The sequence below is a fragment of the Kribbella sp. NPDC055071 genome, assembly GCF_053608045.1.
Genome location: NZ_JBSGUS010000008.1, coordinates 172,122 through 229,792 on the forward strand (window position 1 = coordinate 172,122; position 57,671 = coordinate 229,792).

The window sequence follows — 57,671 nt, forward strand, 5'->3', positions numbered from 1 at the left end:
CCGGCTACCAAGGCGATGACCACCGCGATGGCGACACCCGCGACCAGGAACTGTGCGCCGAGGAGGAGAACGACGATCGCCGCGATCGGAGCGATCGTCGCTAGGCGTCCGAGCGACAGATGCCGGCGAGCCGGGCGCACAGCAGCTGCGTCCGGTGCGGCGGGCGGATTCAGTCGGTGCAGGCCGCGACCTGGGCGCGGCAGGAGGACGATGCCGACGAGAAACACCAGCAGAGCCGAGAGAAAAGCAGAACTCATGCCGCACCAGCTAGACCAGGTTGCTTGGTGAAGAGGTGGGATGGGGGATGGTGGGTGATTGTGCCGTTGGGGTGGAAGTGGACGGCTGGGGTGGTGGCTACTTGGCCGGTGGGGGTGCGGGTGAAGGTGTAGATGTCGGAGATTCGGCGGATGCCGTTGGGGGATCGGGTTAGGTGGATGACGGCGTCCAGGGCTGAGGCGAGCTGGCTGTGGATGGCTTCGCGGGTGAGGCCGGCTAGTGCTCCCAGGGCTTCTAGGCGGGCGGGTACGTCGGAGGCGGAGTTGGCGTGGATGGTGCCGCAGCCGCCCTCGTGACCCGTGTTCAGCGCGGTCAAGAGGTCGACTACTTCGGCTCCGCGGACCTCGCCGACCACCAGCCGGTCCGGACGCATGCGGAGAGCCTGGCGGACCAGGTCGCGCAGGGAGATCTCGCCGGCGCCTTCGACGTTGGGTGGTCGGGCCTCGAGCCGGACGACGTGGGGATGGTCCGGGCGGAGCTCGCTCGCATCCTCGACCAGGACGAGTCGTTCGGACGGGTCCGCCAAGGACAGCAGGGAACTGAGCAACGTGGTCTTCCCCGAACCGGTGCCGCCGCTGATCAGAAACGCGAGACGGGATTCGAGGAGGTCGCGCAGGATCGGCGCACCGGCGGGAGGAAGGGCACCGGCGGCAACCAGGTCGTCGAGGGTGAAGACATGCCGCGATGGCACCCGGAGGGAGAGACAGGTGCCGGGCGCGGCGATCGGAGCGAGGATCGCATGGAAGCGAGTCCCGTCCGGCAAGCGGACATCGACGTACGGCGTGGCGTCGTCGAGGCGACGGCCTGCGGCTGCGGCCAACCGGGTGGCGAGGCGGCGGATGGCCGGCTCACCACCGGTATGAACGAGGGCACGCTCGAGTCCGCCGCCGCGATCTATGTAGACCTCGTCGGGACCGTTGACGAGGATGTCGGTGACACCGGGCTCGGCCAGCAACGTGTCGAGAGGACCGGCACCGAGAGCTTCGCGGCGCAGCGCGGTGACGACAGCCAGCACCATGGCGTCGCCGCACACGGTGCCGTCGGCACGCAGCGCGGCCGCGACGTGAGCAGGCGTGGGCTTGGCGCCGGTCAGCGCGAGCGTGCCGCGAACGCGGTCGAGCAGCTCACCCGGCACAACATCAACGTCGACATGGCTGCTCATGCGACGCTCGATTCGCTACGGGTGAAGAGATCGAGGAGATCAGTCGCGGCGCGAGACAGGTGGCCCCGGGGGCGGGGATCGAAGCGGCCTTGGTCCATTGCTGTGGACAGGTCGCGCTCGTGACCGACGATTGTTGCTAAAGGCAAGGAGAGGTGGGCCGCGACGTCCGGTGCGGACAGGCCGTGGGGCCGGGATTCGCGGGCGACGACGCGGAGGTCGCCGGCGACAGCGCGGAGTGGCCCGACCAGGCGTTTGGCCGCGGCGACCGACCGGACGTCGCACGGTACGACGAGCAACGTGGCAGCGGCCCGAATGAACCCTTCCTCGACCGCTGGATCCGCGCGCCGAGGCAGGTCGACCACGACGAGATCGCTACTGCGCTGGGCAGCACCGATGACCGAACTCATCGTGTCGGGTGGCAAAACGGTCACATCCGATTGATCCCAGGACAGCACCGCGAGCCCGTCGACCGACGGCAAGGCAGAGCGCAAGGCGGCGGCACTGACCCGACCTGACGCATTCAGCAGCTTGGGCCACCGATCGCCGGGGTCGCGCTCGATCCCCAGCGCCAACTCGATCCCACCGCCGAGTGGATCGCCGTCGATCAGCATCGTCCGAAACCCACGCCGATTCCCGAACACGGCGACCGCCGCGGCCAAGGTGGTCGCACCCGCTCCCCCACAGCCGCCGACGAAAGCCAGCGTGAGGGCCGTCCGGACGGCACCATCCACCGCATCCGCAAGCTTCCCGGCCAACGCAGACTCGTCGGCGGGTAAGCGAAACACGCCATCCGCACCCACGTCGAAGGCGCAGCGATACAGCTCGTCACCATCCAGGCCCGACCCCACCACGACGACACCTGGTCGCGAGGCAGGCTGCGCGCGGGCCAGTGGCTCGGCCAGATCGCGGCCGACCACGACCAGCGTGCAGGAATGCCAGCGTCGACGGACGCCGAGCAGATCCGGCTCGACCACAGGTGTGATCGAGGCTGCCGCCGCCAGCCGGAGCAGGTCGTCGAGCAGGATCTCGTTGGTAGTTGCCAAGAGCACCGATGTGGGTTGCGGAGTCAGGTCCATGCCCTAGAACATGCCGTGATCCGACCCACTTCCCGCACCTCAGTCAAAGCCCTGTGGACAAAGGGCTGTCGGCTTTCCGTCAGCAGCGGGAACCCGCCACGGCGAGGCAGCGACCAACCGGGTGGAAACGGCTACCGTTCCTTTCGAAGCGTCCTTAACTAAATTCACCGGACCGCTCCCGTCCCAGCTCCGGAGGACCCCGCCCATGAGTCGATTACGCGTGCTCGCCGCCACCGCCGCAGTGGTTGCCACAGCCCTCATCACCGCCGCCGGCGTCTCGCTGGCCACGCCGAACGTGCAGACCGCCGCAGCGGCCACGAGTGGTGGCGTCAAGACGGCGTACTTCACCCAGTGGGGGATCTACGCCAACGGCTTCTACCCCAAGAACATGGTGACGACCGGCGTCGCCGGCAAGCTGGACTTCCTGAACTACGCGTTCGCGAACATCCACCCGACCAACCACACCTGCTTCATGGCCAACCAGGCCGCGTCCCAGGACGAGTCGAACCCGAACGCCGGTGACGGGGCCGGCGACGCGTTCGCCGACTACGGCAAGTCGTACGGCGCGGACATCAGCGTCGACGGTGTGGGTGACGTCTGGAACCAGCCGATCCAGGGCAACTTCAACCAGCTCAAGAAGCTCAAGGTGAAGTACCCGAACCTGAAGATCCTGATCTCGATCGGCGGCTGGACGTACTCGAAGTACTTCTCCGACGCCGCCTCCACCGACGCCAAGCGCAAGGCCTTTGTCACCTCCTGCGTGAACATGTTCCTCAAGGGCGACCTGCCGGTGATCGACGGCTTCGGCGGTGCTGGTACGGCGGCCGGCATCTTCGACGGTGTCGACATCGACTGGGAGTACCCGGGCTCGCCGAACGGTCACGTCGGCAACCACTACAGCGCTGCGGACAAGCAGAACTTCACCCTGCTGCTGGCCGAGTTCCGCAACCAGCTCAATGCCTACGGCAACCAAACCGGCAAGCGCTACTACCTGTCGGCGGCCACCCCGGCCGGCCAGGACAAGATCGCCACGATCGAGACGAACAAGATCGGGCAGTACCTCGACTACAACAACATCATGACGTACGACATGCACGGCGGCTGGGAGGCGACTGGGCCGACCAACTTCCAGGACCCGCTCTACACGGGCCCCAGCGACCCGAGCAACCCGATCCCGCCGGGTCAGGGCAAGTACTCGGTCGATGCGGCCGTGAAAGCCTGGACCACCGGTGATTCGGCGTACGGCATCCCGGGTGGGTTCCCGGCGAGCAAGCTGACCATTGGATACCCCTTCTACTACAGAGGATGGAAGGGTGTCCCGGCCACCGCGAACGGGAAGTACCAGACCGCGACCGGTCCGGCCGACGGACATGCCCTGAGTGGCAATGTGCCCGGAGTGTCGTTCTACAAGGAGCTCACCGGCTTCGTCGACAACCCGTCCACGACGTACTTCGACGACGCGACCAAGTCGTCGTGGTTCTACAGCAACGGCACGTTCTGGTCCGGTGACAACGCCCAGTCGATCAAGGCGAAGGCCGATTACCAGCACTGCAACGGTCTGGGCGGAGCGATGATGTACTCCCTCGAAGCGCTCGACCCAGGCGTCACCCTCTTCAACCAGGTGGTGAACGCGGTCAACGCCGACACACCAGGCTGCAGCGGCCCGCCAACGACGCCGCCGACCACCCCGCCCACAACACCCCCGACTACTCCGCCTACAACCCCGCCGACCACGCCTCCCACCACACCGCCGACGACGCCTCCCACGGCAACCCCGTGGGCGCCGAACACGACGTACGCGACCGGTGCACTGGTGTCTTACAACGGCCTCACCTACAAGTGCATCCAGGGCCACACCTCCCTGACCGGCTGGGAACCACCGAACGTCCCCGCACTCTGGGGCCGGGTCTGATCACGTACCGCCCACGGATCGGAGCATCATGAAACGCATCTCTTTGGCTATAGCAGCCATCACCGCGGTGGTCATCGCCTTGCTGACCGCACAGACCGCGAGCGCCGCCGGCGTCACCGCAGCCTTCACGAAGGTGTCTGACTGGGGTACTGGCTTCGAAGGCAAGGTGACCGTCACGAACGGCACCACCAGTTCATTGAGCACCTGGTCGGTCGCACTGGACTTCCCGTCCGGCTACACCGTCACCAGCACGTGGGACGCCACCCACACCAGCAGTGGCCAGACGCACACCTTCACCCCGCCCAGCTGGGCCGGACCGCTCGCACCGGGCGCCTCGGTCAGCTTCGGCTTCAACGGCAGCCCCGGGAACTTCCCCGGCCCCGCTGCCTGCCGGCTGAACGGCGGATCCTGCACAGGCGGCGGTGGCGGCACAGTCCCCGGCGCGCCCTCGGGTCTGTCGGGTACGGCGTCCGGCACCTCGGTGAACCTCAGTTGGTCCGCCGCCTCCGGTGCGACCAGCTACAACATCTACCGCAACGGCACGAAGGTCGGGACCTCGAGCGGTACGTCGTACACGGACTCCGGCCTGGCCGCTACCACGACGTACAGCTATCAGGTCAGCGGCTCCAACGGCACGGGTGAGGGCCCGAAGAGCAACACCGCTTCGGTCACGACCGGCACGGGCGGTGGCGGCGGCAACGCCTCCAAGACTGCCGCGCCGTACCTCTACATGGGCTGGGGTGACCCGCCGAACATTTCGAGCGTGATGAGCGCGACCGGAATCAAGTGGTTCACCATGGCGTTCGTCCTGTCCGGCGGCGGCTGCAGCCCGGCCTGGGACAGCACTCGGCCGCTCCAAGGTGGTACCGACGCCACCGCGATCAGCCAGATCCGTGCGGCCGGCGGAGACGTCGTACCGTCGTTCGGTGGCTGGAGCGGCAACAAACTCGGCCCGAACTGCAGTACGCCGGAAGCACTGGCCGGGGCGTACCAGCAGGTCATCAACGCCTACAGCCTGAAGGCGATCGACATCGACATCGAGAACTCCGACGAGTTCGAGAACGAGGCGGTCCAGGACCGGATCCTGAACGCGCTCAAGATCGTCAAGCAGAACAACCCCGGCATCCAGACGATCGTCACGTTCGGCACCTCGACGACCGGTCCGACGTACTACGGGAACCGGCTGATCGACCAGTCCAAGGCACTCGGCGCGAACATCGACATCTTCACGCTGATGCCGTTCGACTTCGGTAGCTCGAACATCTACAACGACACCGTCGGCGCCTCCACGGGCCTGAACAACAAGCTCAAGGCGACGTTCGGCTGGACCACCGCTCAGGCCTACGCCCACCAGGGCATCTCTGGCATGAACGGTCTGTCCGACCAGCAGGAGCTGACCAGTACGGCGACCTGGCAGAACATCACCAACTGGGCCAAGACCAACGGCCTCGGCCGGCTGGCGTTCTGGTCGGTCAACCGCGACCGCGGCTGCGCCGGCGGCGGTGTGGTCTCCAACTGCAGCGGCATCGCGCAGGGCGACTGGGACTTCACCCGCATCACCGCAGGGTTCTGACAGCAGTACGGCGTCGCACGGGAGCCTCCCGCGCGACGCCGTAGTCGGCCGTACTCAGCCGGCCTTGATCGCGCCGATGATCAGAGTGTTGCGGGCGTTCTGCCCGAGCGGGACCGAGGGGTGCAGGCCGTCGCGGAGCAGGCTGCCCAAGCGGTTCGGCTTGGAGGCCAGGTGCTCGGCCCACGGCACGATCCGCAGGTTGTCGTAGCGGCGCTGGGCGTTCGCCAGCTGCAGGTTGATCCAGGCACTGTTGCGCTGGTCCGACACCTGCACCTCAGGGCCGAAGGCAGTCCGGGCCGCCTGCACGTTCACCCAGTAGACGGTCCGCTCGTCACCGACGATCTGCATGGTCCGATCGACCTGTGCGGCCACGGCCGGCGGCGTGAAGATGTCATTGGACCCAACCGACATCAGGATCCGGTGCGGCAGCCCGTACTGCTGCGCCCAGGTGTCCAGGGCGTCGACCGCGGGCGTCACCGGACGTCCCGCCCAGTTGTGTACGGCGACGTTGATACCGAGCTGTGTCAGCTGCCGAGCCAGCGCCGGCCCGTCCTGCACGCCGATGCTGTCCCCGAACATGAAGACGCCGTCGGTCTCGCGGGTCTTGCGGATCTGCGCCTCGGGGGAGATCGCACACCCGAGCAGTTCCCAGGCGCTCAGCGTGCCGGATCCGTAGCCACCCATCGAGGTCATCCCGGCGAACGCCTCGGCCGAGGCAGAAGCCGCCGACGCGACTGTCGACGCCGCGGCGGCGGTGCCCGCGGCGAACAGCATGCGCCGACTCGGCCGGAACGAACTGAGACGCTTCCTCACGGAGGAAAGAGTGCGGGGGAAATGCCCCTGACTGCAAGTCGACACCAGGCAAATTGGGACGAACGCTACGAAAGTGGGATCAAGACGACGTCACGGGCCTCGATCTCACGAAGCTCCGGAACCGCTCGGCCGCCGGTGTCAGCCGGGTCCGCAGCCGCCACGCCATCCCCAGCTCACGCCGCGCCTGCACACCGGCCAGCGGGATCGACACCGCGCCACTGTCGTTCCCGCGAACGGCGCCGGCCGGCAACACGGCCACTCCGAGCCCAGCCCCGACCAGACTGTCGATGGTCGCGAGGTCGGTCGCCTCGAAGGCCAACTGCGGCGTGAAGCCGGCAGCCCGGCACAGCTCGTCACTGATCCGCCGGAAGCCGAACCCGGGACGCAGCCCGATGAACGGCTCGTCCGCCACCGCGGCCAGCTCCACCCGACGCCGCGTCGCGAGCGGATGGCCGGGCGGGACGTGCAGGCACAACCGCTGCTGCTCGAGCAGGTGCCAGCCATACTCGTCCGGGTCCGGCCGCGGTGCGACGATGCCGATCTCGACCTCGCCACTCTCGAGGTCTTGGACGATGTCGTGACCTGCCTCCTGCCGTAGCGCGAACCGGACGCTCGGCGCCACCTCACGGAACGCCTTCAGCAGGTCCGGCACCAGCGTGGTCGCGGACGAATGCAGGAATCCGAGCCGGACCGTCCCTGAGTCCGGATCGAGCAGTGCGTCGATCCGCTGCTGCGCGAGGTCGACGGCCGCCGTTCCGGCGCGAGCAGCCTCCAGCACGAGCCGCCCGTACGGATTGAGCCGGACGCCGCGATGCTCCCGCTCGAACAACTGCACCCCGAACGCACTCTCCACCCGCCGCAGCGCCCTGGACAGGTTCGGCTGGCTCGTGCCCAGAGCCGCGGCCGCTTCGGTCAGGTGCTCGGTCTCGGCGAGTACGGCGAACCAGCGCAGATCCTCGACATGCATGCGAAAAGTGTATCGATTACTGCTGAGATCGACATTTTACGTATCACACAAGCTGTGCGACCGTCGAAGACATGCACAAGGCTGTCGCCCTCGAGCCGGGGTACCTGCCCGGCGATCCGGAATACCGCCGGCTCTCCATCGCCCTCTTCGCGGCCGGCCTGGCGACGTTCGCCCTCCTCTACAGCACCCAGCCGTTGCTGCCTGACCTGGTCGACGCCTTCCACGTCTCACCCAGCCAGAGCGCGTTCTCCGTATCCATCGCCACCCTCGGCCTCGGTATCGCGCTCCTGATCGCCGGTCCGGCCTCCGAGGTGATCGGCCGTACCAATCTGATGCGGTGGTCGGTGGCAGCGACCTCAGGCTTCGCACTGCTCACTGCGGTCGCCCCGACCTGGCACAGCCTGCTCCTGCTCCGTGGCCTGCAGGGTGTCGCGATGGCCGGGCTCCCCGCGGTCGCCATGGCCTACCTGCGCGAAGAGGTCCACACCGACAGCCACGCACGAGCCAGCGGCCTCTACATCGCGGGTACGGCGGTGGGCGGCATGGCCGGTCGTCTCATCGCCGGTGGGCTGGCCGACTTGGGCGGGTGGCGCGTCGCACTCGGCGGTATCGCGGTGGTCGGCGTCCTCTGCGCCGCTGTGGTCTGGCTACTTCTCCCCGCCTCCCGCAACTTCCGTCCAAGCTCAGCCAGCCCACGCGACCTCCTGAAACAGACAGGTCAAGTACTGAAGGACCCGGCGCTCCTGGCGCTCTACGGGATCGCAGCGACAGCGGTGGGCGCGTTTGTCGCGGTCTACAACGGAGCAGTCTTCCGACTGTCCGGAGTGCCGTACCACCTGAGCGCCGGAGCCGCCGGACTGGTGTTCTGTGTCTATCTACTCGGCTCCGCAGGCTCAGCCACGGCCGGGACGCTGGCCGACCGCTTCGGTCGTCGCGCAGTCGTTCCGATCGGCGTTCTGATCACTCTGGCCGGTGTCGCCATCACTCTGGCCGCGCCGCTCCCCCTCATCATCCTCGGCCTCGCAGTCATGACCGCCGGCTTCTTCGCGGTCCACGGCGTCGCCAGCGGCTGGGTCCCGGCCCGAGCCCATCGCAGTGGTGGTGGCACGGGCCAGGCATCCAGCCTCTACCTGTTCTCCTTCTACCTGGGCTCATCGGTCTTCGGAGGCCTAGCGGGTACGGCGTGGAGTCACGCAGGCTGGACCGGAGTGGCGCTGGAAGCCGGAGGACTCTTCTTCGTCACGCTCGTGCTCGCAGTCCTGCTCCGGCGCGTGCCGATCAAGGTGTCAAACTGATCAGGTGACCAAAGCGACCGATGCAGCCGACCAGTTGGGTCTCACCTACGAGGTGACTCGGCACGGCCGGGTGAACTCGCTGGAAGAGGCTGCGGCGGCCCGAGGCATCGAGCCGGCCAAGCTGATCAAAACGATCGTGGTCCGGCTGTCCGACGACGACTACCGGTTCGTCCTGGTCCCTGGTGACCGCGAGATCGCCTGGCCGAAGCTGCGCGCCCTGCTCGGGGTCAACCGGATCTCGATGCCGGACAAGGACACGGCGTTCGACGTGACCGGTTACGTGCGCGGCACGATCACACCGCTCGGCAGCACGCACGCGTGGCCGGTCGTCGCCGACGACCGGATCACCGGCGACATCTCCATCGGCGGTGGCGACCACGGGGTCGGCATCACCGTGAACGCCGAGGCACTGGCCAAGGCCCTCAACGCCACGGTGGCCGACGTCACCGAATAGAGCTACCCAAGTAGCCCTCGCTGTCCTGCCCGCAGGCCGGCTTGAAAGCGGGTGGTGGCGTCGAGAGCCTTCAGGATGCGCTGCATCCGGCGCTCGACGGTGCGTTGGGCGACTCCGAGTCGACGGGCAATGGCCTGGTCCGTCAGACCTGCAGCCGCCAGCGACAGCAGTTGCTGATCCTCGAAAGTCAGCGGCCCGTCCGCGCCCGATGGCGACAGCGGACTGGCCTGACTCCAGAGCAGGTCGAACAGCCGGAGCAGACCGTCCAGCAGGCTGGACGGACCGATCTCGAAGATCGCGTCGTGGCTGGTCGGCAACAGCCCCATGCGGCGGTCGACGACCATCATCTTGAGCGGTACGTCGCGCAGCATCCGGCAACCCGCGGATCGGGCCGCCACGAGGTCACTCGGCTCGGACAACGACGCTAGGTCGAAGATCGTCCGGTACGAGACGCCATGCGCCCGGCGAGCCTCGATCGGCGCCACGGCGTACGGCGGCCGGTCCAGGACGAGCACCTCGTCCTGCGCGCACTGCTGCGCCTGGTAGAACCGCTGAGAGACCGCCTCAGCGCCACGGATCACCGTGAACGCGTCATGCCGCGCCCTGAACTCCGCAGCCAGCACGGAGGCGCCGACTCTGGCTTCGACGATGGCTGCCTGCTTGCGCAGCGCCAGCAGTTCGACTGCCGCCTCGGGTACCGCAGGCACGTACCGGGCCGGTCGGCCCGGGATGCGGGAAGCCAATCCGAGGATCAGCAAGGACCGCAGGTGCCGGCCGACCCGGGTGGCCGGCCAGCCGGCGTCCCTGGCCAGGTCGGTCGCTGTGGACTCCGGGCGGGCCAGAAGCGCCCGGTAGAGCTGCTCGTCCTCCGAGCAGACACCGAGCGCCTCCAGCACCGGAGCCGGTCGATAACTGTGCATGATCAGGGTAGGGAGTGAACGTGAGCCCCGACCTGGTTGGCGAACGCACTGCCGTTCAGCGCGTCCCAGTTGGTCGACCAGGTCATCGCACCGCGCAGTGACGGCCACGGGCTGCTCGGCCTGTAGTTGCCACAGCCGGTGCCCTTGGTCAGGCAGTCCAGCGCGTTGTTGACGACCGTCGGCGAGACGTAGCCGCTGCCGGCAGCCTGGCTCGACGCCGGCAGGCCGAGGCCGACCTGATCCGGCCGCAGTCCGTTCTGCAGCATGATGCAGGCCTGCGCGGTGATGAAGTCGACCGAGCCTTGCGAGTACACCTGTCCGTCGCAGCCGTTCATCGAGCCGGAGTTGTAGTACTGCACGTTGACGATGGTCAGGATGTCCTTGATCGCGATCGCGAGCTTGAAGTACTCGAACGACGTGGCCTGCATGTCGATCGTCTGCGGTGCCATCGTGATGATCAGTCCGCTGCCGAACTGGCTCTGCAGACTGCGCAGCGCCTGACCCATGTACTGGGCGTTGACGCCGTTCTCCAGGTCGATGTCGATCCCGTCGAACCCGTACTCGCGCAGCAGCGAGAGCGCCGTACTCGCGAAGTTGGTCGCGGCCGTGGCGTTGGTGACGGACACGGTGCCGTTCTGGCCGCCGACCGACAGGATGACCTTCTTGCCGGCCGCATGCTTGGCGGCGATGTCGGCCTTGAACTGGGCCACGGTGTATCCGCCCAGTCCGGCGCTGTCGAGGTTGAAGGTGATGCCACCCGGACGGGACGCGTCGGTGTCGGCGAAAGCGACCGCGATCAGGTCGTATGCAGCCTGGACGTCGGAGATGCGCTGCACAGTCGCGCCGTTGTTGAAGTTCTGCCAGTAGCCCGTGAGCACGTGCTTCGGCAGTGAGCTGGGCGGCGGATCGGTCTGCCCGGCGGAGGTAGTGCCCGAAACGGTCGCGCCGTACGCCGAGCAGTTGCCGCTGGGGTCACAGGCCCGCACCTTGAAGGAGTACGTCGTACTCGGGCTCAGACCGGTGGCCGTCCAGTTGGTGACGTTGCCTACGCTCTGCGCGGCCGCTGTGCCTCGTACGACGTCGTAGTGGTCGATGCCGTTCGCATCCGACGCGGCGGACCAGTTGAGCTGCAGCGAGCTCGACGTCGGGCTTCCAACGGTCAGACCACCCGGAGTCGAGGGCGGAGTGGTGTCCGCGGTCCCACCGGGCCCGTCCAGCACGACGTCATCCGCCTGGTACGCCGGAAGCCCGTACCAGCCATGCAGGTAGATCGTGACCGACGTGGCCGACGCACCCGAGGTGAACGGGACAGTCAGCTGGCTCCACCCGGTGCTCGTGGTCCACGTACTGGCCCCACCGTCCACGCCGAGATAAACATTCGATCCTTTGACCCACGCGGAAAGTGTGTAGGCAGTATTGGGCTGTACCGGAATTGATTGAGAACAGCGACCAATATCACTCGAACTGGGGCTGGATTGGAGCGCGTACGTGCCGGAATGCGGTGCCGAGGTGGTCACGCTCCCGGCCGCACAGGTCCAGCCGGAGGTGGAGCCGGACTCGAAGCCGGCGTTCGTGACGAGGTTGGTGGCGGCGGAGGCGGTACCGGGGATCAGGAGACCCATGAGAACGACGAGCAGGCTGGTGATGACCGCTGCCTGGGGGCGGTACGCAGGCGGTTTCATGGCTTACAAAATGTGACTACTCAATTACATTGTCAAGACCCTACATAAAATGAGCACGCTCTCACGCTCACGAAAGCTGAGAAATGTACAGCTCTTTACACGCGAGACCAGGGAAACACGCACCTGGGGGGTCAACCTGTACTGAGGCCCGCCACCTGGAAGAGGCTCTTCGACCGGAAGAGGCTCTTCGACCGGAAGAGGCTCTTCGACTGGAAGAGGCTCTTCGACTGGAAGAGGAAAGGCGACGGCCCCCGGCGGGGGGGTGACCGGGGGCCGTCTTCGGCCACGGGCTCGGGGGGAGGAGCCGGGGGCCGTTCAGGAGGCGACAGTCTGCCACTGTCAGGGGGTATGTACCCCCCGAGTCCGGATCCCACACATCTCAGTTCCGTTGCGGATCTGATCCGTGCTGTCCAGCTGTCAGGCCCGCCGAATCGGCGATCCCAACCAGTGTCACTGTCACACTGCTCACCAGTCTAACGGGAGACCGGCCCAGGCAAAAGCCCGGGTCCCTCGGCGTTTCTCCCGGCTGCCTATCCTCGACCTTATGGAGCAGCGTGACGCGGCCCGTTCGGCCGCCTTCTTCGATCTGGACAAGACCATCATTGCGCGCTCCAGCACGCTCGCGTTCTCGCGGCCGTTCTACGCCGGCGGGCTGATCAACCGGCGGACCGTGCTCCGGAGCGCGTACGCACAGTTCGTCTACCTCCTCGGTGGCGCCGACCACGACCAGATGGAGCGGATGCGCGAGTACATCTCGGCGATGTGCACCGGCTGGGACGTCCGGACCGTGCGGTCGATCGTGGCCGACACCCTCGAGCACATCGTCCGGCCGATGATCTACGACGAGGCCGTCGAGCTGATCGAGCAGCACCACGCGGCCGGCCGCGACGTCGTGATCGTGTCGTCCTCGGGCGCCGAGGTGGTCGAGCCGATCGGCGCGATCCTCGGCGCGGACAAGGTGATCGCGACCCGGATGATAGTTGCCGACGGCAAGTACACGGGCGTGATCGCCGAGTACGCCTACGGTCCGAACAAGGCGACGGCGATCCGCGAACTGGCCGAGGCCGAGGGCTACGACCTCGCGACGTCCTACGGTTATTCGGATTCCATCACCGACGAGCCGATGCTTGCCGCGGTCGGCCATCCGTATGCCGTCAACCCCGACAAGGCGTTGCGCCGGCTGGCGATCACGCGGGACTGGCCGATCCTCGACTTCAACGAGCCGGTCGGCCTGTCCGAACGCTCGCGTCTACGGCACGTACGACGTCCCGCCGTGGCGACCGCAGCACTCGCCGGGCTGGCCGTGTGGGCCGTCTTCCTGGCCGCCCGACGCCGCGAGAACCGGCGCGAAAGCTGAAGCTTGCTTCATTCTTCTCAACTCCATGAAGGCCTCGCTTCCCCTTCCCAGGAAGGGTTTTCAGGAGTACAAAGGAAGAACAAAGGACCGCAGGGTCCGGTAGAGATTGCACGGCAGCCAGGACACCCACGCGGCGACCAGCCCATCCCAAACGGGCAGCGCGACCCGGGCGAAAGCCTGTGGCGGCAACAAGGTGCACGCATGGTAACCAGGATGGCGCGCGAGTGACCGGCGTTCTCGAGAGAGAACGCCGGTCGCACGTTCAGCGGCAGTTCAGGGGCCCGTGAGGTTTCACAGGCTCTGGGCGAGCGGCGATCGTTCGGCACCCAGTGACACGACTTCGCACGACCGCAGCAACCAGTCACGAACGCCGGTCAACCCTCGCGCTGTGTAGTCACGAAGCCCCGGCGGATAGGACGTTGCCAACTCATAGTGACCGACCTCCGGCACCGTGACGCCGACCGGATCGATGCCTCGGGCAACTAATAGACAGCGTTCGGCGGCTCGGGCAACGAGTCCGTTCGCCTGCGGGAACGGGCGCAGCACCGCCAGCTCGGCGTGGACAATGGCCGCGACGACCAGCCCCGGTGCTGCGGTTGGACGGGTCAGGCTGCGCGCGAGAGCGCTCAACCGCTCCCACATTTCGTCCGCGGGCGGTGCCGGCGGCAGGCCGGGGATGTCGTCGGGCACCGGCTCCCCACCGGTCCGCAGGTGGCCCAGTTCGTTGTCGGGACCCAGGTCGGCCGCGGCCAACTGGTGCAGTCTGGTCCACACCTGTACCGGAGCCGTGTCCACGCGCGGCGCGAGCGCCATCAGCTCACCGGTCATGCGGACGGCGCCGGAGGCCAGTCCGTCGCCGGCTCCGCGCCGTACCTCATCGAGCGTCGCCGGGCTGCCGGCCAGCGCCGCGGACGCGTGGGCACCCCGCAGCAGCGCCTCGGCGGTCAGGTCCGAGCCGACCTTGCGCAGGCCCCGGTCGCGCAGCAGCACGTCGACCGCGTCCCGGGCCGCCCTGGCCGCCGACCCGACCCCTTCCAACCCAGCCAACGGCTCGAACACATCTGTACTCATGCCTGCACCCTAGGATGAGGTCGTATGGCGCTCGGTACCGTCCCCAAGTTCAGCATCGTGGTTCCCTGCCACGCCTCGCGGGCGTGGTTGCGGCCGTGCCTGGACTCGGTGCTGAGCCAGTCGTTCACCGACTTCGAGGTGATCGGGGTCGACGACGCCGACCTGGGCGGGTCCGGCCGGATCCTGGACGAATACGCCGCCGCCGACCCCCGGGTCCGGGCGCTGCACCTGGAGGAGAACGTCGGCCTCGGCCCGGCGCGGAACGCGGGACTGAAGGAGTGCCGCGGCGAATACGTCCTCTTCCTGGACGCCGACGACCAGTACACGCCCGGCTCGCTGGAGGCGCTCGCGGACCGGATCGACGCCACCAACCGGCCGGACATCGTGATGTTCGACTACGAGCGGATCTTCTGGGACGGCCGCGTGGTCCGCAACCAGCGGCGGGAGGCGTTCGCCTGGGAGGGCGCGGGGGTGTTCACCGCGGCGGAGCGGCCGATCTTCCTCACCTTCCTCGAAGTGGTCTGGAACAAGGCCTACCGGCGCGAGTTCCTCACCCGGCACGGCTTCGCGTTCACCGCGGGCTTCTACGAGGACGCGCCCTGGACCTACTCGACCATGCTCACCGCCGAGCGGATCGCGACCCTCGACCGCGTGGTCGTCCACTATCGGCAGCACCGGACCGGCGGCAACATCCACGCGACCAGCGGCCGTAGACAGTGGGACATCTTCGATCAGTACGACCAGGTGCACGCCTTCATCCAGTCCGATCCGGAGCTCGTCGGCTGGCGCCGGTTCGCGTTCGACCGGTCGCTGGACCACATCGTCGCCGTCCTGGCCAAGCCGGAGCGGATCGACACCGACGACCGGGCCGACTTCTTCCACGCGGCCCACGCGTTCGCGAAGCGCTGGAAGCCGGACGGGTACACGGCCGACCGGACCGCGCGCGGGTTCAAACGCTGGCTGCTGATCCACGACGACTATGCGACGTACTCGACCCTCAAGCTCAGCGCGCGGATGCTGCAGGTCCAGAGTCCGCGCAAGACCGTCGGCAAGCTGCTACGACGCGGCAAACTCGACCCGAACCTGGCGGCGTACTCGTCATACTGGTTCAAGCAGTTCGCCTGCAACCCCCGCGCGATCTACGCCAAGGCGGCCGACCTGGCGCCGCATCTGCGCGGGGTCTGGGTGGTCGACGCCGACTACCAGAGCGCGATCCCGGAAGGTGTCGAGTACGTGATCGCCGGGTCTCCGGCGTACGAGAAGCTGCTGAGCCGGGCGACGTACTTCATCAGCAACATGAACTGGCCGAAGGAGCTGGACAAGCGGGAGGGCCAGATCCACCTGCAGACCCAGCACGGTACGCCGGTGCTGACGACGGGGATCGATCTGCGCGAGATCCCCGAGGCCGCCGACGAGCTGGACGTCGAGGAGCTGATGCACCTGGTCGACCGGTGGGACTTCAACCTCTCCTCGAACCGGTACTCCTCGGAGATCTGGGAGCGGACCTACCCGGCGTACTTCGAGGAGCTCGAGTACGGCTACCCGCGCAACGACCGCCTGCTCACCGCGACCGTCGACGACGTCCGGGCGATCCGGACGTCGCTCGGGTACGACGATTCGCACCTGGTCGTCCTGTACGCACCGGCAGCCCGTGCCCTCGACCCGGGTCGGCTCGCAGCCGCGATCGGCGAGCACTGCCGGGTGGTGAGCCGCCCGCGATCCTCGGACCACGCGCGGGACGAGGAGCTGATGCTGGCGGCCGACGTGCTGATCTCGGACTACTCGTCCATCACCTTCGACTACGCGAACCTGGACCGTCCGATCGTGCTGTTCATCGACGGCGATCAGGAGCGCAACACCTACTTCGACGTGGCCGGGTTCTCTCCAGGGCTGGTCGCACGATCGCTGACAGAACTGCGAACGGCCTTCCGTACCGGGGCTTTCGCCTCCCCCGAGGCGGCCAAGCACCGGCATCTGTACCGGGAGAAGTTCTGCGAGTACGACGACGGTCGCGCGGCCGAACGCGTGGTCCGGCGAGTGATCCTGGGTGAGCTCGACGTGCCGGCGATCGAGCCGCTGGCGGACCGGCGACCGGCGCCGTCACCGTACTTCATGCATAATGGCTGACATGTCGATCAGCCCGGACGCCGCACACGCCTCGCGCGTGCGCTCCGGCCTGCGACGACGACGCACTGTCTGAACACCCCAGCCTGTTCCAGTCGCGTCTTCTTCTGTAAGGACCTCACCATGTCCGCTGTTCTCCCTGTCCTCGCGTCCAGACTGTCCGCTGCCGTCACAACCCTCTTCGACAAGTCGCTCGATCCCGAGCTGCGGTTGGCGACGAAACCCCAGTTCGGTCACTACCAGACCAACCTCGCGCTCCGGCTCGGCAACCTTCTCGGTCTGCCGCCGCGGGAGGTCGCCGTTCGCCTCGTCGCGGAACTGCGGGTCGACGACATCTGCTCCACGCCGGAGATCGCGGGCCTAGGCTTCATCAACCTGACCCTGCTGCCGTCAACGCTCGCGGCCGAGGTGAACCGGCCGGAGACCTTCGAGAAGCGGGCCGAGCGGGTCGTCGTCGACTACTCACAGCCGAACGTCGCGAAGCAGATGCACGTCGGCCACCTCAGATCCACGGTCATCGGGGACGCGCTCTGCAACGTCCTGAGCTACGTAGGGTACGACGTCATCCGGCAGAATCACGTGGGCGACTGGGGCACGCAGTACGGCATGATGATCGAGCAACTCCGGCTTGAGGAGTTGGATGCGCAATCCCTCGATCTGCAGGGATTGCAGCTGCTCTACGAGCGGGCCCGGAAGCACTTCGATGCCGACGGCACCTTTGCCGATCTCTCCCGGAGACGGGTCGTGCTGCTGCAGTCGGGTGACCCAGAGACCCGAGTGATCTGGCGGCGGATGGTCGACGTATCACTGGACGACTTCGAGCAGGTCTACGCACTGCTCGGCTCGAACCTCCAGCGGTCGGACGTTGTCGGGGAGAGCGCCTACAACCCCGATCTCCCCTTGGTTGTCGACGAGCTACAGGCGCAGGGTCTGTTGACCGAGTCCGACGGTGCTCTCTGCGCCTTCCTGCCCGGATTCCTCGGCCGGGACGGATCACCCTTGCCGGTGATCGTGCGGAAATCCGACGGCGGTTTCGGCTACAGCGCGACCGACCTCGCCGCGGTCCGGCATCGGGTGACCACCTTGCACGCCGACCGGATCGTGTACGTGGTCGACCACCGGCAGTCCCTGCACTTCGAGCAGATCTTCACTCTCGCACGGGCCGCCGGATGGTTGCCGCCGACAACCTCCGCCGAGCATGTTCCTTTCGGCACCGTCCTCGGCCCGAACGGAAAGCCTTTCAAAACAAGGGAAGGTGGCACGGTCAAGCTGACCACGTTGCTCAACGACGCGGTCGAGCGGGCGGACGCGTTGCTCGAGGGCCGCGAGGGCATCGAGCGGTCGGTGACCGCGCGGGCGGTCGGGATCGGCGCCGTCAAGTACGCCGACCTGTCCAGCGACCGGGGCAACGACTACGTCTTCGATCTGGACCGGATGGTCGCGATGACCGGCAACACCGGCCCATATCTGCAGTACGCCCACGCACGGCTGACCCGGCTCCTCGCCAAGGCCGACGCGCCCGCCGGTGAGATCACCGAGCTCAAGGATCCGGCCGAGGAACGGTTGGCCCTGCTCCTCACCGGGTTCGCGGGCACAGTCACGCAGGTCGCGGAGACCCTCCAACCACACCGGCTCTGCACCTATCTGTACGAGGTCGCCTCCGCCCTCTCCACCTTCTACGAGCAGTGTCCGGTCCTCACCAGCGACGGCCAGACCAGATCCAGCCGACTCGCCCTCTGCGCCGCAACGCGCAAGGTGTTGCAGGATGGACTCGGCCTGCTGGGAATCGAGGCCCCCAACTCGATGTGACCCAACTCGATGTGACCCAACTCGATGTGATGGAGGACGCGCATGCTGCCGTGGTCGGCTGACTTGGTGGGACGGTTCGAGCAGAAGACGTACCCGAGCGAGTTGCTCCGCGGGAACCCCCTGGGCGACCCGCACGAGCGGCCCGTGCTCGTCTACCTGCCGCCCGGGTACGACGACTCCGACCAGCGCTACCCGTCGATCTACGTCACGATGGGCTACACCGGGCACGTCGGGATGTGGTTCAACCGCCAGCCGTTCCGTCAGCCGTTCCCGGAGTTGCTGGACGCGATGTTCGCCGAGGAAGGCGCACCGCCGGCGATCGTGGTGTTCGTGGACTCATGGACCCGGTACGGCGGGAGTCAGTGCCTCGACTCGCCTGGCACCGGCCAGTACAGCTCGTACCTGTGTGACGAGATCGTCCCCTGGGTGGACGCGACGTACCGGACCATCGCGGACCGCGATCACCGGGGCATCACCGGCAAGTCCAGTGGCGGTTACACAGCCATGGTGACGCCGTTGCTGCGGCCGGACGTGTTCGGTGCGCTGGCGACACATGCGGGTGACGCGGCGTTCGAGCTCTGCTATCAGCCCGGGTTCGTGGTGCTGGCCCGGACGCTGCGGGACAAGTTCGACGGTAGCTGGGAGAAGGTCTTCGAGTACCTCGACGGCAAGGCCGGCCGGACCACGATGGACGACCTGCACCTGCTCGAGATCTACGGCTACGCCTCGGCGTACTCGGCGGAGCCCGACGGCACCGTGCTGCTGCCGTTCGACGAACTGGGTCGGGTGATCCCCGAGATCTGGGAGCGCTGGCTGGCCCTCGATCCGGTCGAGATGGTCAAGAAACCGCAGTACGCCGAAGCACTCCGCTCGCTGCGTGCGGTCTGGATCGACGCGGGCAAGCAGGACGAGTACTACCTCGACTTCGGCGCCACTGCGTTCCACCAGGCCGCTCAGAAAGCCGGACTGACCGACGATCGGGCACATTTCGAGCTCTTCGAGGGCAAGCACGGAGGTATCGAGTACCGCTACCCGCTGGCCGTGCGCTGGCTCACCGAACAACTGATGCGGTAATTCGCATGCCGTGAGTCGCCGAGACGCCGTACCTTCACCGCATGGGGACTACGAATTGGCCTGAGGGGATCGTCGCGCGTCCGATCGAGAAGGGCGACGCGGAGGCGTGGGCGGAGCTGCTGGCCGCTCGCGAGAAGGTCGATCAGGAGGGCGAGAACTACAGCGCCGAAGACCTGCTCGACGAGTTGGGCGACGCGCACCTGGACGCGGTCCACGACACCATCGGTCTATGGGCCGACGGAGTCATGGTCGGCTACGGCAAGGTCCAGGCGCCCGAGGACGTCGTCGATGTGGACCGGGTGCACACGGAGGGCTGCATTCATCCCGAGTGGCGCCGACGCGGCCTGGGTACGACGCTCCTGCACTGGCTGGTCCAACGAGCCGGCGAGGAGCACGCGGCCAAGCACCCGGACGTGGACGGCTTGGTGCGCTCCGGCACGGTCAGCACGAATGCCGGCGCGATTCAGCTGTTCCGGAGTCTCGGCTTCACCGAGAGTCGCTACTTCTTCGACATGAAGCGCCCGCTGGACCAGCCGGTGCCCGCGGCCGCCCTGCCGGACGGATTCGAGCTGAAGGTGTTCGACCCGTCGATGGACGAAGCGCTCCGGCTGACCCACAACGAGGTCTTCCTGGATCACTGGGGCTCCACGCCGCGTGACGAGGAGGACTGGCGGGTCTGGTTCACCGGATCCCGTGCGTTCCGCGGTGCATCGTCGTACGTCGTCCTGCACGGCGAGACGATCGCGGCCTATGTGCTGGGCTACGAGTGGGAAGCAGACACCAAGGCCACTGGCACGCGAGGGCTGTACATCGGCCAGGTCGGAAGCCGCCGCACGTACCGCGGCCGCGGCCTGGCCCGCGCCGCGATCGCGAAGGTCCTCACCGAGGCAGCAGCGGCCGGTTACCAAACCAGCTCGCTCGGCGTGGACGCCGACAACCCCACCGGCGCCCTAGGCCTCTACGAATCCCTCGGCTTCGCCACCCACAGCAAATGGATCACCTACACCCTGCCCATCAAGTAGGCAGGGTGTAGGTGAGCATCACACGTGCGATTCGGCGACGGCGACCGCTTCGATGGGCTCCGGCTCGGTGCGGAACCAGTTCCACGGGCGGACGCTGATGACGATCATCGCCAGCGTCACCGCGGCGTACACGATGGCTCCGAGGAAGGCGGCGTGGACGCCGTCGACCAGGACCTGCCGCGGGATGGTTGAGGTGGAGTTGCGGCTGGCCGTGCCGAAGACCGTGACCAGGATGCCGAGGCCCAGTGCGCCACCGACCTGCTGAACGACGTTCACCATGCCCGAGGCCGCTCCTGCGTCGCTGGGCGCGACACCGGAGATGGCTCGGCCGACCAGCGGGATGAAGATCATCCCGGCGCCCGCGCCGAACAGCACCAGCGGTCCGACCACGTTCGCGAGATAGGTGCTGTGGGCATCCAATCGCGACAGCCAGATCGTGCCCAGCGTGATCAGCAGCGAACCGGCCAGCATGAACTTCGTCCCGTCGATCCGCGCGACCAGCCGGGGCACGATCCGGGATGCGGTGAAGAGCAGGCCGGTCAGCGGCAGGAACGCCAGACCCGCGGCCAGCGGGCTGAGCTCGAGCACACCCTGCAGGTACTGGGTCAGGAAGAAGAACATCCCGAACATCGTCCCGATCACCAACAGCATGGTCAGGTACGCCGTCGACCGCTGGGCCGACCGGAACAGTCGCATCGGCACGATCGGGTGGCTGACCCGGCGCTCGATCAGCACGAACGAGACGAGCAGAACCACACCGACGGCGAACGAGGCCAGCACCTCGGCCGACGTCCAGCCGGCCTCGGCGACGCGGATGAAACCGTAGACGAGCGCGGTGATGCCGAGCGTGGAAGTCAGCGCACCGGCGACGTCGAACCGGCCGGTCTCCCGCTCGGTCTCGGGCAGTACCCGCCGGGCCGCGATGGCCAGACCGATACCGATCGGGACGTTGACGAACAGACCCCAGCGCCACGACGCCCAGTCCGTGAGCATGCCGCCGAGGACCAGGCCGATGCTGCCGCCACCGGACGACACCAGGCTGTAGAGGCCCAGCGCCTTCATCCGCTCCGGACCTTCGCGGTAGGTGAGCATGAGCATGGTCAGCGCCGCCGGCGCCGCGATGGCACCGCCGATGCCTTGCAGAACCCGGGCGGCGAGCAGGAGCTCGGCGCTGGGGGCGAGACCGCCGAGCAGCGAGGCGAGCGTGAAGACGCTGACACCGGTGATGAAGACCCGGCGGCGACCGAGCAGGTCGCCGGCCCGGGCGCCCAGCAGGAGCAGACCACCGAACGCGAGCGCGTAGGCGTTCTGCACCCAGGAGAGGCTGGCCGGGCTGAAGTGCAGGGCTTGCTGAATATGCGGCATCGCGATGTTCACCACGGTGCCGTCGAGGATCACCATCAACTGCGTGACCAGGATGACCGCAAGGATGACCCCCGGCCGCCGAGCAGGCGTTCCGGGGTTGGCGCCGGCCGGCGCCGCGGCTGTTGCCGACATAGTGCTCCTTACCCCTGAGGGGCTACAGTTGTGAGAGGAAAGCGGAGACCGCCTCCAGATACAATACGGAGGCACCCTCCGGTTTAGCAAGCGATATTGTCGGGGAAACTTTCCGATGGACCCCAGTGACGGAGAGTGAGGGACGGACCGTGAGGAGGCCGGGATGACGTCGGCACCGCTGCCAGCGGCACACCCACCGTCGGCACAGGCATCGTCGGCACAGGCAGCAACGGCGCCGCTGCCGTCGGCGCGGCCGACCCGTGCGGACGCGGCCCGGAACTACGACCTCCTGGTGACGGCGGCCCGCGAGACCTTCGCCGAGCACGGCACGGACGCCTCGCTGGAGGAGATCGCCCGCCGGGCGGGTGTCGGTATCGGCACGCTGTACCGGCGGTTCCCCAGCCGCACCGCGCTGCTGGAAGCCGTCTACGTGGACGAGATCCGATCCGTCTGCGACCGGGCGTACGACGCCGCACGGGACCTCGAGCCGTTCGACGCACTGGCCTCCTGGCTCCGCAGCTTCGTCGGCTACGGCCTGACCAAGAAGAGCCTGTCCAGCGAGCTGACCGAGGCGCTCGGTCAGGATTCGCCGTTCTTCCAATCCTGCCGGACCCACGTACAGTCCGCCGGCCAGCTCCTGCTGGACAACGCGAAGGCCGTCGGAGGGGTTCGCGAAGAGGTGGACCTGCAGGACGTCCTGCGCTTGGTCGGCGGCATCACGATGCGGCGCGACACCGAGCCCGAGCAGGCCCACCGCCTGCTCGACATCGTCCTGTGTGGCCTCAGGCCCCCGGCGTCCTGAGGCTGTTCCTGGCTTCGGCCAGCGACGGATTCCCCGCATCCCGCGCGGTGTAGCTCAGGCGCTCGCGGGCAAACGGCCACTCGATCGCCAACTCCGGGTCGAAGAGGTCGACCGTGACGCGCTCTGGTGACCAGTACTCGTTCACCAGGAAGTTGTAGATCGTGTGCGGTGTCAGCGTGCAGAACGAGTTCCCGACGCCGCGCGGCACGTACAGCGCGTCCTCCACGCCGAGCTCGAAGGTCTCGACCTGACCAAAGGTGTCGGTGTCACGCAGCTCGACGAGCGCCACGAACACCCGACCGGCCGACGGCGACAGGTATTTGTCCCAGGGCTCGGCGTGGATCCCGCGCAGGATTCCCGCCTCGGCGAAGTGGGCGACGTTGTGCTGCACGACGTCCAAGCCGAGATCCGCCAGCTTCGCGCGGTGGAAGTTCTCCTTGAACCACCCGTCCTCGTTCGGCTGAACGTCGAGCGAGACCCGCAGCACTCCAGGGGTGGTCGTCTCGAGAGTCTTCATCGGCGCACCTGCCGACGCGCGTCGAGCTGCGCCTGGTCGGCAGCCGTCAGCCCGGCGTCCCAACCCGCACCGTTGGTGATGCGCGTGCGCTTGGTCGTCGTGTTCGGGAACAACTTGGTGAACAAGGCGTCCACCTGTTCCTCGCGTTTGGCGAGCACCGGCAGCAGCCGGTCCGCATCGGCTTCGGGCACGGCTGCCTGAGTCGCGGCCGTCGTCGCCTCCAACCGCTCGCCGATCCGCTGCGCATACGCCATCAGGAACGACTGCCGGAACGAGCGTGTCCTCGACTCACCACGATGACCGAAGTGCTTGCCTGCAGCAAGCATTGCCCGGTTCGCCTGCACCAGCAGGGAGGTGCTGAGGATCTCCGTGAGCTGGAGATCCAGCTCGGCCCCCACGATCGTGACCACGGCCAGGCTGTCGATGACGACCGTACGACAGCGGTTGGCCGTCGCGACCGCGCCGACCAGCTGCGCCTTGGCCGAGACGTACGGCGTCTCGACCCAGATCCGACGCCCGGCCGAGTCGTCCGGGATCTCCACCTCGGCCTCGACCAACGCGCTGTCGAGCGAGAACTTCGCCATCAGCTCCTGGGCCTTGCCGGACAAGGCTTCGGCCTCCTCCGGGACTCCGTCGCCTCGGCCTTCGCGAGCAGCGCCCGGATCCGCGCGAGCATCTTCCCGTCCGCCGGTACGACGTGATGCTCGCCGCGAACCGCCGCACCCGGCAAGGGATACAGCCTGGCCAGGACCGTCAACGACTGCAGGAACCCGCCGAGGGCCAAGGCGTGATGCAGCGTGAGATAGCGACCGACGCGCGCAGCAGCGGCCCACGCGGTCAGGCCCAGCTCAGCGAACGGCTGCGGTACGCCGAGATCGGCCAGCTGGTCGAGCCACCGGGGATCGATGGTGTCGGCGGCGTACCTCGTGTGCTCCGATGAGATCAGGGCGAGCAGCAGCGGCTCGACGCCGGGATCCAACTCGCGGCGACCATGCTGGACCACGTCGGCCGGGGACCAGCCGCGCTCCCAGGTGGTCCGCAGCAGACCCGTGAGGAACGTCCGCACGACGCGATCCACCTGCGCCTGGTCGACTTCGTCGTACGCACCGAGGCGCGCCAGCTCCGCATCGGCCCGATCGCTGCGCAGGCTGACGATCGTCGCCGCGACCGGCAGCAACCGCAGGATTTCGTCGTCACTCACGCGGACGAGTCTGACAGTCACGCAGCGCCGACCCAAACGGCCGTCGATCCACCTGTGGATAAACGGTGCTTGTGTGGTCTGCGTGGGTTCATCGCGTACGGCTTCCGAACCGCCCGCACCAGGCAGGCCACCGCCGAGACCACCCCACCAGCCCACCCCACCCCGGCCACCGCCGGCCCGATTTCCTGGGTAGCCCACTCAAATTCGTGGGTCTGCCACTGATATCGGGGGTTCCACACCCGTATTCAGGGTCCGCATCCCCCGATTTCATGGGTCAACCCATGAAATCGGCTCAGCTCACCCGCCGAAGGCGGCAAACGGACCAGTCGCCGCGAAGCGCTGTCCGCATCGACCCACACATCCGTCACGAGAGCCGGATAAACCCTGCGGCGCTAAGGTCTGCCCGAAAGGACGCTGCTCCGCCCCGGCTGCCTCTCTAGCCTGAAAGCATCATTTCGGGGAGGGAACCCATGACACAAACAGCAGATGCCGACTTCCGCGCGGCCTTGACCGGGTCCGTGCTCGGTCCGGCCGACGAGGGGTACGACGAGGCCCGCCAACTCTGGAACGCCGAGCACGACCGCCACCCGGCCGTGATCGCGCGAGTGCGGAGCGCCGAGGACGTGCAGGCCGCGGTGCGGTACGGCGTGGCTCAGGGGCTGGAGATCGCCGTCCGCGGTGGTGGGCACAGCGTGTCCGGAGCGTCGTCGGTCGACGACGGCCTGATGATCGACCTCAGCCTGCTGAACCAGGTGACGGTCGACCCGGAGACGCGCCGCGCCCGGGTCGGCGGTGGCGCGAAGCTGGCCGATCTCGACGGCGCCACGCAGCAGTACGGTCTCGCCGTACCGGCCGGACTGATCAGCCACACCGGTGTCGGGGGCCTGACCCTCGGTGGCGGAATGGGCTGGCTGACCCGCAAGTTCGGGCTCACCATCGACAGCCTGGAGTCGGTCCAGATCGTCACCGCGGACGGCAGCATCCTGCGCGCGAGCGAGGACGAGAACCCGGAGCTGTTCTGGGCGGTCCGTGGCGGTGGCGGCAACTTCGGCGTCGTGACGGAGTTCGAGTTCCGGCTGAACGAGGCCGGTCCGATGGTCAACTACGACCTCCTGTTCTGGGGGCTGGACCAGGGCGGCGACGTGCTGCGCCTGGCGCGGGACCTGATCCCGACGCTCTCGCCCGACGAGAACGTGGTGGTCGCCTGCCTGAACGCGCCGCCGGCGCCGTTCGTCCCCGCGGAGCTGCACTTCCAGCCGGGCTACGGCCTGGTCGTCGTCGGCTTCGGCACCGCCGAGGAGCACAAGGCAGTGATCGACCAGATCCGCGCCGCCCTGCCGCCGGTATTCGAGTTCGGTACGCCGATGCCGTACGTGGCCCTGCAGCAGTCGCTCGACGAGCCGAACGCCGCGGGTCACTACTCCTACGAGAAGGGCACCTACCTCGACGAGCTGACCGATGGCGCCATCGACGTCATCACGCAGCAGGTGCCGCTGAAGAAGTCGCTGATGTCGGTCGCGATGATGTACCGGCTCGACCACGCCTACTCAGCAGTCGACGAGAACGAGACCGCGTTCGGCGGCGGCCGGACCGACCGGTATGCGCTGTTCGTGATCGGTCAGGCTCCGGTGCAGGAGGCTCTGCCCGGTGAACGCGAGTGGGTCCGGGGCTTCTGGGAGGCCATCCAGCCGCACGCGGCCGGTATCGGCAGCTACGTCAACGGCATGACCGAGGCCGAGGACGACCGGATCCGGGCCACGTACGGCGACAAGTACGACCGGCTCGCGCTGGTCAAGTCCAAGTACGACCCGGACAACGTGTTCCACCGCAACCAGAACATCAAGCCGGCCTAAATCGAAACGGCTTAGATCGACGCAGCACCGTCGATCACGAGGACCTGGCCGTTGATGTTGGTGTTGTCGAGCAGCAGCATCCGGACGACCGGTACGACGTCGGCCGGCTCGGTCAGGTGACCGGTCGGCGTCCGGCGAACGATCTGGTCGAGCTGGGTCGGACCCAGCACCGCGGACATCTCCGAGGCGAAGAAGCCGGGCGCGACGGCATTGGCCAGGACGCGGCCACCGAGTTCACGAGCGAGTGAACGGGTGGCCGCGTCCATGCCGCCCTTGGTGGCGGAGTAGGCGACCAGCCCGGGATAGCCGCGTTGCGCGCAGATCGACGTGACGTTGACGATCCGGCCCCTCAAGCTCTTTGCGAGCAGGCGCCGCAGAACGAACCGTGTCAGGACGAGCGGCGACGTCAGGTTGGTCTGGATGATCTCAGCGAGGTGCTCGGCCGACGTGTGGACGTGCAGCGAGTCCTGGCCGATCGCCGCATTGTTGACCAAGGCATCGATCGGTCCGAGCGTCGCCTCGACGGTCTTCACGAACGCCTGGGTGGCTGCGGAGTCGTTGATGTCGACGGCTCCGGCGTACAGCTGATCCGGGTACTTCTCACCAAGTGCTGTCAGCTCGGGGGTCACAGTCCGGGCGAAGGCGGCGACCTTCAGACCCGCGGCGAGCAGGTCGGTGACGATCGCGAGGCCGAGGCCGCGGGACCCGCCCGATACGAGCACGACGGTCGCGGGCGGAACGCTGGTGTCTTCAGACATCGCTCTTCAGGGTTTCCTTCTGCGGGATCTCGTCGAGGAACTTGATCCGCCGCGGTACGCCGTAATCCGGCAGGCGACTCGAGCACCACTGGACCAGGTCGGCGTCCGTGATCGGGCCGAGGGACGGATTCGCGACCACCTCGGCCGCGACGATCCTGCCCACCAGCGGAGCCTTGCGCGCGAAGACACGGGCCCACGAGACGCCGGGGTGACCCATCAGCACGTTGCGGACGAGCCCGGCCGAGACCTTCGACCCGCCGACGTTGATCTCGTCGGTGTCCAGGCGACCGGTGATCAGCACCCGGTCGTCGACGTACTCGATCCGGTCGCCGGTGTGGACGGCACCGACCTGACCGGCGCCGTGATGTGGCGAGCGGATCACCAGCTCGTCGCCCTCTACCGAGAGGATCGGGCGGTCCGGATCGGGCTCGCGCTCCAGCCACGCCTTCGGGAACCCGGCCTTGCCGTCGTGGACCACGATCGACGCGCCGACCTCGGAGGAGGCGTAGATCCAGGAGATCCGGGCCTTCGGGTAGAGCTCGCGGAGCTGGTCCAGGATCGCCTGGTCGACCGGTTCACCGCCGAGCGTGATCTGCTCCAGCGGTACGTCGGTCAGTGCGTCGGCATCACGGTAGATGGCTTGCCGCCAGAACGTCGGCGTACCGGATGCTGCGGTCACGCCGTGCTCGGCGGCGATGGCCGGCCAGTCGTCGAGTTCGTCCGGCTCGATCGCTACCAGGCCCTGATCGGCGTGGGTCAGCGAGAGCGTGACGACCTGCCACCAGGCGTAGGTGCCGGGTGAGTACGGCAGGAGCCAGGTCCGCGGCGGTTGGTCGCCGGTGACGGTGGTCAGCGTCTCGAGGGTGTGGCCGATCCGCTTCGGGCGGCCGGTCGAGCCGGAGGTGAGCAGCCAGGCACGGCCGGACTCCTCGACCCGCTTGAGCTTGGCCGGGGTCACTTCCCCATCGGGCCGAACGATCGCGAATCCGGACTCGCCCAGCTCCTCCCGCATCCGCTCGTCGACGCGGGATGCGGTGGCGACGAGGAGCTCGGTGCCGTGGACCGCGTGGTGGCGAAGGGCCGCGAGCGCGTCGGCACCGTTGTCGACCAGGACCGCGGCCGGGGAGGGCAGCTGCGGCAGCTTGTGCAGGGTCCGCCAGGTCAGGCGCTTGCCCGCGACGACGACAGTGTTGTCGTCACCGATCAGGGCGGTGGTCCGGCGCCTTGCGGTCACGCGGATTGAAGCTGATCGATGAAGTCCAGTACGTCGCCGACAGTGGCGATCCGGCGCAGCCCGGGGGCATCGAAGTTCAGCTCGTCACCCAGCTCGTCCTCCACCCGCAGCGCCAGCTCGGAGAAGTCCAGCGACCGGAAGCCGATCGCCCTCAGCTCCGCCGCGTCGTCGGCCGGCAACGTCCTTCCCTGCGCCGTCATCACCGCACCCATCAATTCCCTGACCCGACCCCGCGCGACCGAACTCATACCCCGAAGCCTAGTGGAGGGCCACCGTGAGTGAACACGACTCATACACTGTGGCGATGATCAGAGGCCGGGGGAAGCGGGTGGCCGCAGTTCGTGGGCGGCGCCTGGCGGCGGTTGCCAGTCTGCCCGTGCTGCCGGTGGCGTGGTTCGTGGCGTTGCAGGACCATCCGATCTGGATGCCTGCCGCGTATCTCGGCTATCTCCTGGTCGTCATCGTCGTACCGGGGACGATGTTCTGGCGGCGGCTCACCGGTGGGACCGGCTGGTTCGCGGCGGACGTCGTACTGGGGACGTCGTTCGGTCTGGCCGTCGAGGCGCTCGTCTATCCGATCGGGATGGTGTTCGGGCTGCCGTTCGCTGCCCTGCTCATGCCGGCGCTGGCGCTGGGGATGTGGCGAGCGTTGCCGCGCCGGACGCTGACCGAGCGGCCCACGCCGTGGTGGGCGACTGCCGGGGTGATGGTTGCCGTCGGTGTGGCTGCGGCGTGGTTCGTGCGGGTGGGTTCGCAGCTCATTCCGCTCAGTGGACCCGCAGCGCTCCGGCCGAACTCGGACGCGCCGCACAACCTCGCGATAGCCAGTGAACTGACGCACCACTTCCCGCCGCGCATCCCGTACGCCGATGGCCGGTGGCTGACGAGTCATTGGGCGGCGTACGACCACATTGCGTCGGCTCATTGGCTCACGCGCATTCCGCTCGACGTACTGACGGACCGGATGGTGCCGTTCGCCTGGATCCTGCTGACCGTGTTGGGAGCTGCTGCGGTCGGCATGCTGCTCACCGGTCGTGCAGTGGCCGCTCCTATCGCTGCTGGGCTCACCGTGGCCGCGGGCGACCTGGTTGCGTGGCCGTGGGCGGTTTCGGATCGGGTGTTCGCGGATGGGCCGTTTTCGTTGGGGCAATTGACCAATCCGCCGCAGGCGTTCTCCACAGTCCTGTTATTGCCGCTGATGGCGGTCACCGTGTTGCTGCTTCGTCGCAAGCCCGGACAGACACGCGGTCAGCTGTTTCGCCTCTTCGTAGCGGCCGGAGTGCTCATTGCCGCGCTGGCGTTGACGAAGGCGACCGTGCTGCCCGTCTACGCCTTCGGACTCGCGGCCGCGTGGGTGTATCTGACTGTGCGAGCCGCACGACTCAACCTGCGTGCGCTGGTGCTCGGGCTGGGCGTCGCGGCGGCGTACGCGGTGACGTTCTTCGTGGTTTTGCGGGGCTCGGCGTCCGGTGTGCGGTTCGACCCGGGTGCCGCCTTCGGACGTCTGGCGGACCGGATGGGCGGCGGGTCCGCTCTGGCGATGATTGTGGTCGTGCTGGTGATCGGCTGGGTGATGCCGGCGGTTGGCGCCGTGTTGATCAAGCGACGGCTACGGCGTGACCCGATGCCGGTGTTCCTCCTCTTCGGGTTCGTGGCTGCGATCGCGGGCGCTTCGCTCCTGTACGACGAGGGCCAGACCCAACTGTTCTTCGTCCGCACCGGCTTCATCTACGGCGTACTGATCGCCACGTGGGGTCTCGGATCGCTGGACCGGCGCCAGTACTGGATCGCCGCGGTCGCCCTCGCAATCGGAGCGGCCGCGATCTACTGGGGTCGACACCAGTCGGAGCGCTCATGCACTTCGGCCAGTTGCTTCGGACAGGGCATGGCTGTCGCTGGCGTGCTGGCCTTGCTCGGTCTCGGTGTGCTGGGCCTGATCGTGCACGGCACTCGCCGTACGTGGGCTGTCGTCGCGGTAGCGATCCTGCTGGGTACGACGGTCTCGCCGACCGTGGCGTCGTTGCGGAAGTTCGCCACACCGCCGTTGACGTCGTACGAGTCGATCGCGCCCGGCGGGATCGAGGCAGCCCGGTTCATCCGCCGCAACTCCGGGTCCGACGACAAGATCGCCACCAACCTGCACTGTCACGATGCCGGTGCGTCCCAGTGCCTCACCGGCTCGTACTGGATCGCCGGCTACGCCGAACGCCGCGTCCTGGTCGAAGGCTGGTCGTTCCAGACCCGGGTCGACGACACCTACCCCCACGGCGTCCAAGGTCCCTACTGGGACGAGGAGAAGCTCCGCCTGAACGACGAGGCCTTCACCAACCCCACCCGCGAAGTCCTCGAGACTCTCCGCACCAAGTACGGCGTCCAATGGCTCTTCCTCGACGAACGAGTCGGCACCCCACCCGAGAACCTGGACCGCCTCACCGAACTCCGCTTCGAACTGGGCACCGTCCGCGTCTACCAGCTCTACCCACCCCCGCCGGCAAACCCCTTCCCCACACCCAGCAACTCCCCCACGCCAGACTCCCCCACGACCACCCCGACCCCGGGCCAGACCTTCCCCACCAGCCCCACGCCAACTTCCCCGACCCAGAGCTTCCCCACGCAGACCTTCCCGACCCAAAGCCAGCCCACGCAGAGCCAACCCACGCAGAGCCAGCCAACTCAGGGCCAGCCCACCCAAACCTTCACCCCGAGCTTCCCGACCCAGACCTTCCCCACCCAAACCAACACCACCCCGGGCCTCAAATCTCCTTGATCTAAAGGCCTCTGGGGATCAGGGGCCGAGGAGTGCCGCCGGGATCACGGCAATCCCGTCCTGCCGCCGGTACGCCTCGGTGCCTGTGTTGATCACCACCGCATCCACCAGGTCATCGCCGATCTGCGATCGCAGCCACAGCAGGTGTTTGACGTCGGCGTCGGTCACAAAGGACGCCAGCTTGACCTCGACTCCCAGCACGCGGCGGTCGGGCCGCTCGACGATCAGGTCGACCTCGTGGCCGCCGTTCTTCGTTCGCAGATGCCGGACAACCGCCTCGGCAGGCTGCGCGTACACCTGCAGATCGAGCGTCACGAGCGACTCGAACAACTGGCCGAGCAGCACCCCGTCCCGAACGTACGGCCGGTTGTTGACTACATCGTCCAGCAACGCACTCGGATCCGCGCCTAGCAGTGCGGCGGCGAGCGCCGGATCCGCGAGATGGTGCTTCGGCGCGGAGGCCAGCCGGCTGAGCTGGTTGCGTGTCGGCAGCCAGGCCTCGACGGGCTCGACCAGCCAGAGCTGGCTGAGAACGTCGCGATAGGCGATCGTCGTCGTCTTCGCCGGCTTGTCAGTGTCGCCTGCCGTCGCGGCGTCGAGGATGGCGTTGTACGACGCAGTCGTGGCGGTCGCTGCCGCGTATGCCGCCAACCAGGCCCGCAGAGTGGCCGGACGTCGTACCAAATGCCCTTGCTCCGGGAAGTCGTGTTCGACGATCCGGTCCAGGTAGCCGGTGAGCTGAGCGCGACGTGCGCGCCCGGAGAGCGTCCGGATGCCTGGGAATCCGGACCTGACGATCTCTTCGGCGTAGGCCTCGAGGCCTAGCTCCGTTGTCCCAGTGACAGGAGCCCGATCTCCCGACAAGAGCCTGCGAAGGCTGACGGTCGGTGTCTCGATGCCGCGCTCCGACAGCGCCATCGGCCGCATTCTCAAGCGAACGATCCGCCCGGCACCCGAGTGGGTTGGAGCATCTACCGGGCTAGCGCTGCCAGTGAGCAAGAAGCGGCCCGGCTCCGCGCCTCGGTCGACACCCCGGCGAATCAGATCCCAAACCGGTGGATAGAGCTGCCACTCGTCCACCAGCACCGGCGAGGCGGCCCGTTCGAGCCGTCCCGGGTCGGCGACCAGCAACTCTCGCTGACCGGCGTCGTCGAGCGCGATGACCGTTCGGGCTCGACGGACCGCCGTCTCGGTCTTTCCGACGCCTTTGGGACCGTCCAGTGCGATCGCCGGCAACTCGGCCAGCAAATCGTCCAGTTCCGCGTCTACGACTCTCGGTCGGTAATCGCTCACCTCACCTAGGCTACCGTTAGCACGATCTGAAGGCTACCGTTAGCACGGCTTGAAGGCTACCGTTAGCACGGCTCGAAGGCTACCGTTGGCACGATTTAGCCGACGGTGAGTGTGGGCATGGGGATGCTTTGGTTGGCGAGGCGGTCTAGGGACGTGACTGTGTAGAGGTAGAGGTGACCGGGAGTGGCGGTGGGGTCTGTGTAGGACTGGGTGGGGGCGGTGGCTCGGAAGGTGGTCAGGAGGTTGCGGGCGTCGTTGTCGGGACAGTGGTCGCCGGCTAGGAGGTCGCGGCGGTAGACGGCGTACGACGTGGTGTCGGTGGACGTACGACGCCAGGTGAGCTGGACGCCTGCGGAGGTGCGCTTGGCCCGGACGTTGGTGACCGGGAGGGGTGGGCGGGAGTCCAAGGCCGGCATGGCTGGGATCAGGGCCGGCTTGGTGTACCAGGTGTTGTTGAGGAGGGTGGTCGCGCCCAGGCGGTCGGCGCGGACGTCCTTGGCGGAGAAGTAGATGTTGCCCTTCACCTCGGGGATCGCGCTGTCGAAGGCCAGGTGGTCACTCAGCTCCTGCGGATCGGACCAGTCCGGCGATTGTGTCGACGTACCCACCTTGTACGTCGCTTCGCCGATGTAGAGATGGACGTGGGTGCCCCGGACCTGGTCGGCCCACCACGGGACGATCTTGGTGTAATCGGCCGCAGCGAACCCACCGGCCCAGTAGACCTGCGGAACGATGTAGTCGATCCACTCCTCGCGGACCCACTTGCGGGTGTCGGCGGCGAGGTCGTCGTACGTCTGCACGCCCGCGGTGGTGTCGGTGCCCTCCGGATCGGTCGCCTTGTTCCGCCAGACCGCGAACGGCGAGATCCCGAACTTCACCCACGGTTTGATCGCCTTGATCCGGCTACCGATCTCCTGGATGAGCAGGTCGATGTTGTGCCGCCGCCAGTCCTGCAGATTGGTGTAGCCGTCGGGATACTGAGCGAACGTCGCGGCGTCGTCGAAGGTCTGCCCGGCCACCGGATACGGGTAGAAGTAGTCGTCGAAGTGCACGCCGTCGATGTCGTAGCGCGAGACCGCGTCCATGATCGCGTCCTCGACCAGTGTGCGGGCGGCGGGGATGCCGGGGTTGTAGTAGAGCTTTCCGCCGTACGTGACGACCCAGTCCGGGTGCTGGCGCGCCGGGTGCGTGGGGAGCAGGGCGTTGAGGTTCGTCCCCATCGAGAGCCGGTACGGGTTGAACCAGGCGTGCAGCTCGAGGTTGCGCTTGTGCGCCTCGGCGACGGCGAAGGCCAGCGGGTCGTAGCCGGGGTCGCCGCCCTGCGTGCCGGTCAGGTACTGCGACCAGGGCTCGACCTTGGACGGCCAGAACGCGTCAGCGGTCGGACGGACCTGCAGGACGACCGCATTGTGGTGCTGACGCACCGCATCGTCGAACCAGCCGATCAGCTCGGCCTGCTGCTGCGCGGCGGTCAGTCCGGTCTTGGACGGCCAGTCGATGTTCACCACCGACGAGATCCAGCTCGCGCGGAACTGCCGGAGCGGTGTGGTCGGGCTGGGTGTGCACCCCTGCGGATTCGCGGGTGCTTGCGCGGCTGTCGCCGTACCGGAGACACCGCCCAGCACCAGACCCGCTGCCACGCCGAGGACACCCATCGCTCGCCAGACTCTCATGTCACTCTCCGACCTTCGCTTCCGGTGAAGTGGAAAGATGTTTACACATCAGACGCGCCGAGAGAAGACGCTAGGTTGGGTGCATGCTGCGGACCGCCACCGAGGACGATGTCGACACGATCCGGCGGCTGCGGAATCAGCAGGCGAATCGCGACGTCAGCATCACCTCGCACGAGATCGGCGCGGACGAGCACGCGGCCTGGTGGGCGAAGGCTTCGGTCGATCCGACCCGCCGCGTGCTGATCTACACCCGCGACAGCGAAACGGCCGGCGTCGTCACCTTCTTCGACATCGAAGGGCCTTCGGCTGCCTGGGGATTCTTCCTCGACGCGGACGGCCTGGCCGAGCGCGGCGAGACGTTGCCGGCGTGGATCGAGGTCATGCGCGAGGCGACGGCGTACGCGTTCGACGAGCTCGGCCTCGACGTGCTCACCGGCGAGGTGCTCGAGCACAACACGGTGGTCCGGCAGATGAACCGGCGGTTCCGGTTCGTGGAGGGCACGCCGGAGGTCCGGTACGCCGACGCCCGCGAGATCACCGTGATTCCGATCAGCCTGCGCAGGCAGGACCGTAGAACCCAGGGGACATGATGAAGACCATCGAGATCGGTGGCGTGCCGATCGGCGCGGAGCATCAGCCGTTCGTCATCGCGGAGATGTCGGGCAACCACAACGGCGATCTCGAGCGCGCGAAGGACATCGTCCGCGCCGTCGCGGAGTCCGGCGCGCAGGCACTCAAGCTGCAGACATACACCGCACAGACGATGACGCTCGACCTCGATCTGCCGGCCTTCCGGCTGCCGGTGGAGCACGAGCTGTGGAGTGAGGCCCGGCTCTACGACCTCTACGAAGAGGCGCACACTCCGTGGGCCTGGCATGAGCCGATCTTCGAGCTGGCGACGTCGCTCGGACTGGTCGCGTTCTCGTCCGCGTTCGACCAGACCGCGATCGACTTCCTGGAGAAGCTGAACGTTCCGGCGTACAAGGTCGCGTCGAACGAGATCGGCGACCTCCCGCTCGTCCGTGGCATGGCGGAGACCGGGAAGCCGATCATCATCTCGACCGGCTCCGCGACGCTGACCGATATCGACGCCGCCGTCCGGGCTGCTCGCTCGACCGGCAACGAGCAGATCGTCGTACTGTCGTGCACGGCCAGCTACCCGGCTCCGCCCGAGCAGTCCAACCTGCGCGCGATCCCGGTCCTGCGGGACGCACTAGACGTACAGGTCGGCCTCTCCGACCACACCATGGGCATCGGCGCCGCGATCGCTGCCGTCGCCCTCGGTGCGACCGTGATCGAGAAGCACGTGACGCTGAAGCGGATCGACGGTGGCGTCGACTCGGCGTTCTCGCTCGAGCCGTGGGAGTTGGAGGCGCTCGTCGAGAACACCCGGGTCGCACAACTGGCCCTCGGCCGCCCGGTCATCGGTCCGAAGCAGGCCGAGCAGAACGTCCTCCGCTTCCGCCGCTCCCTCTACGTCACCCAGGACGTCGCCGCCGGCGACCCCATCACCCGCGAGAACGTCCGCTCCATCCGCCCAGCAGGCGGCCTCGCCCCGGACCTCTACGAACAGGTCGAAGGCCGCCCGTTCCGCATCGAAGCCAAGGCCGGCACCCCACTGACGTGGGACCTGCTCTAGCGCGGCTGGAGGATCTTGAAGCCGTCCTGGGTCTTCCGCGCGAAGGCGAGGAAGTTCGCCTCGGGGTTGGCGTACGCGTCGATGCGGATCAGGGCGACGTACGTGTCGGTGCGGTACTGGAGCGTGCGTTCGGTCCAGGTCTTCCCGCCGAGGGGATACGTGCGGACGATGTACCGAGCCCGTACGCCGAAACCCGGTAGCGACCGCTCCACCACGGAGGCGGCCTCGCGCCCGTCGACCGTGATGTGCGCGCACTCGGCCGGCGCCGGCAGACGCTGATCGAGGAGTCGGTCGCCGAGCGCCGCGGGCAATTCGGTGATGGTGGCGATGATCTGCGCCGCCGCGGGTGATCCCACCGTGCCTGCGGCGGCGGCTGACGGGGTGGTCGGTGCGATGAAGTCGCCGGGCACTCCCGGCACTCCCTGGAACCGGATGAAGTCCTCGCACATCCTCGGGACGACGGTATGCCCCGACAACGGGTCGGCTCGCGGCTTCCAGTTGTCCGGCGGCGGGTATTGGTACGTCGACTTCGTCAGCTTGGTCCTGCCGTAGGTCGCCGGAAGCGCCAGCTCCAGATCGTTGACGATGTACCGGAACGCCGTGGGGGTCGGCGTGTCCGTCGTGCGGGCCGACGGCTCGAGGCGCGGGACCGGGGTGGTCGCTGTCGGGGTCGGCGCGGCGTCGTGGTTCGTCGTACAGGCGCTGAGAGCAACCATCAGGCACGCGCCTGCCGCCAACCACCGAGTCACGTGGATCCTCCCCCTGCGATCATGCTTTGTCGGGTGCATGCTACTCAGGAAGGGTTTGAGGTGTGAGCGAGTACTTGGTGTTTCCGGGGCGGCATCATGTGTTGACCCGGTTTCAGGGGGAGTTTCTGCGGCGGTTCGCGGATCGGACCGTGGTGTGGGCGGTGACGTCGGCGAATCATCAGACCACCAAGCGGAATCCGGTGGCGTTCGATCGGCGCGAGGCAGCGATCGAGCGGTTCAGCGTGGAGACTGGCGTCCGGTCGGTGGTGGTTGGAGTGGTTGATACACCGCCGACCGATGAGTTCGCAGAGGTCACGGTCAAGGCCATTGAGGCGGGGACGGATGACCTGATCCGGTTGACGCCGCAGAACGCTGTCGTTGCGTGCTCTACGCCCGAAGTGAGCAAGTTGTACGAGCAACTGGGGTTCACGGTGATCGGGGTCGAGCCCGAGGGAACCGCCCGGCCGTGGGACGTTCTGTTGATGATTGCCGCTGGCAATGATGAATGGAAAGAGTTGGCCCACCCAGCCACTGTGGACGTTTTCGAGCGGTACGCACTGGACGCGCACATCCAGCGCTGCGTGAACGACCCGGTCGTCGGCGACGACGGTGGACTCACCACGACCCGCGATTACAAGACGTACGCCGATGCCTTCGAAACGGCCGCAGACCGTAAATGGCAACAAATCAAGGACTCTGTCCACCCCGGCCGGATCCTCGACATCGGCTGCGCGACCGGCGCGACCCTGCAACTGATCGATCGTGATCCACGCTTCCACGAGTCCGACCTGATCGGCGTCGAGGTCGCCCGGCACCTGTACGCCGAATGCGTGCACAAGAAGGAACAAGGTCTCTTTCACAACCCGAACGTCTACTTCTACCAACGCAACATGCTGGGGTCAGCTGTCTTCCCGCCGCGCTCGATCGACACCACTCTGACGCTCGCGCTCACCCACGAGATCTGGTCGTACGCCGATGGCTCGCGACCAGAGACCGTGCAGCGGTTCGCCGACGCACTCTTCGCTCACACGGCTCCCGGTGGGGTCTGGATCAACTCCGACGTCTGCGGACCCGCCGAGCCGGACCGTTCCGTCGTACTGCGGCTCGACGACAGCGACGGCGAGAACCCGGACGACGTCACTGAACTCGAGTCCCGCAACGACCCAGCGGCGTACGTGGGCAAGCTCTCGACCCGAGCGCGGTTCTTCCAGTTCGCCCACGACTTCCGGCGGAACGCCAAGGTGCCCTTCGGGTACGACGTTCGCCCGGACGGGCTCGTGCTGCGGCTGGCCGACGCGATGGATTTCCTGACCCGGAAGGACTACGTCGACAACTGGCTGAGTGAGACGCACGAGCAGTTCTGCGGACTCAACTTCGCCGGCTGGTCCGCGGTCGCCGAGCAGGCCGGGTTCCGGATCGACCCGGCGTCGAAGGCGTGGCGCAACGACTGGGTCATCGAGAACCGGATCGCACCGGTCGCATCACTCACCACGCCCGCCGGCGACCCGGTCGACTGGCCGGACACCCATCAACTACTCGTTGCCCGCCGCTGACCGCACCTCGACGTGCAGCGTGCCCGAATACGGCCGTACGTCGAGGACCTGCGCACCACGGGTGATCCGCAACGGCAACCGGCTCGACAGGAACGGCTCGCACTGCACCGCATGTGATGAGCCGTCCGGTGCCGTCGCGAACAGGATCCAGTCCGCGGGCTCCAGCGCGTCCTGGTCCACGATGGCTGCCCACCCGTCGTCGGAGGCGGTACGGCGACATGGCACGTCCACATGGTCGTCGGACCCGGGCAAGAACCGCCGCCAAGCGAAGCTGACCTCACCCCAATCCGGGCCGCGGACAACCAACACGTTGCCAGCAGCAACGGCAGCGGTCGCGGTCATCCGGATCGGCGCCACGTGCAGGTTCACGTATCCACCGGTCGAGCGGGTCAGCATCACCGCCCGACCGTCCTCGGCGTGCGAGACCATCCGATCGCCGGCCGTCCACAGCAGCACCTGCTCCTGCCCCTCCGGACCGCGCAAGCGGAACGCGCGCGTCGTTCGCTGGCTGAACGGGTCGTCCGGATTGGTCTCCGCGAGGATCGGTTGGATCGGCAGCCTCGCGGTGAAGTCACGCCCGTCGAGCTCCAGCGGAACCCCTTCCTCACCGCCGGCCAGCGGGCGCGTCACGAACAACGACGGCCGATCGAACGACGAGCGCCCGTGCAGCACCAGCGCATCCGGCGTCTGCTCGACCGAGGTCAACCGGCACGGATCCGTCAGCCGCCGGATCGCGAAAGCTCCGTCCTTGCCCGGCCCGGGCTGAATCCACTCCGTCGCGTCGATCCACGCCCCCGGCGGCCATCCGGGACTCCCGGCCCGCTGCCCATGCAGCAGATCGCGTCGCCGAACCCGCCCGGACCTCATCCGTACGTCGAAATGCGACGGGCCGGCCGTGCACTTCGCCAGCAACTCCCGATCCAGCACGACCTCGAACCCGACCAGCGACTCGTTGCCAAGCAGGTCTGTCGCGGGATAACGCCGTACCTTCACGGGATAAGGGCGTCCGGCGATGACCAAGGCCATCCGGAGACTCGATGAACGTTTGGTGTCCAGGTGTCGGATCTCGGCGCTGCCCTTGATCGACAGTTTGCCGTCGACCCACGCCACCTCGCGGACACTCGTCGCGAGCTTCAGGTCGTCGTTCGACGCCTCATACAGCTCCTGCGGTACGGCGGCTTCGCGCACGCCGGGGTAGTCGAGCTCCCATCGGCGCCACCGACGCGGGACCGCGCGCACACTGAGGCCGTTGTCGGTGCGGAAATCCGCGAGCCGGCGGAGCAGGTCGACATCGCCGGCTCGGAGGGCCGCGTACTGCAGACGGTCGAAGCGAGGTGCTTCGTCGAGTACGGACTCGTCGAGGCGGTCGAGCAGGTGGTGAGCGAGGGTGACCAGCGGTTGTTCGTCGTCCTCGGGGGCTGTAGCGAAGGCGGTGAGCAGAGCGAGCAGGTCGATCTGGGTGAAGTGCGCGTGGACCCGTCGGCGGACCTCGGGGAGCGTGTCTTCGACCAGGTCCATGACCAGGCCGGCGGATTCGACGCGGTCGCGGAGGTTGGCGAGCTGGAACTTCTGCTGGGTGATGGAGTCGCCAGACTCGCGTTCGCGCCAGAAATACACCGGGGCCGCGAGGGTGTCGACGGTGACTGCGTCGAGGTGTGCCTTCAGCGTGACCGGGTAGTCCTCGTACCGGATCGCTGGGAAGCGGTAGCCGTACTCGTCCCAGAACGACCGGCGGTAGACCTTGTTCCACACCATCCGGTCGAGGACGAGCTCGGGGGTTTCCGTCACGTGTGTGGCGAAACGATCCTCGGTGAAGCACTGCTGCTGCAGGTACGCCGGGCGCACGCCGTAGCTGTTGCTGAACCGTCGCGCGTTGCCGCCGGCCAGGTCCGAACCAGTGCGGTCGAGGGTGCGGACGAGCTGGGCGAACCCGTGCCGTGTGACCAGATCGTCGCTGTCGACAAAGGCGACGTACTCACCGACAGCACGGTCGACACCGGTATTGCGGGCGGGGCCGAGGCCGGCGTTCTCCTGCTCGACGATCCGGAACCGAGGGTCGCGGGCCGCGAACTCCTTGGCGATCACAGCGCTGTCGTCCAGCGAGCCGTCGTCGACCAGGATCGCCTCGAAGTCGGACCAGGTCTGCCGGGCGATCGAGTCCAGGCACGGGCCGATGTAGTCGCCGACGTTGTAGAACGGTACGACCACGCTCAACCGCGGACGCATCATCGCTTACGCAGGCGGCGGGTCACCTTGCGGGCCACGACATGCGGCTTGCGGACCTGGGCGGCCTGGAAGATGACGCGCGAGACCGCGTACGTGCGCGATCCACGGATGCGGTTGTGGTCGGCCTTCAACCGGTCGAGCTGGGACCGGAGCTCGCGGATGCGGTTCTCCCGCGTCTTCATCGCCTTGTTGCGGAAGCCCAGGGTCCGCTCCAGGCCGTAGACGTGGCCTTTGAGTTCGAACAGTTCTTGCTTGGCCTGATCCGCTTCGGTGAGAGCTGATCGTACGTCGATGGCTGGGTGTACTGGGGTTTGGAGTGCTTCGGCCAGCGCGTGGGCGAGCTCCTTGCCTCGGGCAACGTATTCGGTGGAGGCCGAGGGGGTGGAGGGTGAGGTCGCTTGGGTCGGCTCCGGCGGCTGGATGCCGGACATGCCCATCCAGGTGGCTACCAGGTCGTCGCCGATCATCCACGGCGGCCAGGGGTGGCGGCGGTGGGCGGTGATCAGGCGGTCGTGAAACCTGTACCAGGCTGCGGCTAGAAGATCCGTTGTGCTGGAGGCTGTCTCGGTCACCCACGGCGAAACTCCGTAGGCGAATGAGTCTCCGTCGAGTACGACGTCATCCCAGCGAAGCACCACGCGCGACTCAGTAACCCACTCGCCGAGCCGGGCTGCCAGCTTCCGGAAAGCAGGTACGTCCTCAGCCGCTGCCAGCCGGATGAGCACAGACTCCACGCTCACACCGGCGGGAACCTCCTCCGCCACAACTGCAGGATCAAACATCAATCCACTGGGGTGAAAGGAAAGTTCGGAGGAGAGAGCCGCTCCCGTGGCCGGATTGCCGGACGCCGGGCTGTCGGGTGGCGGGCTGTCGGGTGGCGGCACGGCGTCTGCAGCTGACGTGGTAGATGGTGCGGGGGTGAGGGTGGTTTGCCAGGTGTCTTTTGTTTTGGTGGCGGTGAGGACTTGGGTGGCTGATTGGGTGTAGAGGTCTTGTTCTGGGTGCATGCCGCAGATGGCTAGCCAGCCGGTGGAGATGGCGGGGAGGAGGCCGGCTCGGGCTGCGGTGTTGATGCCGTCCGAGACCGGGGAGAGGAGGGGGGTGTCCAGGGACTCTAGGGCTTCTGTGGCTAGGCGGGTGGGGAGTTCGCCGGGGCGGGACTCGGCGGCGACGCCGGCGGCGATGTAGGCGCGGGCGCCGAAGTCGGCGTAGAGCTGGGCGGACCACGGGAGGGCCGCTGTTAGCTGGTCGACCGAGACCGGGCGGGTGGGGTCGTCGTGGAGAGGACGCCATTCGTCGTCGCCGTGGCGTTCGTCCGGTGGACGGCTGTCCAGCAGATTCACCAGCGAGAACTCGTTTTCGACGGCGAGCACGACCACCGCGTCGGGAGCGGCGAGCGCTGTCAGCGCGTCCAGCCGCTCGCTCCAGCTCAGGTCGGCGCTGTCGTATCCGAGGACCCGGTCGAGACCATCGGCCGCGACGATGACGTCGTACCGCTCGGACCTGAGGCCGTCCAGCGCACCCGCGATGACGTGAAGGCGGTCGCCGTACTCGGCCGACAGGTCTTCGGCGTCCGAGACCGACCGGACCAGGATGGTGGCGTCCGACGTTCGCTCCAGGACCAGCGAGATCAGCGAACGCGAGTGCGGCCCGACCATCAGCGTGCGGTGGTCGGTGGGTAGGGCGTCGGCCAGCAGCGCGGTCAGAGCCGGCCGGTGGTCGGTGCGGTCGGTCCAGGGTTGCATCTCACCGAGGACCACCTGCAGGTCAGACACGCTCTCTCCAATCGAACAGCATCCGCAGCTCCGCGGCCGGCATCATCCAGGGCCTCCCCAGCTCGAGGTCTGTGGTCTCTCGCGCGGCCTCCGGGTCGATGGACTTCCCGAGCAGCTCCGGCCAGAGCCGTTCGATCCGGCTTTGCCCGCCGAACAAGGGGTTCTCGCCTTCCAGCTCCATCGGATCGCCGTAGACGGCCGGCTCACACCCGGCCGCGATGCCGTAGAAGATTGCCGTCGACAACCGATTCGCGGCGACCCGCTTGTGCCGCCGCAGCTCGTGGAGCTGCTTGTACAGGAAGCGCCGATCGGTCCCCTCGTACGAGAACCCACGCCGCCCGAACGAGACGACCCGGAAGCCGGCGTCTTCGTAGTACCGCCGCACCTCAGGACGCTCGTATTCGGTGTAGTAGAGGCTGAATGTGACCGGCCCGGGCTCGGTCTCGCGGATCTCGTCGACCAGGCGCTGATGATCACCCTGGATCTTCCCGCCTTCCCAACCGTGGAACAGGAACCACAGCGTGCCTTCCCGCTCCACCGGCTCGGCATCACGCTCCAAGTCCAGCAAATAAAGGAAAGGCGCGCCGATGCTGTGGTAGTTCCGCCGGCCGAGAGCGTACCCACGCCGCCGCGGTGCATCGCTCCAGGTGAACCGCCAGGCGCCGTCGTAGAACTCGTGCACCGGGTTCCACCCGCAGCCGATGTTCCAACCATGCTGGAGATAGCCGCGCAACCGCGGCGGGTGGTCGAAGTCCAGACCGGCGTAGCGGGACAGGATGTGCGCCTGCCCGTAGTAGTGGTTGTGGTGATGCATCAGCGGACCTCCACGTGCAGAGTGCCGGCATGCGGCCGTACGGCGAGAGCGTGCGAGCCCCGCGGAATGGTCAGGGGCAAGCGGCTGCACAGGAAGGGCTCGCAGTGGACCGCATGCGATCGACCGTCGGGCTTGGTCGCGAACAGAATCCAGTCCGCCAGTGACGCCAACGGATCCACCGACACCCGCGCCGCGACCACCGGGATCAGCGCGTCTACGTCGGCCGACGCCGACCAGCCCTCGTCGGTCAGCTCTTTGCTGCAAGCAACATCCAGATGATCGTCGGAGTCAGCCAGATACCGTCGCCAACTGAAGTCGACCTCGCCACCCTCCGAACCACGCACCAGCAGCTTGTTGCCGACAGCAACCACGGTCGTCGCGGTCGTCCGGACCGGCGACTCGTGCAGGTTCACGTATCCGCCGGTGGACCGGGTCAATGTGACCACCCGTCCACGAGCGACCTGAGAGATCGCGGACTCGCCTGCAGTCCACAGCAACACGCGCTGCTGTCCGTCAGGCCCGCGCAACCGGAAGGCCCGCGTCGTCCGCTGACCGAACGGATCGTCCGGATTCGCCTGCGCCAGCACGTCCTGAATCGGCAGCCTGGCGGTGAAATCGCGACCGTAGATCTCGAGCGGAATCTCCTCCTCGCCACCCACCACCGGCCGGGTGACGAACAACGACGGCACGTCGAACGCCGATCGACCGTGCAGGACGAGCGCATCCGCCGTTCGCCCGACCGCGGTCAGCCGGCACGGATCAACGAGGCGCCGGATCGCGAAGCATCCGCCCTTGCCCGGCCCCGGCTGGATCCAGCTCGTGTCGTCGATCCACGCGCCCGGCGCCCACCCAGGACTCCCAGGACCCTGCCCCCGGAGCACACCCTCGCGCTCGAGCCGACCAGACTTCATCCGTACGTCGAAATGCGCCGGCGCACCTGTACACAGGCTGAGCACGGAGCGATCCAGCCGGACCTCGAACCCCACCATCGTGGTGTCGCCGTGCAGGTCAAGCGCGGGATAGCGGCGTACAGACAGCGGGTATGACGTTCCCGCGATCACCAGGGAGATTCCCAGCCTCGACGACGGTGACGTCTCCAGATGACGAATCTCCGCGGTCCCCGTGATCGACAGCTCGCCGTCGACCCAGGTCACCGAACGCACGCTGGTCGCCAGCGTCAGCGCCTTGTCCGACAACCGGTACAACCGCTCCGGTACGGCGGACTCAAGCCGGCCCGGGTAGTTGTAGTCCAGCTGCCACGACCTGCGTGGGCGCGGCACTGCTCGCGCACCACCGCGGAGGCCACCGTCGTTGCGGAACGCAGCCAGCCGCCGGAGCAGGTCGACATCGCCCGCCCGGAGTGCGGCGTGCTGAATCCGGTCGTACCGGTGGGTGGCCGCGAGTACGTCGTTGTCGAGTCGGTCGACCAGCTCCCGCGACAGCTCGACCAGGTGCTGCTCCTCGTCCACCGGCACCGAGCCGAACGCGGACATCAGGGTGAGCAGATCGATCTGGGCCAGGTGCTCGTGCACCCGTCGCCGCACGACGGGCGCGCTGTCCGCGACCAGGTCGATCACCATCCCGGCCGAGGTGACCCGGTCGCGGATGTTGCCGAGCTGGAACTTCTGCTGGGTGATCGACTCGCCCGACTCCCGCTCGCGCCAGTAGTAGACCGCCTGCGGGATCGTGTCCACCGTCACGGCGTCGAGGTGGGCCTTCAGCGCGACCGGGTAGTCCTCGTACCGGATCGGCGGGAAGGTGTAGCCGAACTCGTCCCAGAACGTCCGGCGGTAGACCTTGTTCCACAGCATCCGGTCCAGGACCAGATCAGGGAACTCGGTCACGTGGGTCGCGTGCCGGGCCCGGGCGAACGGCAGCCGGTGCAGCCACGACGGCCGGACTCCGAAGCTGTTGTTGAACCGGCGCGCGTTGCCGCCGGCAAAGTCCGAACCGGTCCGGTCCAGTGTCCGGATCAGCGCCGCGAACCCGTAGCGCGAGACCAGATCGTCGCCGTCCACGAAGGCCAGGTACTCGCCGGTCGCCTCGGCGATCCCGGTGTCGCGCGCCGGTCCGGGACCGGCGTTCGCCTGCTGGACGATCCGGAATCGGGGGTCACGCGTACAGAAGTCCTTCGCGATGACCGCGCTGTCGTCGGGCGAGCCGTCGTCGACCAGGATCGCCTCGAAGTCGGTCCAGGTCTGCCGGGCGATCGAGTCCAGACAGTCGCCGATGTAGTCACCGACGTTGTAGAAGGGCACCACCACGCTCAGCCGCGGCGTCACTCCGGCGGGGCTCCCTTCGCTGCTGGCTCCGTCTGTGCCCCCCAGGCACCCTGCTCCGGAAGCGCACTGCCTTCAGAAGCACCGATTACGTAGCGGCAACGAGGTGAAGTGTCAGTAAGTTATGCACCGGTTCGAATCCGTAGCGGGCCCAGACGCGCTGGATGCCGGTCTGATGCGCAGGGGTTGACACGACCAGCCGTCGCGTCGTACAGGCGTCCTCGACCGCGGCCAGCAGGTGCCCGTAGCGACCACGCCCCTGCTCGGCCGGTACGACGCCGGACAGCTGGATCTCGGTCCACGAGCGCTGCTGATCGACCGCGGCCAGGGCGAGCATGCGCCGGTCCGGACCCCGCAGTACGACGGCGCCCGCGTCGGCGATCCGCCGCCGCGCCCACTCCTGCCGCCCGGCCAGCGCGACCGAGCGGTCGAACAGCGGGTTGGAGCAGTAATGGTTGCCCGAGTCTCCGAACACGTCCGCGACCAGGTCGTCGACCAGCACGTCGTCGGCCTCAGGCTCGATCTGCGCGGTGAACCCGGCCAGTGGGGCCGGCCGACGGCCTTTGCCGACCGGGAGGGACCAGAACACGACGGTGTCGGCCAGCAGCGCCTGCCGCGGCCCACTCGCCAGCGCGGCGAACCACGTGGTTTCGCGGGCTGGATAGCGCAACACGATCACGTCTGCGGTGGATCTCTCCACCGCCGTGAGCACCTCGGCGAGCGGTGTACCGGCCGAAGCGGACACACACATGCGGTCGATCGAGATCCCAAAGCGCTTCGCCGCATCAACGGACGGCCGCACAGTCAGTTCACCGGCCTCGAGCGCGTCGTACCAACTCATAGCGCAGAAAGCATAGTGGTCCCGCGAGGAGGTGGGACGGCGCGCAGCAGGCATCACCTACTCGCGGGACCACTAAGTGGTGAATAGTGTGCGCCATGCACGCGAGGGCACGACGGCGGGGGCCGCGCACAGCTGGGCCGTCCCTATCCGGTCTAGTGGCCGGGCTCACGGTGGTGGCTCTGGCGGTGGTTCTGCTCGCGCTGCATGCGACGTTCTTCGAGCTTGTGCGCTTCGTCCTGTTCACCTGCTTCGCGATTGCGCTGCCCGGGTTCGCGCTGTGGCGGTTGATCGGCGGCTACGGGCGCAATCTGGTCGAAGACCTCGCCGCTGGGTTCGCGGTGGGTACAGCCGGGCAGGTGCTGGTGTATCTGGCCAGCGCGTCGATCGGACTGCAGGCCTGGTCGTGGGTGTGGTCGCCGGTCGTGCTGCTGATCGCGCTGCGGGACCGCGACGTCCGGGAGCGGGTCTGGCGGCGAGTCGACGAGCCGCTACGACCACTCCAGGCCTGGCTGCTGGCTGCGACGACCGCAGTGGTCGTGCTGGTCGTCTACCGCCGCGGTCCGGCCGAGTTCCTGCCCGCGTACACGGATCCGCTGCGCTCGTACCCGGATCTGGCGTTCCAGCAGGCGTTGGCCGCGAGTGCGAAGTACGACGTACCGATCTCGACCCTGTGGCTCGGTGGCGAGGCGATGAAGTACCACACGTTCTTCCACCAGGCCACGGCCGCGACCGCGTGGGGGACGCGGATCGACCTGACCGATCTGATCCACTCACTCAGTTGGTTGCCGTTGTTCCTCGCCGGCTGCGGATTGGTGTTCGCACTGGCCACCCGGTTCGCCCCGACCGCTGAGTCGGGCGCGACCTGGGCCGGACCGCTCGCCGTCCTGATCGCCGGGCTCGGCGGGGCCGTGCAGCCACTCCCCGGTCACGGGCTCGGCGGGATCTCTACCGCGGTCGCCGCGTACCTGAGTCCGACGCAGAACCTCGGCGTCCTGATCGCACTCGCACTCTGCCTCCTGGCGGTCGATCTGCTGCGGTCGGGGGCTCCACGGAGTCGCTGGGTGCTGCTGGTTCTGCTGGCCCTCGTGGCGTCCGGGTCGAAGTCGACGATCCTCCCTTTGCTGGGGGTGGGGTTCGCGTTCGCCTTCGCGCAGTTGGCCATCGCGCGGAAGAGCACACGTACGGCGGTGCTCGGCGGAGCGCTGTCGTTCGTGGTCTTCGTGGCCGCGCTGATCGCGATCTTCGGCGGGAGCACCTGGGGTACGCAGATCAAGCCGTTCGAGACCTTCGTCCAGTTGCCGCCGTTCTCGATGCTGCTGGAGAGCCCGCACGCCGAATTGCTGTCAGCGGCAACCACCCTGCTGAGCTGGGGCCTGGCGGCCGCTGGCATGGTCTTCCTGGGCAGGAAATGGAACGATCCCGGAGCCGTCTTCCTGCTGGGGTTCGCGGTCGCCGGTCTGCTCGGGACGCTCCTCACCACCCAGTCGGGTATCAGCCAGCTGTACTTCCTTCGAACCGCGTTCCCGGTCATCGCCGTACTCGCCTCGGTCGGCCTGGCCAACCTGGTCGGGCGGCTCGGTGATCGACGCGGCGTGATCCTCGTCGGCGCCGCCGGACTGCTTGGGCTGACAGGGCTTGCGATTGCACGACACAGGTCCGCTGACCTGCCGGGGATCCAGGGACCCTGGCTATGGACGGCCGCCGCGATCGGGGCGGTCGGTATCGTCGTTGCCCTTGGCTGGAAGGCTTTTCGACGGCCTGGCAACTTCTTTGTGGCACTTGCGGCCGGTTTGGTGGCGGCGAGCATGATCGGAGCCATTCTGGTGCCGCTACAGGCACTCTTCTCCGACAAGGCGTCCGCTCTGGTCTTTGCCCAACCCAGCCGGGGCGGTGCGACCGCGGCCGAGGCCGGTGCGGCCACCTGGCTGCGTCGGAACAGCACTCCGGGCGATCTGATCGCAACCAACGCGCACTGCATCATCCAGCGCGACGGCCTCTGCGACAGCCGGCACTTCTGGCTCGCCGCCCTGTCAGAACGGCCAGTGCTGATCGAAGGCTGGTCCTACTCCAACCAGGCCAACCGCATCGCCCTCACCACCGGCGGAAACCCGAGCCTGATCCCGTACTGGGACCGTGCGGAGCTGACCGCCAACGACGCCGCCTTCAAGACACCGACGCCCGCCGCGATCGAACGCTTACGCCAAGCCGGAGTGCGCTGGCTGTACGCCGACAACCGGGTCGGCAACGTCTCACCGGCACTCCGCAACTACGTCAGCCTGCGCCACGCCACGCTCGACGCCACGATCTACGAGCTCAAATAAGACTGTTGTGTCGGATGGGGGTTGATCGGACACCGCTTCGCGGCGGGTGTCTTTGTGCCGCCCTCGGCGGGACGCAGATGGTGGGTCCGCCGCTCGGCGGGTTCGCGCGGGGGCTGTGGTTCGCCAGGCTCCTGCGGAGGAATGTGGTTCGGTCGGGCCTTGCGCGGGACTGTGGTGTCGCGGTTCCGGGCTGCGTAATCATGCTAGTCGGTGCGGCGTGCGTCAAGGGCGCCTTCGGCGTCGCTGCGCGATCTTCGACCCTTGACCCACACCACCCCGACCAGGGAAAGACCGCAGCTATCCCGGAGCCGCTCACCCGAGTGGTCGCGCGCTGGGTGCGGTCGGGTGGTGCGAGTCGTGGATTTCGGCGCGATGTGCCCGCGTGTCGCCGACCCTGATCCACGACTCGATGCCCGGGCCGGGGGTGGGTCTCGTGATGTGGTCGGGTGTGTCCGGGTGGCGGGATTCGCGTTGTGGGGAAGGGGTTTGGGAGGATGTTCTGCCCGGAACGGGAAGAGATCCTCCCCGGCCGGGGGGTCGCAGGCTGGTGGATCAGCAGGTGGATGAATCTGTCCGGGTGGCGGGATTCAAATGAGGGCCAGCAACGCATCAGCGACCCGGGTGCGTCCGTTGCCGTCGACCAGCTCCCAGCCGGCCGCAGCCAGGCGAGCGCGCTCACGAGGATCGCTCAGCAGACGTTTCAGCACCGCAGCCGCCGCGGATGGGTCCGCCTCGATCTCGGCCAGTACGCCGACGCCCGCCGCCGTACCCGTGGCTATCGCGCGCTCGTATCCCATCACCTGGTTGTCCACGACACACACCAACCCGGCCGTCGCGCCGAGACACAGCAGCTCCCAAGTCGACGTACCCGACGCACTGATGGTCAGATCGGCATCCCGCACCTCGGCCGCGAGTCGGTCGGTCGGCCCGATCACGTCAACCCGCTGCTGTGGCCTCAGCTCGACCGCAGCGATCCGAGCGGCCAACCCCACGTCCGGCGCCACCACAGTCGCTTGAAACGGCACCCCAGTGGCCGCGAGCGCCCGCACCACCTGCGGACCGGCGCCGAACGCATCCGTCCCGCCGAAAAACGCAAAGACCTTGGGCACGCCGACCTCGCGAGGGACAGGTGGTTCCGACGGGCGATAGGCAAGGATCTCGTCCCGGATCATCACGTAGCCGAGCCCGGCGAGCCTGATGGACTCGGGTGGCAGGACGGGCCGGTCCAGCTCGGCCGCGAGGTTCTGATCCACCATCACGTCCGCCTGCGCGCCACGGAAGTCACCGTCGACAATCGCCAGCGTGGGGATTCCGGTCGCGCGCACGGCCGAATAGACCGATGCGTCCAGGTCGTACGAGTCGAACACCACCCCGTCGAGCCCCAGCCCCGTGAACAGCTCGATGTGCTCTCCTAGGCTCCACACTGCGCGCTCCACGGAGATCCCTCGGGCCGTGATCTGCTCAGCGGCCCACGGGACCGTGTATGCGTCGCAAATGAACACCAGCTCGGTGTCCCGGCGCCGTACCTCCTCTGCGAGTGCCAGGCACCGCATCACGTGCCCGATGCCCCGCCCCGGCCCCACATCACACCGCACCCCGACGCGTTTCACGCCCCCGACGGTATCGGCGGGATTGAGGAGGGCTCGGAGCGGGCAGCTATTGTTCGTGACTGCACTGCGTGTGCCGTGCTCGGAACTGTCCGTCAGAAGGGTCCCGCTCGAGTGTCCATCCTTACCGGCTCCGACATCCTGGTCACCGGAGGCACGGGCTCCTTCGGCCGGGCTTTCGTCCGGCACGCGCTGGACCAGCTGAACCCCCGCCGCCTCATCGTCTTCAGCCGCGACGAGCTCAAGCAGTGGGAGGTCCGCCAGCTCTTCGGCGACGATCCCCGGCTGCGGTTCTTCCTCGGCGACGTCCGGGACCGGTCGCGGCTGCTCCGTGCGATGCACCGGGTCGACTATGTCGTGCACGCGGCCGCGCTCAAGCAGGTGGACAGCGGCGAGTACAACCCGTGGGAGTTCGTCCAGACCAACGTGATCGGCTCGCAGAACGTGATCGAGGCCTCGATCGATTCCGGCGTCAAACGCGTGGTGGCGCTCTCGACGGACAAGGCGTCCAGCCCGATCAACCTGTACGGCGCGACCAAGCTGACCGCGGACAAGCTGTTCATCAACGGCAACCACTACGCGGCGGCCTACGACACCCGGTTCGCCGTGGTCCGGTACGGCAACGTGATGGGCAGCCGCGGCTCGATCATCCCGAAGTTCCGGGCGCTGCACGCGGCCGGGCAGTCGCTACCGATCACGGACCTGCGCTGCACCCGGTTCCTGATCACGCTGCCGCAGGCGGTCGAGTTCGTGGTCGACTCGTTCGAGCTGATGAGCGGCGGCGAGCTGTACGTGCCACGGATCCCCTCGATGAAGATCACCGACCTGGCCGAGGCGATCGCACCCGGCGCGACGATGCACGACATCGGCTTGCGCCCGGGCGAGAAGCTGCACGAGGAGATGATCAGCCCGGAGGAGGGCCGCCGCACGCTCGCAGTCGGCAACCGGTACGTGCTCCAGCCCGACCTTGCCACCTGGGGCTACGTGCCCCCGAACGGCGGCCTGCCGGTCCCGGAGGGGTTCCAGTTCGCATCGAACACCAACGAGCTGTGGTACTCGATCGAGGAGATCCGCAAGATCCTCGAGAGTGACGAATAGATGCTGCCGTACGGGCGTCAGTCCATTTCGGAAGCGGATATCGAGGCGGTCACCGCCGTACTGCGCGGAGACTGGCTCACTACCGGGCCGGCCGTCGCCGCCTTCGAGCAGGCGGTCTCCGAGCTGGCCGGTGGACACCGCACAGTCAGCTGTACGTCGGGGACCGCGGCCCTGCACATCGCGTACGCCGCACTCGGCGTCGGTCCGGGTGATGAGGTCGTCACCACGCCGATGACCTTCGTCGCCACCGCGTCGTGCGCCGCGATCCTTGGAGCCACGGTCGTCTTCGCGGACGTCGACGAGGACACCGCGTTGATCGATCCAGCGGCCGTCGAGGCGGCGTTGACCGAGCGGACGAAGGTCATCGCCGCTGTCGACTACGCCGGTCAGGCCGCCGACTACGCCGCCCTGCAACCGCTGGCGGACCGCGTTGGCGCGCGGACGCTCGCCGACGCGGCCCACTCGGTCGGCGGCAGCCTCGACGGGCGTCCGGTCGGGGATCTCGCCGACGTGACCACGATGTCGTTCTTCCCGACCAAGAACCTCACCACCGGCGAGGGCGGTGCGGTGGTCTGCAAGGACCCGGCGGTCGGCCAACGCGCACACGAGTTCCATTTCATCGGCCTGGTCCGCGACCCCGACCGCTTCGAGCTGACCGACGAGGGCCCGTGGCATCAAGAGGTCCACGAGTACGGCGTGAACTATCGACTCACCGACCTCGGCGCCGCGCTCGGCCTGTCACAGCTGTCCCGGCTCGGCGACTTCAAACGCCGCCGCGCCGAGATCACCGCGCGCTACAACGCGGCGTTGGGCGGCATCGACGGTCTGCGTACGCCGGTGCAGCGGGCCGGTGTGGACCCGGCCTGGCACCTCTACCCGATCCGCGTACTCGGCGGGCGCCGGCGCGAGGTGTACGAAGGCATGCGGGCCGCGGGGATCGGCGTACAGGTGAACTACCTTCCGGTGTACTGGCATCCGGTGTTCGCGCGACAGGGCTACCGCCGCGGCCTGTGCCCGAACGCGGAGCGTTTCTACGCCGAAGAGCTGTCCCTCCCCCTCTTCCCGGACCTCACCGACACCGACGTCGACCGGGTGATCGAAACCCTTCTCAAGCTGGTTGGCTAACGTGACTGATGTGACCCGATCGAACTTGATCGGCGGAGAGATGCTCGACTGGTCGGATCTGCACCCGGGCGACGCGCGGCCCGCGGCCGCCGGATCCGCCGCGACAGCACTCCTGGCCGCCACTCTCCAGCCCGAGGACTCCGTCCTGATCGCCGGGCCGCACGCGGCAGGCCTGCTCGCCGACGTGGCTGCGCAGGTGACGTCAGTCGACGTCCTCGTCCGCTCGGCGCCTGACGCCGAGGAGATCGGCGAGCTGCTCGACGACGCCAAGGGCCAGGTCTTCTGCGGCTCGCTCGACCGCTTCCGCGGTGACGACACGTACGACGTGATCGTCGCGCTGGACGGCCTCGAGCGGCTGGTCGGCCCGGATACGGCCAAGCTGACCTGGTCCGAGGCGCTGCACCGGCTGCGCGACCAGCTCTCTCCATCGGGCCGACTGCTGCTGGGCGCCACCAACTACTTCGGCGTCGACCGCTTCGTCCAACCCGCGATCACCGCGGCCCTTCCGCGAGACGAAGACTGGGCCCGAGACGTGGCGGACTCCGCCCCGCAGGGGCTCGGGCCGCTCCGCGCGGCCTTGGCCGACGCGGGGCTCGGCGAAGCGCGTGATGTGCAGACCTACGCGGTCTTCCCGGCGCTCATCGAGGCCGAGGTTGCGTTCACCGCGGTCGACGGGCTTGCGGGTGTGGTTGCGGCCCGGGCTGTTGCCTCGCGCAACGCAGGTCCGGTGTTGATGGACCCGTACCGGCTGGTGCTGGACTCGGCCGACGCCGGTCTCGGGATGGAGCTGGCGCCGGCCTGGTACTTCGTCCTCGGCGCAGAGCCACCGAGCGTGCTTCCGGAGGATGCGGTTCCCGGTGGCACGGGCGTGTTGCTGGAGGAGCACCTGCTCGCGGCCCTGCGCGTCGACGACCAGGCGGCTGTGCGTCGGATCATCCCGGAGTACGTGGCCTGGCTGGGCACGGGCGGGAACGGTTCGCCGGACAACGTGATCGTCGACGGCTCGTCGTACCGGCTGTTCGGGGAAGCTCAGGACCTGGATGTCGTCCAGCACCTCGCGCGGTTCGCCCGGCGGACGCTGGAAAGTGGCTCACGGCAACCATGGCCGGCCGCGGCCGATCCCCATGCGTTGACCGCGCGGCTCGCCTCGATAGCCGGGATTACCGTTCCTGTGCAGGATTTCAGCGCCGACGAAGTCATCCGGCCGTTGGGTAGCGCCGAGCAGTTGGCGACCGTGGCGCGACTGGCGGACGAGCTGGCGCACGCGAGCGCACGGGCGATCCTGTTCGAAGGCACGGTCAGCGGGATCCGGCGTTCACTGCCCTACCGCGTCGGCCACGCCGTCCTCAACCCCGCCCGGGTGATCCGCCGTCGGCTGCGGCGCCTGGTGCGGAAGGCCCGCCGCTGATGCATCACGCCAACCATTTCTACGGGCATGCGAACATCATGGCGTCGTACGCCGGCCTCGCGAAGCCACCCCGGATCTGGGGCTACCTGCAGCACGGCTGGAACATCCTCGACGGCTTCGCCCACGGCACCAACTTCGCGCCCGGTATGCCGAAATTCGTCTGGTCCGACAGCGTCCGTCGCCGCGGCCACTCGCTGGGCCTGCGCAACTACTCGGTGATCGGCTCCGTCTGGCTGTACCTGCTCAAGGTGCACCCGGAGCTCGCCACCCCGGCGAAAGGTGCCGAGGGCACCATCTTCTACCCGTTCCATGGGTGGGAAGGCCAGCACGTGCTCGGCGATCACGGCCGTCTCGTTGCCTCGATCAACGAACACGAGACCGGTCCCGTCACCGCCTGCCTGTACTGGAACGAGTACCAGAACCCGGCGATCCGGAAGGTCTACGAGGACGCCGGGCTCCGCGTCATCACCCATGGCTACCGCGGCCTGCACTGGCGCAAGACCGACGCCAAGTTCCTGGTCAAGCAGTTGCGCGAGCTCCGCAAACACACGCGGGTCGCCTCCAACCGGCTCAGCTCCGCCGTCCTGTACGGCGCCTCGATCGGCCTGCAACCCGGGGTCTATGGTGATCCGATGGTGCTGGAACACGAGCATCCTTCGTTCGGCGGGCAGGCCCGGATCAAGCGACTGTGGCCCGAGCTGGACCAACCGTTCGTGCCGCCCGCGATCGCCCGCGCGTTCACCGACACCGAGCTGGGCGTCGAGCACGTCGCCGGCCCCGCCGAGATCCGGGAGATGTTCCAATGGCCACGCTGAAGATCGGCGTCATCACGCAGGTCAGGGTGACCAGCAGCCGGCTGCCTGCGAAGGTCCTGCTCAGCGTTCGCGGCCGGACCTACCTGGAGCATCACCTCGATCGGCTCCTCCGTACCGACCTTCCGGTGATCGTTGCCACCACCACCAACTACCACGACGATGTGGTCCTCGAGGTGGCCAAGCACGTTGGCGTACCGGTCTTCCGTGGCAGCGAAGACGACGTACTGAGCCGGTTCGCCGGAGCATCACGCGAGCACGGGCTGGACGGGATCGTCCGGGTCACGTCGGACTGCCCACTGATCGATCCCGAGATCGTTGCCCACGGCGTCGATCGCTGGCGGGCCGAGAACGATCTCGACCTCTACGTCTCCAACTGCCTCGAGCGGACCTATCCGCGCGGCATGGACTACGAGATCTTCTCAGCGGCCCGGCTGTACGACGCCGAGGCCACGGCGACCCTACGGTCGGATCGCGAACACGTCACGCCGTACCTGCATCAGAACCGGTCCGGCGAGATGCGGCTGCTGAACCTGCCCGCTCCCGGCGGCGACCCCCGCAGCGCCCAGTACCGGCTCACGCTCGACACGCCGGACGACTGGAAGTTGCTCGACGCCCTCATCGAGGACTACGGCGCGGCGGGCTTGAGCTGCGCCGAAGTGGTCGCCATTCTGGACTCGCATCCGGAGCTCGCCACGCTCAACGCGCACATCGAACAGAAGAAGCTCGGCGAGTAGCTGGCGTTTGCCAGCGCGCCGGGGCGCCGTTACGGCATGATTTGCGGTGATGACCACCGATGATCCAGGAGCGGAGCCGGCGAACGAGGCCCGGGCGAAGTCGTTCGGCGCTGTCGCGTCCGCGTACGACGCCGGCCGGCCGACGTTCCCGGCCGAGGCGCTGACCTGGATTCTCGGCCCGGGCCGGGGGCTGCAGGTCCTCGATCTGGGCGCCGGAACGGGCAAGCTCGCGGCGGTCGCGGCCGGGCTCGGGCACGACGTGGTCGCGGTCGACCCGTCCCAGGAGATGCTCGAGGTTTGCCGCCGGCGATCCGGGATCGACACGATGGTCGGCGCGGCCGAGTCGATCCCGCTGGCCCACGCCTCGGTCGACGCGGTGATCGTCGGTCAGGCCTTCCACTGGTTCGACCACGCGCGGGCCCTGCCGGAGATCGCCCGCGTGTTGCGGCCGAACGGCGTACTCGGCCTGCTCTGGAACAACGCCGACACCGTCGTCCCCTGGGTGCGGCGGATGATGAACGCGATCCAGGGCAGCGACCGGATCGGCGGCGACCGGTTCGACCCGGTGCCGATCCTGCAGCAGTCGGACCTGTTCGCGATGGTCGAGACCGGCCGGTTCCGGCACTGGCAGGACCTGGATCGCAACGGCCTGCGCCAGCTGGCCGTGTCGCACTCCCGGATTGCGGTCCTGACTGAATCCCGCCGCGACGCGGTGCTGGATCAGATCGACACGCTCTACGACACGACCGCCCGCCCACCCGAGCCGCTCCGGATGCCGTACTTCACCGACTCCTACCGGACCAGGCCCAGCGACCTGGCCAACTACCGCCGTACTCTCGACGCCCCGGTCGCACCCCACCTGTAGAAACGTTTTGGTTGCGGTAGGGGGTGTTGGACACGCAGTTCGGGTCACAAATCCACGACTTGCGGCTAACGTGCCTTTGTTCGCGTCGGCTCTGAAGAGGGGAACGCATGGACGAGGATGTCGTGAGCGAGCGGGATGCTCGTGCCTATGAGGCCGTCTACGAAGCGGCCGATTTCCAGGAGCTCAGACGGCGGTACAAGAACTTCGTCGTCCCGTGGACGATCGCCTTCATGGCCTGGTACCTGGCCTACGTCGCCTGCAACAACTGGGCTCGTGACTTCATGAGTCACCGGGTGATCGGGCACGTCAACGTGGCGCTGATCTTCGGCCTGCTGCAGTTCGTGTCGACCTTCGCGATCGCCGCGATCTACGGCCGGTTCGCGAACCGGAAGCTCGATCCGCTGGCCCACGGCCTGAACGCCAAGTACAAGAGGGAGCGGCGCCGGTGAACGTCCTTCTGATCCCGATGGCCGGGCTGCCTCAAGCAGCCGCACCCGGCAACCGGGCGCTGACGATCTCGCTGTTCTGCGCGGTCGTTGCCGTGACCCTGTACATCACCTGGTGGGCCTCCCGGCAGAACAAGACCGCCGCCGACTACTACGCCGGCGGCCGCTCGTTCACCGGCGCGCAGAACGGTCTCGCCGTCGCGGGCGACTACATGTCGGCGGCGTCGTTCCTCGGCATCTCCGGCCAGATCGCGCTCTACGGGTACGACGGTTTCCTGTACTCGATCGGGTTCCTGGTCGCGTGGCTGGTGGCGCTGCTGCTGGTCGCCGAGCTGCTGCGGAACTCGGGCCGCTTCACGATGGCCGACCAGCTCGCGTTCCGGATGAAGCAACGACCGGTCCGTACGGCGGCCGCCACCTCCACGATCGTGGTGTCGATCTTCTACCTGCTCGCCCAGATGGTAGGCGCGGGGTCGCTGGTCGGGTTGCTGCTCGGGGTGAAGAGCGAGGGCGTCAAGGCCGCCGTGATCATCCTGGTCGGCGCGCTGATGATCGTCTACGTGACGATCGGGGGCATGAAGGGCACCACCTGGGTGCAGATCGTCAAGGCCGTCCTGCTGATGGCCGGCACGATCCTGATCACGTTCCTGGTGCTGCTGAAGTTCCACTTCAACATCTCCGACCTGCTCGGCTCGGCCGCCGCGAAGTCCGGCAAGGGCGAGTCGTTCCTGCAGCCCGGTCTCCTGTACGGCAAGGACCTGACCGGGCAGATCGACTTCCTCTCCCTCGGCCTCGCCCTGGTCCTCGGTACGGCGGGTCTGCCGCACATCCTGATCCGCTTCTACACCGTGCCGGACTCGCGGTCCGCGCGCCGGTCGGTGCAGTGGGCGATCGGTCTGATCGGCTTCTTCTACCTGATGACGCTCGCGCTCGGCTTCGGTGCCGCGGCGCTGCTGGACACGGGCAAGGGCTCGTCGGTGGCGGAATCGAAGGGCAACACCGCGTCTCCAACGCTCGCCGGGGTGCTCGGCGGCGGGTTGGACTCGGTCGGCGGGTCGATCCTGCTGGCGTTGATCGCGGCGGTCGCGTTCGCGACGATCCTCGCCGTCGTCGCGGGCCTGACGCTGACCTCGGCCTCGTCGTTCGCGCATGATCTGTACGCGAACGTGATCGCGAAGACCAAGCCGAGTGAGA

The 57,671-nt window shown here is 67.6% G+C and carries 48 protein-coding genes (2 of these 48 cut by a window edge); 24 read left to right on the forward strand and 24 right to left on the reverse strand.

Features of this window, described 5'->3' with window-relative positions; all coding sequences use genetic code 11:
* The 3 genes in view from ACWF4Z_RS15830 to ssd are tightly spaced (each overlapping or abutting the next) and all read right to left on the reverse strand, a layout consistent with a single transcriptional unit that may run on beyond the window.
* Positions 1–257: the beginning of a type II secretion system F family protein gene (locus ACWF4Z_RS15830; protein ID WP_452243754.1), read on the reverse strand. It extends 556 nt beyond the left edge of the window; only the first 257 of its 813 coding nucleotides appear in the window; the start codon lies at positions 255–257; its stop codon lies beyond the left edge, outside the window.
* On the reverse strand, positions 254–1,438 hold the full coding sequence (locus ACWF4Z_RS15835; protein ID WP_452243755.1) for a TadA family conjugal transfer-associated ATPase: 1,185 nt from the start codon (positions 1,436–1,438) through the stop codon (positions 254–256). Before ACWF4Z_RS15835 ends, ACWF4Z_RS15830 begins: the two co-directional genes overlap by 4 nt.
* Positions 1,435–2,514: a septum site-determining protein Ssd gene (gene ssd, locus ACWF4Z_RS15840; protein ID WP_452243756.1), complete on the reverse strand. Its 1,080-nt coding sequence runs from the start codon at positions 2,512–2,514 to the stop codon at positions 1,435–1,437. Before ssd ends, ACWF4Z_RS15835 begins: the two co-directional genes overlap by 4 nt.
* A gap of 205 nt (positions 2,515–2,719) precedes the next feature.
* Here ssd and ACWF4Z_RS15845 point away from each other — a divergent pair, with 205 nt between their 5' ends.
* The gene (locus tag ACWF4Z_RS15845) at positions 2,720–4,426 is read left to right on the forward strand and encodes a glycosyl hydrolase family 18 protein (RefSeq protein ID WP_452243757.1); all 1,707 of its coding nucleotides are present in this window, start codon (positions 2,720–2,722) and stop codon (positions 4,424–4,426) included.
* A 28-nt stretch (positions 4,427–4,454) separates the two neighbouring features.
* Entirely contained in the window at positions 4,455–5,999 is a 1,545-nt protein-coding gene (locus ACWF4Z_RS15850) for a cellulose binding domain-containing protein (protein WP_452243758.1), read from the forward strand.
* Positions 6,000–6,053: 54 nt separating this feature from the next.
* On the opposite strand, the gene ACWF4Z_RS15855 is transcribed toward ACWF4Z_RS15850, so the two are convergent.
* Positions 6,054–6,812: a hypothetical protein gene (locus ACWF4Z_RS15855; protein WP_452243759.1), complete on the reverse strand. Its 759-nt coding sequence runs from the start codon at positions 6,810–6,812 to the stop codon at positions 6,054–6,056.
* Between the two features lie 79 nt (positions 6,813–6,891).
* Positions 6,892–7,779, reverse strand: coding sequence for a LysR family transcriptional regulator (locus ACWF4Z_RS15860; protein ID WP_452243760.1), 888 nt, complete (start codon positions 7,777–7,779; stop codon positions 6,892–6,894).
* Between the two features lie 71 nt (positions 7,780–7,850).
* On the opposite strand from ACWF4Z_RS15860, the gene ACWF4Z_RS15865 reads away from it, so the two are divergent.
* Positions 7,851–9,074 (forward strand): MFS transporter, encoded by a 1,224-nt coding sequence (locus tag ACWF4Z_RS15865; protein WP_452243761.1) that lies wholly within the window; start codon positions 7,851–7,853, stop codon positions 9,072–9,074.
* 4 nt (positions 9,075–9,078) lie between these two features.
* The gene (locus tag ACWF4Z_RS15870) at positions 9,079–9,528 is read left to right on the forward strand and encodes an aminoacyl-tRNA deacylase (RefSeq protein ID WP_452243762.1); all 450 of its coding nucleotides are present in this window, start codon (positions 9,079–9,081) and stop codon (positions 9,526–9,528) included.
* Between the two features lie 2 nt (positions 9,529–9,530).
* Here ACWF4Z_RS15870 and ACWF4Z_RS15875 read toward each other — a convergent pair whose 3' ends face one another.
* Both ACWF4Z_RS15875 and ACWF4Z_RS15880 read right to left on the reverse strand, forming a co-directional pair.
* On the reverse strand, positions 9,531–10,448 hold the full coding sequence (locus ACWF4Z_RS15875) for a helix-turn-helix domain-containing protein (RefSeq protein WP_452243763.1): 918 nt from the start codon (positions 10,446–10,448) through the stop codon (positions 9,531–9,533).
* 2 nt (positions 10,449–10,450) lie between these two features.
* Positions 10,451–12,130, reverse strand: coding sequence for a chitinase (locus ACWF4Z_RS15880; protein ID WP_452243764.1), 1,680 nt, complete (start codon positions 12,128–12,130; stop codon positions 10,451–10,453).
* 544 nt (positions 12,131–12,674) lie between these two features.
* On the opposite strand from ACWF4Z_RS15880, the gene ACWF4Z_RS15885 reads away from it, so the two are divergent.
* Positions 12,675–13,487 (forward strand): HAD family hydrolase, encoded by an 813-nt coding sequence (locus ACWF4Z_RS15885; RefSeq protein ID WP_452243765.1) that lies wholly within the window; start codon positions 12,675–12,677, stop codon positions 13,485–13,487.
* 291 nt (positions 13,488–13,778) lie between these two features.
* Here the strand turns inward: ACWF4Z_RS15885 and ACWF4Z_RS15890 are convergent, their stop codons facing one another.
* On the reverse strand, positions 13,779–14,558 hold the full coding sequence (locus tag ACWF4Z_RS15890) for a Fic family protein (RefSeq protein WP_452243766.1): 780 nt from the start codon (positions 14,556–14,558) through the stop codon (positions 13,779–13,781).
* Between the two features lie 24 nt (positions 14,559–14,582).
* Here ACWF4Z_RS15890 and ACWF4Z_RS15895 point away from each other — a divergent pair, with 24 nt between their 5' ends.
* The 4 genes from ACWF4Z_RS15895 to ACWF4Z_RS15910 all read left to right on the forward strand — a co-directional run bounded on the left by ACWF4Z_RS15895 (position 14,583) and on the right by ACWF4Z_RS15910 (position 20,587).
* On the forward strand, positions 14,583–16,685 hold the full coding sequence (locus ACWF4Z_RS15895; protein ID WP_452243767.1) for a bifunctional glycosyltransferase/CDP-glycerol:glycerophosphate glycerophosphotransferase: 2,103 nt from the start codon (positions 14,583–14,585) through the stop codon (positions 16,683–16,685).
* Positions 16,686–16,805: 120 nt separating this feature from the next.
* Positions 16,806–18,491 carry an arginine--tRNA ligase gene (gene argS, locus ACWF4Z_RS15900; protein ID WP_452243768.1) on the forward strand — a complete coding sequence of 562 codons (1,686 nt, stop codon included), beginning with the start codon at positions 16,806–16,808 and terminating at the stop codon, positions 18,489–18,491.
* A gap of 42 nt (positions 18,492–18,533) precedes the next feature.
* Entirely contained in the window at positions 18,534–19,565 is a 1,032-nt protein-coding gene (locus ACWF4Z_RS15905; protein ID WP_452243769.1) for an alpha/beta hydrolase, read from the forward strand.
* 41 nt (positions 19,566–19,606) lie between these two features.
* The gene (locus ACWF4Z_RS15910; protein ID WP_452243770.1) at positions 19,607–20,587 is read left to right on the forward strand and encodes a GNAT family N-acetyltransferase; all 981 of its coding nucleotides are present in this window, start codon (positions 19,607–19,609) and stop codon (positions 20,585–20,587) included.
* An 18-nt stretch (positions 20,588–20,605) separates the two neighbouring features.
* On the opposite strand, the gene ACWF4Z_RS15915 is transcribed toward ACWF4Z_RS15910, so the two are convergent.
* A complete protein-coding gene (locus tag ACWF4Z_RS15915; protein ID WP_452243771.1) occupies positions 20,606–22,084 on the reverse strand; it encodes an MFS transporter in 1,479 nt (492 codons plus the stop codon).
* A 163-nt stretch (positions 22,085–22,247) separates the two neighbouring features.
* Here ACWF4Z_RS15915 and ACWF4Z_RS15920 point away from each other — a divergent pair, with 163 nt between their 5' ends.
* The gene (locus ACWF4Z_RS15920; protein WP_452243772.1) at positions 22,248–22,886 is read left to right on the forward strand and encodes a TetR/AcrR family transcriptional regulator; all 639 of its coding nucleotides are present in this window, start codon (positions 22,248–22,250) and stop codon (positions 22,884–22,886) included.
* Here ACWF4Z_RS15920 and ACWF4Z_RS15925 read toward each other — a convergent pair.
* The 3 genes from ACWF4Z_RS15925 to ACWF4Z_RS15935 are packed head-to-tail and all read right to left on the reverse strand — an operon-like array spanning position 22,867 to position 24,604.
* Positions 22,867–23,403, reverse strand: coding sequence for a dTDP-4-dehydrorhamnose 3,5-epimerase family protein (locus ACWF4Z_RS15925; protein WP_452243773.1), 537 nt, complete (start codon positions 23,401–23,403; stop codon positions 22,867–22,869). The genes ACWF4Z_RS15920 and ACWF4Z_RS15925 overlap by 20 nt on opposite strands.
* Positions 23,400–24,011, reverse strand: coding sequence for a DUF7168 domain-containing protein (locus ACWF4Z_RS15930; protein WP_452243774.1), 612 nt, complete (start codon positions 24,009–24,011; stop codon positions 23,400–23,402). The genes ACWF4Z_RS15925 and ACWF4Z_RS15930 overlap by 4 nt, the downstream gene beginning before the upstream one ends.
* On the reverse strand, positions 23,987–24,604 hold the full coding sequence (locus tag ACWF4Z_RS15935; protein ID WP_452243775.1) for a hypothetical protein: 618 nt from the start codon (positions 24,602–24,604) through the stop codon (positions 23,987–23,989). The genes ACWF4Z_RS15930 and ACWF4Z_RS15935 overlap by 25 nt, the downstream gene beginning before the upstream one ends.
* Positions 24,605–25,074: 470 nt before the next feature.
* Between ACWF4Z_RS15935 and ACWF4Z_RS15940 the strand changes: the two genes are divergently transcribed.
* Positions 25,075–26,457 carry an FAD-binding oxidoreductase gene (locus ACWF4Z_RS15940; protein ID WP_452243776.1) on the forward strand — a complete coding sequence of 461 codons (1,383 nt, stop codon included), beginning with the start codon at positions 25,075–25,077 and terminating at the stop codon, positions 26,455–26,457.
* An 11-nt stretch (positions 26,458–26,468) separates the two neighbouring features.
* Here the strand turns inward: ACWF4Z_RS15940 and ACWF4Z_RS15945 are convergent, their stop codons facing one another.
* The 3 genes from ACWF4Z_RS15945 to ACWF4Z_RS15955 are packed head-to-tail and all read right to left on the reverse strand — an operon-like array spanning position 26,469 to position 28,697.
* Positions 26,469–27,215 carry an SDR family NAD(P)-dependent oxidoreductase gene (locus ACWF4Z_RS15945; protein WP_452243777.1) on the reverse strand — a complete coding sequence of 249 codons (747 nt, stop codon included), beginning with the start codon at positions 27,213–27,215 and terminating at the stop codon, positions 26,469–26,471.
* Complete coding sequence (locus ACWF4Z_RS15950; RefSeq protein ID WP_452243778.1) at positions 27,208–28,449, reverse strand: AMP-binding protein; 1,242 nt, start codon at positions 28,447–28,449, stop codon at positions 27,208–27,210. The genes ACWF4Z_RS15945 and ACWF4Z_RS15950 overlap by 8 nt, the downstream gene beginning before the upstream one ends.
* Positions 28,446–28,697 (reverse strand): acyl carrier protein, encoded by a 252-nt coding sequence (locus ACWF4Z_RS15955; protein ID WP_452243779.1) that lies wholly within the window; start codon positions 28,695–28,697, stop codon positions 28,446–28,448. Before ACWF4Z_RS15955 ends, ACWF4Z_RS15950 begins: the two co-directional genes overlap by 4 nt.
* 56 nt (positions 28,698–28,753) lie before the next feature.
* Between ACWF4Z_RS15955 and ACWF4Z_RS15960 the strand changes: the two genes are divergently transcribed.
* A complete protein-coding gene (locus ACWF4Z_RS15960) occupies positions 28,754–31,216 on the forward strand; it encodes a hypothetical protein (RefSeq protein ID WP_452243780.1) in 2,463 nt (820 codons plus the stop codon).
* Positions 31,217–31,234: 18 nt separating this feature from the next.
* On the opposite strand, the gene ACWF4Z_RS15965 is transcribed toward ACWF4Z_RS15960, so the two are convergent.
* Together ACWF4Z_RS15965 and ACWF4Z_RS15970 are read right to left on the reverse strand one after the other, a co-directional pair.
* On the reverse strand, positions 31,235–32,509 hold the full coding sequence (locus tag ACWF4Z_RS15965) for an ATP-binding protein (RefSeq protein WP_452243781.1): 1,275 nt from the start codon (positions 32,507–32,509) through the stop codon (positions 31,235–31,237).
* A 95-nt stretch (positions 32,510–32,604) separates the two neighbouring features.
* Positions 32,605–34,182 carry a glycoside hydrolase family 10 protein gene (locus ACWF4Z_RS15970; RefSeq protein ID WP_452243782.1) on the reverse strand — a complete coding sequence of 526 codons (1,578 nt, stop codon included), beginning with the start codon at positions 34,180–34,182 and terminating at the stop codon, positions 32,605–32,607.
* Positions 34,183–34,265: 83 nt separating this feature from the next.
* On the opposite strand from ACWF4Z_RS15970, the gene ACWF4Z_RS15975 reads away from it, so the two are divergent.
* Positions 34,266–34,772 (forward strand): GNAT family N-acetyltransferase, encoded by a 507-nt coding sequence (locus ACWF4Z_RS15975; protein WP_452243783.1) that lies wholly within the window; start codon positions 34,266–34,268, stop codon positions 34,770–34,772.
* The gene (gene pseI / locus ACWF4Z_RS15980) at positions 34,769–35,821 is read left to right on the forward strand and encodes a pseudaminic acid synthase (protein WP_452243784.1); all 1,053 of its coding nucleotides are present in this window, start codon (positions 34,769–34,771) and stop codon (positions 35,819–35,821) included. The genes ACWF4Z_RS15975 and pseI overlap by 4 nt, the downstream gene beginning before the upstream one ends.
* Here pseI and ACWF4Z_RS15985 read toward each other — a convergent pair.
* Positions 35,818–36,570, reverse strand: a complete 753-nt coding sequence (locus tag ACWF4Z_RS15985; RefSeq protein WP_452243785.1) for a hypothetical protein — start codon at positions 36,568–36,570, stop codon at positions 35,818–35,820. The two genes, pseI and ACWF4Z_RS15985, sit on opposite strands and share 4 nt — an antisense overlap.
* Positions 36,571–36,632: 62 nt before the next feature.
* Between ACWF4Z_RS15985 and ACWF4Z_RS15990 the strand changes: the two genes are divergently transcribed.
* The gene (locus ACWF4Z_RS15990; protein WP_452243786.1) at positions 36,633–38,123 is read left to right on the forward strand and encodes a class I SAM-dependent methyltransferase; all 1,491 of its coding nucleotides are present in this window, start codon (positions 36,633–36,635) and stop codon (positions 38,121–38,123) included.
* Here the strand turns inward: ACWF4Z_RS15990 and ACWF4Z_RS15995 are convergent.
* The 5 genes from ACWF4Z_RS15995 to ACWF4Z_RS16015 all read right to left on the reverse strand — a co-directional run bounded on the left by ACWF4Z_RS15995 (position 38,103) and on the right by ACWF4Z_RS16015 (position 46,058).
* Positions 38,103–40,352, reverse strand: coding sequence for a glycosyltransferase (locus ACWF4Z_RS15995; RefSeq protein WP_452243787.1), 2,250 nt, complete (start codon positions 40,350–40,352; stop codon positions 38,103–38,105). The genes ACWF4Z_RS15990 and ACWF4Z_RS15995 overlap by 21 nt on opposite strands.
* Positions 40,349–42,124 (reverse strand): hypothetical protein, encoded by a 1,776-nt coding sequence (locus tag ACWF4Z_RS16000; RefSeq protein ID WP_452243788.1) that lies wholly within the window; start codon positions 42,122–42,124, stop codon positions 40,349–40,351. The genes ACWF4Z_RS15995 and ACWF4Z_RS16000 overlap by 4 nt, the downstream gene beginning before the upstream one ends.
* Positions 42,117–42,938, reverse strand: coding sequence for a hypothetical protein (locus ACWF4Z_RS16005; RefSeq protein ID WP_452243789.1), 822 nt, complete (start codon positions 42,936–42,938; stop codon positions 42,117–42,119). Before ACWF4Z_RS16005 ends, ACWF4Z_RS16000 begins: the two co-directional genes overlap by 8 nt.
* Entirely contained in the window at positions 42,938–45,220 is a 2,283-nt protein-coding gene (locus ACWF4Z_RS16010; protein WP_452243790.1) for a glycosyltransferase family 2 protein, read from the reverse strand. The genes ACWF4Z_RS16005 and ACWF4Z_RS16010 overlap by 1 nt, the downstream gene beginning before the upstream one ends.
* A gap of 85 nt (positions 45,221–45,305) precedes the next feature.
* Complete coding sequence (locus ACWF4Z_RS16015; protein WP_452243791.1) at positions 45,306–46,058, reverse strand: N-acetyltransferase; 753 nt, start codon at positions 46,056–46,058, stop codon at positions 45,306–45,308.
* A 173-nt stretch (positions 46,059–46,231) separates the two neighbouring features.
* On the opposite strand from ACWF4Z_RS16015, the gene ACWF4Z_RS16020 reads away from it, so the two are divergent.
* On the forward strand, positions 46,232–48,379 hold the full coding sequence (locus tag ACWF4Z_RS16020) for a hypothetical protein (protein ID WP_452243792.1): 2,148 nt from the start codon (positions 46,232–46,234) through the stop codon (positions 48,377–48,379).
* A 587-nt stretch (positions 48,380–48,966) separates the two neighbouring features.
* Here ACWF4Z_RS16020 and ACWF4Z_RS16025 read toward each other — a convergent pair.
* A complete protein-coding gene (locus tag ACWF4Z_RS16025; RefSeq protein WP_452243793.1) occupies positions 48,967–49,989 on the reverse strand; it encodes a PseG/SpsG family protein in 1,023 nt (340 codons plus the stop codon).
* 111 nt (positions 49,990–50,100) lie between these two features.
* On the opposite strand from ACWF4Z_RS16025, the gene pseB reads away from it, so the two are divergent.
* From pseB to ACWF4Z_RS16065, 8 genes are all read left to right on the forward strand, one after another.
* Positions 50,101–51,084: a UDP-N-acetylglucosamine 4,6-dehydratase (inverting) gene (gene pseB, locus ACWF4Z_RS16030; protein ID WP_452243794.1), complete on the forward strand. Its 984-nt coding sequence runs from the start codon at positions 50,101–50,103 to the stop codon at positions 51,082–51,084.
* Complete coding sequence (locus ACWF4Z_RS16035; protein ID WP_452243795.1) at positions 51,085–52,209, forward strand: DegT/DnrJ/EryC1/StrS family aminotransferase; 1,125 nt, start codon at positions 51,085–51,087, stop codon at positions 52,207–52,209.
* 10 nt (positions 52,210–52,219) lie between these two features.
* Positions 52,220–53,617: a hypothetical protein gene (locus tag ACWF4Z_RS16040; protein ID WP_452243796.1), complete on the forward strand. Its 1,398-nt coding sequence runs from the start codon at positions 52,220–52,222 to the stop codon at positions 53,615–53,617.
* On the forward strand, positions 53,617–54,432 hold the full coding sequence (locus ACWF4Z_RS16045) for a hypothetical protein (protein WP_452243797.1): 816 nt from the start codon (positions 53,617–53,619) through the stop codon (positions 54,430–54,432). Before ACWF4Z_RS16040 ends, ACWF4Z_RS16045 begins: the two co-directional genes overlap by 1 nt.
* Positions 54,420–55,166: a cytidylyltransferase domain-containing protein gene (locus ACWF4Z_RS16050; protein WP_452243798.1), complete on the forward strand. Its 747-nt coding sequence runs from the start codon at positions 54,420–54,422 to the stop codon at positions 55,164–55,166. Before ACWF4Z_RS16045 ends, ACWF4Z_RS16050 begins: the two co-directional genes overlap by 13 nt.
* Positions 55,167–55,215: 49 nt before the next feature.
* Positions 55,216–56,031 carry a class I SAM-dependent methyltransferase gene (locus ACWF4Z_RS16055; protein ID WP_452243799.1) on the forward strand — a complete coding sequence of 272 codons (816 nt, stop codon included), beginning with the start codon at positions 55,216–55,218 and terminating at the stop codon, positions 56,029–56,031.
* A gap of 107 nt (positions 56,032–56,138) precedes the next feature.
* Positions 56,139–56,480: a DUF485 domain-containing protein gene (locus tag ACWF4Z_RS16060; RefSeq protein ID WP_452243800.1), complete on the forward strand. Its 342-nt coding sequence runs from the start codon at positions 56,139–56,141 to the stop codon at positions 56,478–56,480.
* Positions 56,477–57,671, forward strand: partial view of a solute symporter family protein gene (locus tag ACWF4Z_RS16065; protein WP_452243801.1) — the 5' portion only. It continues 458 nt past the right edge of the window; 1,195 of the gene's 1,653 nt are visible here — the first part of the coding sequence; it begins with the start codon at positions 56,477–56,479; its stop codon lies off the right edge, out of view. Before ACWF4Z_RS16060 ends, ACWF4Z_RS16065 begins: the two co-directional genes overlap by 4 nt.

What these genes read in the sequence shown, in the direction of transcription:
- ACWF4Z_RS15835 (WP_452243755.1), bottom strand. Translation starts at nt 1,438, where the DNA reads ATGAGCAGCCATGTCGACGTTGATGTTGTGCCGGGTGAGCTGCTCGAC.
- ssd (WP_452243756.1), bottom strand. Translation starts at nt 2,514, where the DNA reads ATGGACCTGACTCCGCAACCCACATCGGTGCTCTTGGCAACTACCAAC.
- ACWF4Z_RS15845 (WP_452243757.1), top strand. Translation starts at nt 2,720, where the DNA reads ATGAGTCGATTACGCGTGCTCGCCGCCACCGCCGCAGTGGTTGCCACA.
- ACWF4Z_RS15850 (WP_452243758.1), top strand. Translation starts at nt 4,455, where the DNA reads ATGAAACGCATCTCTTTGGCTATAGCAGCCATCACCGCGGTGGTCATC.
- ACWF4Z_RS15860 (WP_452243760.1), bottom strand. Translation starts at nt 7,779, where the DNA reads ATGCATGTCGAGGATCTGCGCTGGTTCGCCGTACTCGCCGAGACCGAG.
- ACWF4Z_RS15865 (WP_452243761.1), top strand. Translation starts at nt 7,851, where the DNA reads ATGCACAAGGCTGTCGCCCTCGAGCCGGGGTACCTGCCCGGCGATCCG.
- ACWF4Z_RS15875 (WP_452243763.1), bottom strand. Translation starts at nt 10,448, where the DNA reads ATGCACAGTTATCGACCGGCTCCGGTGCTGGAGGCGCTCGGTGTCTGC.
- ACWF4Z_RS15880 (WP_452243764.1), bottom strand. Translation starts at nt 12,130, where the DNA reads ATGAAACCGCCTGCGTACCGCCCCCAGGCAGCGGTCATCACCAGCCTG.
- ACWF4Z_RS15885 (WP_452243765.1), top strand. Translation starts at nt 12,675, where the DNA reads ATGGAGCAGCGTGACGCGGCCCGTTCGGCCGCCTTCTTCGATCTGGAC.
- ACWF4Z_RS15890 (WP_452243766.1), bottom strand. Translation starts at nt 14,558, where the DNA reads ATGAGTACAGATGTGTTCGAGCCGTTGGCTGGGTTGGAAGGGGTCGGG.
- ACWF4Z_RS15895 (WP_452243767.1), top strand. Translation starts at nt 14,583, where the DNA reads ATGGCGCTCGGTACCGTCCCCAAGTTCAGCATCGTGGTTCCCTGCCAC.
- argS (WP_452243768.1), top strand. Translation starts at nt 16,806, where the DNA reads ATGTCCGCTGTTCTCCCTGTCCTCGCGTCCAGACTGTCCGCTGCCGTC.
- ACWF4Z_RS15905 (WP_452243769.1), top strand. Translation starts at nt 18,534, where the DNA reads ATGCTGCCGTGGTCGGCTGACTTGGTGGGACGGTTCGAGCAGAAGACG.
- ACWF4Z_RS15910 (WP_452243770.1), top strand. Translation starts at nt 19,607, where the DNA reads ATGGGGACTACGAATTGGCCTGAGGGGATCGTCGCGCGTCCGATCGAG.
- ACWF4Z_RS15915 (WP_452243771.1), bottom strand. Translation starts at nt 22,084, where the DNA reads ATGTCGGCAACAGCCGCGGCGCCGGCCGGCGCCAACCCCGGAACGCCT.
- ACWF4Z_RS15920 (WP_452243772.1), top strand. Translation starts at nt 22,248, where the DNA reads ATGACGTCGGCACCGCTGCCAGCGGCACACCCACCGTCGGCACAGGCA.
- ACWF4Z_RS15925 (WP_452243773.1), bottom strand. Translation starts at nt 23,403, where the DNA reads ATGAAGACTCTCGAGACGACCACCCCTGGAGTGCTGCGGGTCTCGCTC.
- ACWF4Z_RS15940 (WP_452243776.1), top strand. Translation starts at nt 25,075, where the DNA reads ATGACACAAACAGCAGATGCCGACTTCCGCGCGGCCTTGACCGGGTCC.
- ACWF4Z_RS15945 (WP_452243777.1), bottom strand. Translation starts at nt 27,215, where the DNA reads ATGTCTGAAGACACCAGCGTTCCGCCCGCGACCGTCGTGCTCGTATCG.
- ACWF4Z_RS15955 (WP_452243779.1), bottom strand. Translation starts at nt 28,697, where the DNA reads ATGAGTTCGGTCGCGCGGGGTCGGGTCAGGGAATTGATGGGTGCGGTG.
- ACWF4Z_RS15960 (WP_452243780.1), top strand. Translation starts at nt 28,754, where the DNA reads ATGATCAGAGGCCGGGGGAAGCGGGTGGCCGCAGTTCGTGGGCGGCGC.
- ACWF4Z_RS15970 (WP_452243782.1), bottom strand. Translation starts at nt 34,182, where the DNA reads ATGAGAGTCTGGCGAGCGATGGGTGTCCTCGGCGTGGCAGCGGGTCTG.
- ACWF4Z_RS15975 (WP_452243783.1), top strand. Translation starts at nt 34,266, where the DNA reads ATGCTGCGGACCGCCACCGAGGACGATGTCGACACGATCCGGCGGCTG.
- pseI (WP_452243784.1), top strand. Translation starts at nt 34,769, where the DNA reads ATGATGAAGACCATCGAGATCGGTGGCGTGCCGATCGGCGCGGAGCAT.
- ACWF4Z_RS15995 (WP_452243787.1), bottom strand. Translation starts at nt 40,352, where the DNA reads ATGATGCGTCCGCGGTTGAGCGTGGTCGTACCGTTCTACAACGTCGGC.
- ACWF4Z_RS16005 (WP_452243789.1), bottom strand. Translation starts at nt 42,938, where the DNA reads ATGCATCACCACAACCACTACTACGGGCAGGCGCACATCCTGTCCCGC.
- ACWF4Z_RS16015 (WP_452243791.1), bottom strand. Translation starts at nt 46,058, where the DNA reads ATGAGTTGGTACGACGCGCTCGAGGCCGGTGAACTGACTGTGCGGCCG.
- ACWF4Z_RS16035 (WP_452243795.1), top strand. Translation starts at nt 51,085, where the DNA reads ATGCTGCCGTACGGGCGTCAGTCCATTTCGGAAGCGGATATCGAGGCG.
- ACWF4Z_RS16045 (WP_452243797.1), top strand. Translation starts at nt 53,617, where the DNA reads ATGCATCACGCCAACCATTTCTACGGGCATGCGAACATCATGGCGTCG.
- ACWF4Z_RS16050 (WP_452243798.1), top strand. Translation starts at nt 54,420, where the DNA reads ATGGCCACGCTGAAGATCGGCGTCATCACGCAGGTCAGGGTGACCAGC.
- ACWF4Z_RS16055 (WP_452243799.1), top strand. Translation starts at nt 55,216, where the DNA reads ATGACCACCGATGATCCAGGAGCGGAGCCGGCGAACGAGGCCCGGGCG.
- ACWF4Z_RS16060 (WP_452243800.1), top strand. Translation starts at nt 56,139, where the DNA reads ATGGACGAGGATGTCGTGAGCGAGCGGGATGCTCGTGCCTATGAGGCC.